The following is a 57,671-nucleotide window of genomic DNA, read 5'->3' on the forward strand; positions in this document are numbered from 1 at the left end:
GCGGAGGTGGAACGCAGAGGTTGCCGCGGATGATCGGTACGGCCAAGGCCCTCGAGCACATACTCGAAGGACGGGGGTCTCACCCGAGGAAGCCCTCGAGTTGGGGGTCGTGCACCGAATCGTCCCCGAGGAAAAGCTTGTCGGCGAGGCGCAGTCCACCGCCGCACGTCTTGCACGCCGGGCCCCGGTCGTGGTCCAAGCAATCAAACGATCGATCTACTTCGCAACCGACCGAAGAATTTCCCGAGGCCTGGACTACGAACAGGCAGGCTTCTTCGCAGCAGGTTCGGCCCGTACGATCGTCGCCACGTTGGGTGCGATGCGCGAAGACATCGAGCGCCTGGGCGATTCACCGCTGATCGCGGAACCGGGACCTTGGGTGGAAGGGGCCCGAGTGGATCAGGTCGGCCTAGATGTTCAACAGGGCCGAATCACTGACGCAGTTTCGTAGACGGCAATCCACACAACCAACGCGCCAATATCTGGCGGTGCTGCCTTACAGCTCGCGGATCGCCGCACACCCCAAGGACGTGATGCTCAGCCATTACAATTTGGTGGCAAACGTCGCGCAGGTGTCACCTCTTTTGGGCTCCGAGCAGACGACCGCATACTGCGTCCGAAACACCGTTAGCGAAATCGACCCGTGTTCCGGTCAGAGAAGCCTTCGAAAGACCCTGGTCCGACGATCTCGTTATTGACTTCCAGGTGTAGTCGTAGCTCGTGGAATGCGCCCCGCCACCTTCTCGACGGACACGTGATCTGCGCCGAACCTCACCAGTCCCGACACGCACTGTCCGACTCGCACGTTCATACCAGGCCTCGGTGGGGCGCGCAGACCACGCGACACCGACATCTATTCGTTCTACTTCCGGAACACTGTGTGCGGCGGCAGTCATTTCGGGCCTGACTGCCCCAGTCGGTGAGCATGATCTGTGTCTGGCTGGTCACGCCCCACGCTCGATGCCGGGAATCTCTCGCGGGCATCAAAATTCTATCCGCATTTATTTGCGCCGCAGTCAGTTACGCACGTCGCCTGCATTTTCGTCTCCACCTGAACCTCAACGGGTAGCGGAAACCCCAAAAACGGCTGCGCCTATATTTCTGTCCACCGCCGCGAAAGCGCCTACGGTGGGGGTGGCCCCGAGCCCACTGTGGGGGAACGGAAGGTGATGCCACGTCCATCATGCTTCTGGACGATGCACGTTTTTCCTATCGAGAGCCGAGGGCGGACCACGTACCCCTCTGGCCTATCAGCGTCATACCCGTCGCGCATCTCGCGGCGGATCGATCATGCGCAGAAGGACACCGACAATTGTCCGGTTCTCGAGCTCCGTATTCGGATGAGTGACCATGCTTTCGATGACGAACACGATCACGCGGGTCATCGCTTCGACATCGACATCGGAGACACCCAGCAAGGCGAGATTGGACGCGATCCACCCTTCCCATGTCGAATGGAAACCGTTATGCCAGATATCTATTTCAGGAGTTTGAGCCTTACGCACATGAACCGTGTCGACCAGTCGCCGGTATGTGGTGAGCTCCTGAACCGCCCAGAGAAGGCGGTCCCCGAGCGGCAACTCGCCCAAGGCGGCAAAGCGGATGAGGGTCTCGGCGTGAACAGTGTCGAGCACGCCGATGAGCAGCTCGTCCTTGTCTCGAAAATACCAATAGATGGTGTTCGCAGTCACCCCGGCCGCGGCCGCGATCTTGCTCATCGGCGTGTTGTCGTAGCCGACTTCGACGAACAACGACGTCGCGGCAGCAACGATCTCAGTCCGCTTCTCGGTTCGGTCGACGGGCGCGCGGTTCCGGGGCACACGCAAAACTTTAGCTTGATTGACGTTCAAGACACTGCTAACTTCGCCTTGAACGGTAATCAAGGATGCTGCCCTGCGCTGTTGCCGCACGACCTGCATCACGCCGACACGAAAGACGCACCATGCCTATCAGCGACAACGCCAAGTACACCCGCAGCGACGAATGGTTCGATTCCGAGGGCGTGCGCTGCGCAGTAGCGGTGTTTCGTCCGTCTACAGCCACGACCGACACACCTGCCGTGGTCATGGCTCACGGCTTCGGCACCCCCCGCGCCTTCCGGCTCTACACATATGCAGACGCCTTTGCCCGCGCCGGCTACACGGTCCTCGTCTTCGACTACCGACACTTCGGCGACAGCGATGGCGAGCCGCGGCAGCTTCTCGATATCGCCAAACAGCACCAGGACTACCGCAACGCCATTGCCTACGCCCGATCGTTGAACGGTGTAGACAAACAGCGCATCGTCGGCTGGGGCACGTCGTTCGCGGGCGGCCACGTCCTCACCTTGGCAGGAACCGGCGAGGACTTCGCTGCCGTCATCGCGCAAGTCCCACACGTGAGCGGTCCTGCGGCGGTGCGCGCAACCGGCCTGCGCAACACGCTACGCGTCCTGCCATCTGCTCTTGTCGACCAAACACGGGCCCTACTGAAACGACCACCGCACTACATCAATTCGGTAGGAAGGCCCGGAGCCACGGCAGTGATGACATCACCCGACGCGATGGACGGACGCGACCGACTCCTTACTGCCTCCAAACTGCGCGAGGGCGACTACCCCGAGACCGTAGCCGCACGAATCCTCCTCAAAATCGGCCTCTACTCCCCCGCCCGCACCGCAGGCGCGATCACATGCCCCACACTCGTTCAGATCATGGACGACGACGCCGTCACCCCAGCTTCGGTTGCCCGGAAAACCGCATCGAAAATCCCTCACGCCACCGTCCACATACATCACGGCGGCCACTTCGACCCCTACGTCGAACCGATGTTCCCGCTCGTGATCGACGAGCAACTCGCCTTCCTCAAGACAGCGGTACCTCTCACACCCTGATGCCCACGATGCATCATCAAGAAACCTAATTACTGAGGAGGCATCGACCACTTAGGTCCAGACGACGTACCGCGTTCTAGCAGTGTTGGAGGGCCGGTTTCTACGAGTGGCACAATCACCCACCCTCGGAACGCTCGCTACGACATGCCTGGTTGATGCAGCTGTCACCGAGGTTCACGCCGCATCGCACGACACCTACGGTGCCCGCCCGGTCTACGCTGAACTCACCCTCGGCCATGGTATCGCTGTAGGGCACGGCTGTATTGAGTCATTGATGAGAGCTGCTGGTGTGAAAGGACTTCCGGGAATCAAGCGTGCGCGTTCCAAGCAAAAGACCTCGACCGCGAGCGACCTCGTAGACCGTAAATTCACGCGTGAGGAGCCGAACGAGCTGTGGGTCACCGATATTACGGAACACCCGAGCGCGCGAAGGAAAAGCCTATCGCGCTGTTTACTTGGATACGTTTTCGAGGCGGGTCGTTGGCTGGTCGATCGACAGTTCTCAGACGGCGACGTTGGTAACGAACGCTCTGGGAATGGCTATTTCGAACCGGGGTCAAACGCCCGCTCCGACCACGGAGTTCAGTTCACGTCCTGGGCGTTCACCCGCCGAGCCCACGACTCGGGCCTGATCCCGTCAATGGGATCGATCGGTGATTGTTATGACAATGCGGTGATCGAATCATTTTCAGGCAGAATGCAACCGAACTCTTGAGCCGGAAACGATGGAAAACGCGGATCGCACTGGACAATGGGATGTTCGAGTACCTCAAGATCTTCCACGACCGGCAGCGCCAGCACAGTGCCCTCGGGATGCTGACACCGATCGAGTTCGAGAACGTACACTTCACACGTCAATCCGTAGCCTGAAGTCAAATATGGCGGCTCCACGAAACTTAGGGCACATCAGTTTGCGATTCTTGATCCCCATATCCAAGGCGTTCACAACCACAATCGAATCCTGACAGTTATCCGTTATCGATCGACCAACCGACGACCTCCCGACTGAACGCGTCCTTTCGCCGCACAGCAGTAGACTTTTACTTCACGAGTTCGATGTTCCGTAATATCATTGACCCACAACTTATTTGGTGAAGGACGATGAAACCTTCGGCGCACGAGATCGTCGGCCGTCGCGACGCCCTTCAACCGCTCGACCTTCGCAGGACCAGGCAATCCGACGATGCCGGCGATCCTCATGAGTACGGCGACAAGGTTCTCACTGACCACGATGTCCATACCGCGCGTGAGCTCCGCATGCACACGTCGAGACCCGTAGGTCTGACGCGAAGCGGTGTGGACTTCGCGTATCAAACCAGTGAGCCCCTGACGGCGCATCCACGTCGGTGACATCGGCCGGGACTAGTACATGTAGTAGCCGGGGTCGCTGACGCCGAGAAGTCGGCAGCAGACCGTTACCGGGTGCCCGGCGGCGACCAGGGAGTCGATCACCGGGTAAGACTCTGTGGGGCCCGGCGATTCTGCCCGCACAATGTCGCGGAGGATTTCGACCTAGGTTTCGAGTTGCCGAATGCGCTTGTTCGCCTTCGACAACTGCACCGATTCTGTTGTCGTGAGACCGGGCCGTTCGCCCCGGTCGACTTGATCGTGACGCGCCCACTCATAGAGCGCGGCGGCGCTGATGCCGAGCTCGGTAGCGGCAGTGGTGATCGGTTTGCCGGCACGGGCGAGAGTTACGGCCCGGAATCGGAACTCCGGCGGATACGGCCGCGGCATGAAACGAAGCCTTTTCAGCGAGGATAGATCTTCATGCCGAAATGGGTAAGAAATCTTGGATCAGGTCAATGTCAACGTGTGTCGATTGAGATCGAGATCCTGAAAGTAAACCTGCACAGGTGGAGTGGCGGTGACCATCAGACCTCGCCAATGGCACTACTGCCCGGTTCGCGGGGCAAGCGATATATGTCCGGGGTATCCGCATGGAGTTTCCAGCCCGGTCGTTCTTACACCTCCCGCTAGCCTTAACCGAACCACCTGCCTTGTAAACTCGGCAAATTGGCCTAGATATTGATCGTTTCAACAGGAGTCTTGGTGACAGTGCACGACGGTCGGTCCTCTTCGAACCAGGTCATCGGCATGCGCGATGTCGCTGCGGCGGCAGGCGTCTCCATGGGCACGGTCTCCAATGTCCTCAACCGTCCGGAAATGGTCAGCGCCAAAACTAGGTCCCGGGTGCAGGCAGCCATGTCCGAACTCGGCTTCGTCCGTAACGAATCTGCACGTCAGCTACGCGCGGGACACAGCAATACGCTTGCGTACGTCATGCTCGACGGCGCCAACCCCTTCTTCACCGACGTCGCCAAAGGCATCGAGGAAGCTGCCGAGGCCCATGACTTGTCGGTATTCCTCTGCAACAGCAACAACCGAGCCGAACGAGAACTGACTTACCTGAACCGGTTGGAACAACAACGAGTTCAAGGGGTACTCATCACGCCGATGGACCCGGAGGCCGCGATTCTCGACGAGTTACCCAAGCGCGGAACGCGTGTTGTCATCGTCGATCGACGTCGGGCACGCCCGACTCACTGCTCGGTGACGGTCGACGACGTCGAGGGCGGCGGGCTGGCCGTCGAGCATTTGCTCGAAATGGGCCATACCAGCATCGCATTCGTCGGCGGACCGCCTTCGATCGGACAGATCCGCGATCGACGGGAGGGCGCACTCAATGCCGTTGCGGAAGCCGGGCTCTCACCCGATCACCTGATCGAAATCGACACCGCCGGGCTGACAGTCTCAGAGGGAATCGGGGCAGGCGAGCGCATTCTCGGCCTCAGCGCGAAGAACCGCCCGACTGCGGTGTTCTGCGCCAACGACCTGTTGGCGCTCGGATTGCTTCAGCAATGTGTCGCCCTCGGAGTTCGAGTGCCGGACGATCTGGCCATCGTCGGCTACGACGACATCGAGTTCGCGGCAGCAGCAGCGGTGCCACTCACCTCGGTACGCCAGCCACGCAAACTCTTGGGCGAGACCGCGGCCAATCTCCTCTTTCGCGAGGTCGAGGACCCCGAACACGCCCATGAGCAGGTACTTTTCTCTCCCGAACTAGTCGTCCGTCGCTCGTCACGATCTACGAACTGACACGGGCTTACTACAGCCGCACCTCCGAGCGACTACTCCCTACTCAGACGCACTGGGGTTGACAGTTGTGGAGCCCATCACATAATTTGAATCGATTCAAACATTCTCGATTCAGTGGAGCGGCATGCCTACATTCAGTGAAATCTCGGAAGCGCTCGCGGACCAGTCCATCGAATTACCTTCGTGGGCGTTCGGTAACTCCGGAACTCGATTCAAAGTGTTCGGTTCCGCCGGCGCGCCTCGGGATCCCTACGAAAAACTCGCCGACGCGGCCAAGGTTCACGAACTGACCGGACTGGCACCGTCGGTCGCTCTGCACATTCCGTGGGATCTCGTCGACGACTTCGACAAGTTGGGCACCCACGCTGCCAACCTCGGAGTGCGACTGGGAACCGTCAATACCAACACATTTCAGGATGACGACTACAAGTTCGGCAGCCTCACACATGTCGACGAACGAGTACGTGCGAAGGCAATCGCACACATGCATCAGTGCATCGACATCATGGATGTCATCGGCAGTCGCGACTTGAAGATCTGGCTACCGGACGGCACCAACTATCCCGGGCAGGGCGACCTGCGTGATCGGCAGGACCGACTTGCCGATTCGCTACGCCAGGTCTACGACCGTTTGTCCGAGCATCAGCGACTTGTGCTCGAATACAAGTTCTTCGAACCCGCCTTCTACGCCACCGACGTCCCGGACTGGGGCACCTCGTACGCTCACAGCGTCGCCCTCGGCGAGCGCGCTTTCGTCTGCCTCGACACCGGACACCATGCACCTGGTACCAACATCGAATTCATCGTTGCTCAGTTACTGCGCCTCGGCCGTCTCGGCTCCTTCGATTTCAATTCGCGATTCTATGCGGACGACGACCTGATCGTCGGCGCTGCAGATCCATTTCAGTTGTTCCGCATCATGTTCGAGGTCATTCGTGGTGGTGGATACGGGCCCGACAGCGAAGTCGCATTCATGCTCGATCAGTGCCACAACGTCGAGGAAAAGATCCCCGGACAGATACGCTCGGTCCTCAACGTCCAGGAGATGACCACCCGGGCCTTGCTCGTCGACCGTGCCGCCCTCACCGAGGCGGAGAAACTCGGTGACGTGCTCGGCGCACACGAGATCTTCATGGATGCCTTCTACACCGACGTCCGTTCGGACCTGGCAGATTGGCGCGTATCTCGCGGTCTTCCCGCCGAACCCATGCAGGCATACCGCGAGAGCGGATATGCAGACCACATCAACTCCACCCGGACGGGTGGAATCCAAGCCGGTTGGGGAGCCTGAATCTCGCTATGACTGAATCGACGAACACCACTGTCGCGCAACTGCTTGCCCGTTCGAACAGGCTCGGATCGGATCCGAGGAACACGAACTACGCAGGTGGAAACACCTCGGCCAAGGGCCACGTCACGGATCCCGTCACCGGCGATACTGTCGAACTCCTGTGGGTGAAAGGGTCCGGTGGAGATCTCGGTACACTGACCGAAAACGGTTTGGCAACACTCCGGTTGGACCGGATGCGGTCTCTTGTCGACGTCTATCGCGGCGTCGACCACGAAGACGAGATGGTCGCCGCCTTCGACTACTGCTTGCACGGGAAGGGCGGCGCCGCGCCGTCGATCGACACCGCGATGCACGGTCTCGTCGGTGCCGCCCACGTCGATCATCTACATCCGGATTCCGGAATCGCCATTGCCACCGCCGCCGACGGGGAACAACTGACCAAGAACGTCTTCGGAGAGAAAGTCGTGTGGATTCCGTGGCGCCGACCGGGCTTTCAATTGGGACTCGACATCGCCGAGATACACAAGACGCATCCTGAGGCGGTAGGCACCATCCTCGGCGGTCACGGAATCACCGCGTGGGGTGCATCCAGCGATGAAGCCGAAGCCAATTCTCGGTGGATCATCGAGACCGCTCAGCGGTATCTGGACGAGAACGGATCAGCCACACCGTTCGGCGAAACGGTCGACGGTTTCACACCGCTGCCCGTCGACGAAAGGCGCGCGCGGGCCGCCGCTCTCGCCCCGCATCTGAGAAGGATCGCATCCCGCGACCGGCCCATGGTCGGGCACTTCAGTGATGCCGACGTCGTACTCGAATTCCTTGCCTCCGAAAAGCTTGCACCACTTGCAGAATTGGGAACCTCATGCCCTGATCACTTCCTGCGGACCAAGGTCAAGCCGCTCGTTCTCGAGCTCCCGACTTCGGCGACGATCGACCAGTACATCGCCCGTCTGACCGAGCTCCACGAGGCATATCGCAAGGATTATCTGGCCTACTACAACCGCCATGCGACCGCAGATACTCCTCCCGTCCGCGGAGCCGACCCGGCGATCATTCTCGTTCCCGGCGTCGGAATGTTCTCCTACGGCAAGGACAAACAAACTGCACGCGTCGCCGGTGAGTTCTACACCAACGCCGTCAACGTCATGCGGGGTGCCGAGTCCGTGTCCACCTACGCGCCTATCGACGAGAGCGAGAAGTTCCGGATCGAGTACTGGGCGTTGGAAGAGGCGAAGCTTCAACGGATGCCGGCACCACGTTCGCATGCCTCCCGCATCGCGTTGGTGACAGGTGCTGCGAGTGGAATCGGACGAGCGATTGCGACTCGTCTGGCAGCCCAGGGCGCATGCGTGGTGATCGCCGATCTCGACGGAGAGAAGGCCAGAGCTGCTGCGGAGGCTATCGGCAACACGGACGTCGCGATCGGCGTGCAGGCCGACGTCACCGACAGCGCCCAAGTTCACGCTGCCGTGGACGCTGCACTCCTGGCCTTCGGTGGCCTGGATCTACTGGTGAACAATGCCGGACTGTCGATTTCGAAACCACTTCTCGACACCACCGAGCAGGATTGGGATCTGCAGCACGACGTGATGGCCAAAGGCAGCTTTCTCGTGGCGCAGGCCGGGGCGAAGGCGATGATCGATCAGGGCCTCGGCGGCGACATCGTCTATATTTCGTCGAAGAACTCGGTGTTCGCCGGGCCGAACAACATCGCGTACAGCGCGGTCAAAGCCGATCAGGCCCACCAGGTTCGCTTGCTCGCTGCCGAACTCGGCGAGCACGGCATCAAAGTCAACGGCATCAATCCCGACGGAGTTGTGCGTGGATCCGGAATCTTCGCCGGCGGCTGGGGCGCCAAGCGAGCTGCTGTCTACGGAGTCGACGAGGAGAAGCTGGGTGAGTTCTACGCGCAGCGAACCCTTCTCAAGCGTGAAGTCCTTCCGGAACACGTCGCCAACGCCGCCGCGATGATCACATCAGACGAGTTCAGTCACACCACCGGATTGCACATCCCGGTCGATGCCGGCGTCGCTGCCGCGTTTCTCCGGTAGACCGGTGACGGCCAGAATCTTCGCAGCGGTCGACATAGGGGCTTCGAGTGGTCGAGTGATCGCCGGCGTGATCGACGCAGGCACTACTACACTGCACGTCGTTCATCGTTTCGCCAACGGCGCGAGCGCGGTGGACAGGCACCTACGCTGGAGCCTCACTGATCTCTACGGTGAGGTGCTCGCCGGTCTGCGCGCTCTCGCTGCATCCTTTCCGAGCGTCGAGTCGATCGGAATCGACACCTGGGCTGTCGACTACGGCCTACTCGACGCGAACGGAAACTTGCTGTCCGAACCGATTTCTTACCGCGACAACCGAACTGACGCCGTGATCGACGATGTGCACGCACGCGTGGATCCGCAGGCGATGTACACCGTCAACGGGTTGCAGTTCCTACCGTTCAACACCGTCTACCAACTTGCCGCCGAACAGCGATCGCCCGACTGGGGGCGAGCAGCACACATCGTGCTCATACCCGACTTGTTGGCGTACTGGCTCACCGGAGAACTTCGTACCGAATCGACGAACGCATCGACAACCGGTCTACTCGACGTGCACACCGGCCGGTGGGCAACGGAGTTGTTCGAGAATCTCGGTATTTCAGAGAAGCTTTTCCCGACACTCGACCAACCAGGTTCGCAACGAGGCACGATTCGGCCCGAAGTTGTTCGGTTCACCGGACTTTCACCGTCCACGGTCGTGACGACCGTCGGCTCGCACGACACTGCATCCGCAGTGGTCGCGGTTCCCGTCTCCGGCACGCGATTCGCGTACATTTCGAGCGGCACCTGGTCGTTGGCTGGTCTCGAACTCGCACGCCCGGTAGTCACCGAAGACGCACGCCGCGCTAATTTCACGAACGAACGAGGCGTGGACGGGCGAACGCGATTCCTGCGCAACGTCGGCGGGCTGTGGCTGCTTCAGGAGTCCCTACGATCGTGGGCTCGAGAGGGTAGGCAGTTGGAGCTGCACCAACTGCTCGAAGAAGCGAGAGGGGTGGGTCCGTCAACGAAACGAATCGACGTCGACGACGTGAAGTTCATCGCGCCGGGCGACATGCCTGCACGGATCAGCGACGCCGCGGGGCTGTCGACGTCGGCAACGCCGGCCGAGGTGACTCGCTGCATTCTCGACTCACTGGCAAGCGCGTACCGACACACTGTGCACACAGCCGGAGAACTCGCCGGAGCGAAAGTCGAGACGATTGCAATCATCGGCGGGGGCTCGCAGAATTCGCTGCTCTGCCAGCTCACCGCCGACGAATCAGGTCTCCCTGTCACTGCTGGGCCCGTCGAGGCAACGGCGCTGGGAAACATCCTGGTACAAGCTCGTTCTCGCGGAGCAGCACCGTCGTCGCTGGAGGAGATCCGTCAGACGATCGCGCACACCCAACTAATCCAACGGTACGAACCACGCCTATAACGCACATCGGAGTCCCGAATGAAACCTGAAGATTCGGTCGGTCCTGCTGTCGCAGGGACTCGTACCGACCAATCCCCCCCGCTCGCGGCGGTAGTCGTCGCAGCGCACCGACCGGCTCGTCGGCAGAAGGTGTCTAGACGGTACATCTACCTCGTCACCCTCGCTCAGTTCGGCGTGTTCGTCGCGTTCATTACGCCCCTGGCGATCTCGCTATCGATCCGAGTCTCCATCCTTGCCCCCGGCCATGAGGAATACCTCGGATACATCACAGGTATCGGGGCAACAACAGCACTGATCACCGGACCGTTCCTCGGGATAGCGTCAGACCGCACGAAAAGCAGGATTGGGCGCCGTCGTCCGTACATGATCGTCGGCCTCCTCGTTGGCCTTCTTTCGCTGTTCGTAATGGCGCTGGCGCCCAGCGTCGCCATTCTCGGCATGGGCTGGGTCCTCGCACAGCTAGGGTGGGGGCAGGTTCTCGTCAATCTCCAGTTCTCGACCGCTGATCGACTCCCGGAGGAGCAACGCGGCCGCGTAGCAGGACTCGCAGGCTTCGCCACGCAGATTGCTCCCGTCCTAGGCGTCACGATGGCTGGCATCTTTTCAGGAAACGCGCTGTTGCTCTTCGTTGTTCCAGGTGTCCTCGGACTTGTACTCGTCCTCCTCTTCGTATGCCTCGTACACGAGGCCGACACCCGTGACGCAGAGTTCACCGACCACCTGACTCCGACTGTGTTGCTCAAGAAGTTCGTGTTTAATCCCGTGCAACACCCGGACTATTCCTTGGTCTGGCTCAGCCGCTTCCTCTTTTACTTCGGCCTGACCCTCAACACCACATTTGCGTCGTTCTTCTTCGCATACAAACTTGGATTATCCGTGACCGAGGTGACAAGCGTGATTGCAAGCGTCTCAATCCTCGGAATAGTCGCGACAACTGCAGGTGCGATAGGGGGTGGGTTCTTTTCCGATCGACTCAAAATGCGTCGCGTCTTCGTACTTCTTGCAGGCGTGTTCTTCGCTGCCGGCGCAATTATCATGACTGCGTCTAGTGAGCTGCCAGGACTGATCCTCGGGTCATTGGTTGTCTCAGTCGGTATCGGCATGTTTTCCGCGGTCGATCAGGCTCTACTGCTCGACGTATTACCCGAGCGTGACACCGACGCGGGCCGCTTCATGAGCATCGCAAACTTTGCAATCGCCATCCCCCAAGCAGTGGCCCCCCTTGTCGCTCCCGCGCTGCTCGCTGTCGGTATGACTGAAGCAGGCGAGAAAAACTACATGCTGCTTTACCTTCTTGCCGGCGCACTCGTCCTGCTTGCCGGACTTGTTGTGTTGCGTATCCGTTCTGTCCGTTGACAACTAAGGAAAAACTGTGGTCGATCCCGCTCGAGCTACTTTCATTACCCCGTCGTTTCCCACCGGACGAGAGGGCGACCCCCCCGCGTACCTCCGTCGCGATTTCTATCTCACGGATCCCCCCCGAACTGCCACTCTGAGAGTCACAGCCCTTGGAGTCGTCGAAACACATCTCAACGGCGCTACAGTCGGAAACGAGATTCTCACCCCGGGGTGGACTTCGTACCGAAACCGCCTCGCAGTGACCAGTTTCGATGTGACAGATAAGTTGACCATCGGCCAGAACACGGTCGGCGCGATAGTTGCCGAAGGCTGGGCGCTCGGGCGTCTGGGTTGGGACAACCGTCGCAACCACTACGCCGATCGGGTGGCACTGTTCCTCGAACTCCTCCTCGAGTACGCAGATCGAACCGAGATAATCACCAGCGACTCGGATTTTCGAGCGAATAGAGGCGCCATCCAAGTCAGCAGCATCTACGACGGCGAAGAACACGACGCACGTTTGGAACCAGCCGGGTGGGACCGGAATGGATACGACGACTCGTCATGGTCGAGTGTGGAGAGCCTCGAATGGCCCACTGATGCCCTCTTCGAGCCCACGTATCCTCCGATCCGGAGAATCAGCGAACTCAAGCCTCTAGCGATCTTTACCACTCCATCCGGCAAAACCGTGGCCGACTTCGGACAGAACATCACGGGGAGGATCAGAATCCGAGTCTTGGGTGACAAAGGGACGACGATCACCCTGCGCCACGCCGAAGTGATGACCGGCGGAGAGATCGACACCGAGACACTACGTACCGCCAAAGCGACAGACCGCTATACCCTCGATGGGAGCGGAATACAGGACTGGGAGCCACGTTTCACCTTCCACGGTTTCCGATACGTCGAAGTCGACGGCTGGCCTGGTGAACTGTCCACCGATTCGCTCCGCGCCATCGTCCTGCACACCGATATGGAACGCACCGGATGGCTTGAAACCTCCGATCCTCTCTTGAATCAGCTTCACTCCAATGCCGTGTGGTCGATGCGCGGCAACTTCGTCGGTGTGCCGACCGACTGCCCTCAGCGCGACGAACGCCTGGGCTGGACTGGAGATCTCAACGCCTTTGCTCCGTCTGCGGCCTTCCTCTACGACGTACGGGGCATCCTCGGATCCTGGCTCGATGATCTTGCGGCCGAGCAACTCACGAAAGGTTTCGTTCCCTGGGTTGTACCCGACGTACTCGCCACACCTTCTTCCCCGACAGCGTTGTGGAGCGATGTCGCGGTGAACCTTCCGTGGATACTGTACGAGGAGTACGGCGACGCCGATATTCTCGTCCGCGCCTATGGCTCCATGTCGACTTTCGTGCGCCAAGTCGCCGACCTGCTTGACGAGAATGGACTGTGGGGCAAAGGATTCCAGTACGGTGACTGGCTAGATCCAGACGCTCCGATAGACAACCCCGCGGGTGGTAAGACCGATGCTCATCTTGTCGCCGCAGCGTACTTCTGCCGGACAACTCGACAGATGGCAGACACTGCCCACCTATTGGGACGCACAAGTGATATCGAGGAGTTCACCGAACTCGCAAACCGAGTGCAGCAAGCCTTTCGGAACGAGTACGTCACTCCGGCCGGGCGCGTGGCAAGTGAAACAGCAACCGCGTATTCACTTGCGATCGTATTCGACCTCCTCTCCCCCGAGCAACGCAAGACCGCAGGGGGGCGTCTGGCCGATCTCGTCGCCCGATCGGGGTACCGCATTTCCACCGGATTCGCCGGCACTCCGCTGGTAGCTGACGCACTGTCGAGCACCGGGCACCTCGACAAGGCGTACATGATTCTCACCGAGAAACAATGCCCGTCGTTCCTTTACCCCGTAACGATGGGAGCAACCACCATCTGGGAGCGGTGGGACTCGATCCGACCAGACGGCACCATAAACCCGTCAGGCATGACATCGCTGAACCACTACGCGCTCGGCGCTGTCGTCGACTGGATGCACCGCACCATCGGAGGTCTCACTTCCACCAGCCCGGGCTACCAAACGATTCGCATCGCTCCGCAACCAGGAGCAGGGCTGACCCACGCGACATTGCGGCACCGAACTCGCATGGGAGAGATCACGATCACCTGGGCCATCGAGCACACTCAAGCCATGCTCGAGGTCGTCATCCCTCCTGGAACCACAGCCGAGGTGGTACCTCCACTCCACCCTGACTGCCACACCGAGACCGTCACTGAAGGTCAGCACAACTGGTCGTACAGCCTCTCCGAGCCATACGGGTCGCGTCCAGCCTTCGACTTCGACACACCGCTCGCAGAATTAGCAAAAGACTCACACACATGGCGACTCCTGACGGCCGTCTTCGAGACTCACCTACCCGGAATCCCCATCGACGGCACCGCTCCGGAAGCAGCAGCCATGGGGCTCGCAATGATGCTCGAGTACATTCCCGGCGCGTCCGAACAACTCACCGAAGACCTTCGCGCAGCTTTAGCCGCGTCAGCATTGGGAGCACAGTCATGACCATCGACATCTCACAACTCACCCTCGAGCAGAAAGCATCGCTCCTCTCAGGCCGGGATTTTTGGACGACAAAGAACATCGACTCAGCCGGCATCCCATCCATTACGTTGACCGACGGCCCGCACGGGGTTCGCCGCCAAGTCGAGGATGCCGATCACCTCGGAATCAACGCGAGCCTACCGTCGACATGTTTCCCACCCGCTGTTGCAGTCGGAAGCAGCTGGGACCCCGAGCTCGCCGCTCGTGTTGGTGCCGCAGTGGGCCGAGAGGGACGTGCATTCGGGGTCTCGGTGATCCTCGGTCCCGGCGTGAACATCAAACGCAGCCCGCTGTGCGGCCGCAACTTCGAGTACTACTCCGAGGATCCTTACCTTTCCGGCGTGATGGGGGCAGCACATGTGACCGCGCTTCAGGAAATAGGGCCAGGGGCGTCGGTCAAACACTTCGCCGCCAACAACCAGGAGACAGACCGCATGCGTGTCAGCGCGGAAGTCGACGAGCGCACGCTGCGCGAAATCTACTTCCCCGCGTTCGAGCGCGTAGTCACCGAATCGAAACCAGCTACAGTGATGTGCTCATACAACAAGCTGAACGGCGTCGACGCATCCCACAATCGGTGGCTGCTCACCGACGTACTCCGAACCGGTTGGGGCTTCGAGGGCGCCGTTGTATCGGACTGGGGAGCAGTAAGCGATCGAGTGTCCGGGATCGCAGCCGGTATGGACTTGGAGATGCCGGGCAGTGGTGGATTCACTGATCAGCAGATCGTCGACACCGTTCACGCCGGGGCCCTTGACGAACGTCTGGTGGACGCCGCCGTCAAACGCGTCCTCGCGCTAGCGGAACTGCCATACGATGCGACCGAAGATTTCGATGTCGAAGGCCACCACATGCTCGCGCGTGAGCTCGCCGCCGACTCAGTCGTGTTGCTGAAAAATGACAACAACGCCCTACCCTTGGCCGAAAATATCAAGATCGCCGTCATCGGCGGCTTCGCCACTGAACCACGATTCCAGGGTGGAGGCAGTTCGCATATCAACCCGACACGCGTCGACGCCGCACTCGATGCGATCCGCGACCAGTCCAAGACCACCGGTGCGATCGTGGAATACGCACGAGGTTTCAGCTTGGATGCACGCGGCGACACCAAAGCTCTACTCGGTGAAGCGGTTCAGGTCGCAGATCGCGCTGATATCGCGGTCGTATTCGCGGGGCTCGGGGACCGTGAGGAATCCGAAGGCTTTGACCGTGAGAGCCTTTCGCTCCCGAAGAATCAAATCGAGCTGATACTAGCCGTCGCGGCAACCGCACCACAGACAGTGGTGGTGCTCTCCAACGGCGGTGTCGTGTCAGTTGAGGGGTGGCACGACGAAGTCGATGCCATCGTCGAGGGCTGGTTACTCGGCCAGGCAGGTGGATCTGCATTGTCCGACATCCTCTTCGGCCGCGTTAATCCCTCGGGTCATCTCGCCGAGTCGATTCCTTTGCGGCTGGAGGACAACCCGAGCTGGCTTAACTTCCCAGGAGAACAGCTACACGTCCGCTACGGAGAAGGTGTCTTCGTTGGCTATCGCTACTACACGACTGCGCATGTTCCCGTCCGTTACCCGTTCGGTCATGGTCTGAGCTACACGTCCTTCTCGACCGATGCCCTAAAAGTGAGGGTCAGCGAAAACGAACGGGTCGAGGTCGAGGTCGAGGTCACGAATGTTGGTAAACGAGCAGGCAAACACGTCGTACAACTCTACGTGGGTGGCGGGGACCCCCCCGTGCGGAGACCTGTACGTGAGCTGAAAAACTTCGCGAAAGTGCATCTCCAACCGGGCGAGAGCGCGACGGTCCATCTGGTGCTGGATCGCCGTGCATTTGCCTACTGGGATGTCGAATTCGAACGCTGGGTTGTGCCGAAAGGTACCTACTCGATCCAGATCTGTGCCGACGCGTCCACGGTGCTGCGCCAAGCGACTGTGACTCTCGCCGGCGATACGCTCACACGTCCGCTGACCATGGAATCGGCGGTAAGCAGCTGGTTCGGGCATCCCATTGTCGGCCCGCTTATCGAGCGGAAGTTGACAGCCGGAATGTCGGAAGAGCAGGCGGCGATGAACGACGAACAGCTCAAGATGGTCGGGTCGATGCGCATGCAGCAGTTCATTGCATTCACAAATGGCGCGGTCCCTGCTGAATATCTCGAACAGCTGATCGCCCTCAGCGCGGCCTCGAAGGCGGTCTCATGAGGTACCACCACGTTCGCCAGCCTCAGGAATTGTTGACGGGCAGCTGGTGTACCGGGCCCAATCCATCCCTGATGTACAGCGAGATGCGGTGACGCGTTCGAAGTCGTAACGCGCTCGTGACCACGATGGACATGTCGAAATGTCTGGCGCGCAAATTATTTGGGATTGCCCGCTCCACCTACTGGCGAACTCCGATCGCCCAGACACCTGCGGACCCTGACGCCGATCTGAGGGCGACGCTGCGGAAATATGCACGCGAGCATCCATTGCACGGGTTTCGTCGCGCCTGGGCGCATCTGCGCCACGATCTGAGCCTGTCCGTGAACAAGAAGAAGGTGCACCGGCTGTTGAAGGAGTAAGGTCTGCAGGTTCGGATCTACCATCCGCGCCAACGGACGGGCGTCAGTTCGACTCCACAGATCGAGGCAGACGCTCCGAAAGTGGTGTGGGCAATCGACTTTCAGTTCGACTCGACCGTCGACGGGAAAGCGATCAAGTTTTGCATCGATGATCGACGAACACACGAGATTGTCGGTGCTCAACATCGTGGAGCGGTCGATCACCGCGCAGCGATTGACCGAGGAGTTGGACAAGCCGTTTGCGTTGTGGGGCGGTCCGCCACTGGGTGCTGCGAATGGACAACGTACCCGAGTTCATTTTGCATGTGCTGCAACAGTTCTCCCGCGATCGGATCGGAATCTCTTACATTCCGCCGGGCGCACCATGGAACAACGGACACATCGAGTCGTTCAACAATAGGCTTCGGAAGGAATGTCTCAACCGCAATCACTGGACCGGCCTCCTCGAAGCAAGAGTCGTGATCGAAGACTTCAAAAACGACCACAACAACCGGCATCGGCACTCATCGCTGGGCTACCTCACCCCGGCTGAGTACGCAGCACAATGCACCCACACGCACCAGACCGTGGGCTGCGAGATCGACCGACATCAATCAGAACGTGGCTCTAAGACACGGTGGTCCGAGTATTGATGACCTGCCACTCCCATCGTCGGGGTTTTCAGTACACGGGTGAGGTAGGCGATCATCGACGGCAACCCATCGGATGGCCCTGCCGGCTTGGTTGGTGTTGCGGTCTTCGAATTGGTGGATGTAACCTCTTACGTTCTCACTTTCGTTGTGGGAGTGGAGAAATCGACCCCGAAGAGGGCGTCGCAGTCAAGCAGAGCACGCAAGGCGACCCGGCACCCGTCGCGATGGTGACGGTCGGCGTCACGGCGGCGTCGCTGGTCGGCGGTGAACTGTTGCCGCAACTACGCGGCCGCCTGGACGTGAGCCGGATGGGTGACCACGGCATGTTTCGCCCAAGACCGCCGGTGCGAGGCGACGACCTGTCCCTCACAGGCGACCACCACCTCGTTCGGCGATGCGGCGACGTCGACGAACCTGCCAACCACTCGTGAGTCGACGGAGTAGTCGACTGCGTCCATCCTGACGTAATAGTCACGGGCCAAACGGATTCGGTGGTGCAGCCCGATGCGGCGGGTTCACCGGCGGCAGCGGAAGCATCGCCGAATAGTCCGTGTCGAGCAGACCGATCGGGCGGCCCCCGGTCGAGCGCACCATCCGAGAGTTGGCGCGTTCGAGTTGGTCGTTGAAATCGTCGGGGGAAGCGAACCGGCGGCCAGGCAGAAACGAAGTCTCGAGGTAACCGTTGTGCCGTTCGACCATGCCCCTGCACTCGGGGTCCCGCGGTGGAGCGAGCTTGATCTACGTGGCCAATGTTCCCGCGAACGCCACCGCCGGAGTGGTCACCTTTCCAGTGCCGCCGATCGCCGATTCCCCATCCCACAACAGCGTTTTGGTCACTCGACCGACCTGCGAGATCGAGGTCCGACTACCCGAGAGAATGTCCCCGCTCTACCTCGACGGAATCATCGTCGCGGTCGCGAACCGTGAGAACGCCAAACGACATCACCAGCACAGGCAAGATTTGTTCCTGCCCGGCTGCGAACGGGATCCAGAGAACGCATTGGTGAGTTGACCCGGCTCGTAAGTGATTCGGTCGGCGGGGTCGATTCCCTGGCACTCCAGCCGAATCTGCCGCACCCGATCCTTGAGCGTGGTCAGCGAATGTTCCCAGCCGATCCGTTCGGCGATCACCGTCGCCGGCATCCGCGGATACTCGGACAGCAGTTGCCGGATCTGTGGCTCGACTCCATCGGGGCGGGTCGGTCTCGGCGGCGACATATGTTCTCGCCGCCCGCAGCTCCTCGGTGCCCGCCGCAACTTCGCGTTGTTCTGGGCCAGCGCCGGTTCTCTCTGAGCATCGCCATGCTCGCCAGATCGTCGCGCTCCCCGTGATAAGCCTGGTCCCGCCGGATCCAGTTCCGCAATACGTCGAGATGCACGTTCAACTGCTCGGCCAGCCAGCGGAGTTCCGGCTTCGGTTCCGACTCCCGATACAACCGCACCGCGCGCTCACGCAGCTCCGGTGCATACTCAATTGTTTCACGACGACGTCCACTGCCGGTCTCCACGATCGAACCTGGTTCTAAAGTTTCCGGAGAGCGGGAGAATTTCACCTTACCCTGTCCGGCACGCCTCATTCCGTGAGGCCAATCCCTGGAACCGCGCGTCGACGGAGATAACACCCTGACCGAGTTGCACTGTTCACTGGTCAACGTAGACGCTCCGTCTAGAAAGTGAATGCGCGGGAACGCGACCATCACCCGCGCGCCGCTATCTCAGCTCCCTTTACGCGCTGTGCCAGCGCCTTCCGCTCGCGCCGCTGCTGCAACGGCGTTTGCAACGGTCGGGGCCACGCGAGGGTCGAGTGGGCTGGGGACGATTTTGTCCGCGGCCAGCTCGTCGCCGAGAACCGCGAGGATCGCCTCGGCGGCAGCGAGTTTCATCCCTTCAGTAATTCGAGATGCTCCGGCATCGAGTGCGCCTTTGAACACGCCGGGAAAGGCGAGCACGTTGTTGATTTGATTCGGAAAGTCGCTTCGCCCTGTAGCGACGATGGCAGCGTATTGCGACGCCCGCTCGGGGTGGATCTCCGGGTCGGGATTCGACAGCGCGAACACGATCGCATTCGGCGCCATCGACTCGATGTAGCTCTCGTCGATCTTACCGGCAGACACACCGATGAAAACGTCAGCACCGGCTAGAGCTTGAGCCGCACCGCCAACCAGCAAGCGAGGGTTGGTCCGTGCGGCGAGATCGACTTTGACCGTATTCAAGTCGGTTCGGCTCACCGAGACTATGCCCTTCGAATCGAGCACCACCACGTCAGGGATTCCGGCCAGCAGCAGGATGTTCGCGCAGGCGACGCCAGCTGCGCCAGCGCCCGAGATGACGATCTTCAGACGGGAAGTGCTGCGGCCCTGAAACTTCGCTGCACCGTTGAGGGCAGCGAGAACGACGATGGCTGTTCCGTGCTGATCGTCGTGCATCACCGGACAATCGAGTGCTTCGATAACACGATTCTCGATCTCAAAGCAGCGTGGCGCCGAGATGTCTTCGAGGTTCACAGCACCGAAGCTGTGCCGAAGACGCACGATGGTGTCGACAATCTCGTCGACGTTCTGGGTATCGAGGACGATGGGGATGGCGTTGAGGTCGGCAAAGTTCTTGAACAGTGCTGCTTTGCCTTCCATGACGGGCAGCGACGCGCGCGGGCCGACATCGCCGAGACCAAGCACGGCCGAACCGTCGGATATTACTGCGACGAGACGGTCGGTCCACGTGTACTGCTTAGCCAGGAGAGCGTCCTGGGCGATCGCTCGACTAACCTGTGCCACACCAGGTGTGTACGCGATGGACAAATCGCGTTGCGTCGTGAGAGGCGTGGTCAGTTCGACCGACAACTTACCGCCGAGGTGTCCGGAGAATATTTCACTGTCTGTGATGGCGGTGGTTGAGGAGGTCGTGATTGTCATGAAGTCTCCTGACATGGTTGCAGTTGGAGGACGTGAGTCTTTTAATATCGCGGTCTGGAACAGACTTTTGGCGTCGGTGAAGTCGAGGGCACGGCAAGTCGCTGTCTTTTGACGTCTTCCTCGATGACAGGCAGTAAGCCGGGTCTAGGCGGCTACGGCAGGCTTGCGAGGTGCGAGCACATGGGCTGCGCAGACACAGACCACCATCGCGATCATCGGCAATATGAACGCATTGTTCAGTCCGATAAAGTCCGCCATCCACCCGACAAGGGCCGGACCAGCGAGGACTGCGAGGTATCCAGCGCCGACTACTCGTGAAAGTTCCTTGCCTGATGATCCAGGGAGGTTCCCGGCGGCGGTGAACACTTGCGGTACACAACCGGATAACCCCAGGCCGAGGACTACCCATCCCAGGCATGTCACTGCCAACATCGGTGAGAGAACGACGATGACCAACCCAGCGACTGCGAGAATCGCGCCCCCACGTAACACGTGAACCGGCCCTATGCGTGCGGCTACTCGATCGACGGTGAATCTGCCGGCAGTCATTGCGGATACGAAACAGGCCAAGGCAAGTGCGCCGGAGCTCGATGAACCCCCAAGGTGCTCTTGAGCGTGCAGGCTGCTCCAGTCCATCGCCGAGCCCTCGGTCAAGAGCAGAAGGAATGCCAGAATCCCCAGGAGGGCCAGTCGGCCGCGCGGTCGTGACTTCGGTATACCCGTCTTCGACTCCGCGCCGGCGTGCTCTGGTTCGGGCGGTGCTGCGGGATGAGAGGTGCGTCTGCGGATCAAGGTCGGCGCGGCGGCCGAAGCCAGAATCAGGGAGATGACCGTGATGGTCACCGCTGTGGCGACGCTGCCGATCCCCAGGGAGAAAGCTGCGGCACCGAAGAGTGCACCGATGACATTTCCGATCGAGAACATCCCGTGAAACGACGCCATGATCGGGCGCTGATAGTCGCGTTCCACCTCCACCGCTGCGGCGTTCATTCCGACCTCGCTGATGCCTACCGCGATACCGAGAAGGAGCGCTGTCCCGGCAACAGCAGGCCATGAGGTCAGAAGTAGTGGGGGCAACAGGGCGAGCGCCATGGCTGCGGCACCGACGGTAGCGATGCGGGCGCTTCCCCACCGGTCGACGGCATAACCGCTGGCTTGCATGCCGAGGAACGCACCGAGACCGAGGATGAACAAGATAGCGCCCATGCCTGAGGTCGAGGCGCCGATCGCGGCTTTGACAGCCGGTAGCTGGGCTGCCCAGGTGCCGAGTACCAAACCGAATGCCACGAAAACTGCACAGACTGCAAAACGTTCTCGTGTGAGTGACCGGTCGGTTTGGGTGGTAGGTGTGCTCATAGCGGTTCAGCGGTTCCTAGGTAATGGTGCGTTGCCTCGGCGAGAGCCACACGACAAGAGGTCCCGTCGTATGACGGTCCAAGCTGTGACACGACGAATCGTCAACGGCACAGGGACGCTACGGAACTAGGGTGACTTTGGGAGCGAAACTAGGTGTCAGGCCCAACGCGGGAGCGCCATACGGTGTGGGGTTTTGCGCTCGTAGGGCATTCCGGGGTGCCATTGGATGAGTTCGAGGACGAGGCCCCAGTCCGTGCGGAAGTACGCCCACTGGAGGCCGTCCATGTCGTCCTCTTCGCGGATGATCTTCGAGATCGATTCCGTGTCGTCGCGGGCGACCAGTTCTGCACCGGCGGTTGCGATGTCGTCGACGTGCAGGCACAGGTGCCATCCGCCAGGATCTGCAGGACGCGGCGCCTCACTCGGCAGTTCTGCGGTGCGGTTCGTGTACTCCAGCAGTTCCAGGTTGAAGGAATCACCGAGAACGAGGTTCGCCTGTCGTAGTGTGCCTAACTCGGGTGACGTTTCACCTGGCCAGATGTAGCCGAAATCATCGTAGGGGCCGGCGGTGATCACGACATCGAAACCGAGAGCGTCGACGAAAAAGTCCACGGCTTGTTCGAGATCGGGAACTGCCATCCCTACGTGGTCGAAGGCTCGCTTGACATTGATCATTGTTCCTCCAGGCGGGCGTCCGCTTGCGTGTGGGAGTAGCGACATGAGATGGCTAACGAACATTCGTTAGCCATCTGATGATAGCGCTTTACCGAGTTCTGCGCAGAGTTTCCATGCTTCGAAAACTGTTGCGCGGGAAGGGTGACGGCGGCGTCAGGTGATGGGCAGGGAGAGGATCTGTCGGCACATCAGCACGGCTTGATCGGCTCCGCGCTCGATGTCGTCGGCGGTGTGGTCCATGCCGAACCATCGTGTGGAACCTTCGAGGAGCGTGTTGACCACTTTTACTCGGCGGTCGGTGTCTTCGATGCCCATGTCGCGAGCGGCCGCGATGTACAGCGATTCGTACAGCCCGACCCAGTGCGAGACTTTCTTGCTCAGTTCTTCGGGAAGAACGTGAGCCGTCCGATCCGTTGCGACGATCAGATCCCACAGGTTGCTTTCGGGAAGCTGGACCTGGCGGGTGAAGTGAAGTCGCACCATTGCATCCCAGAACGCGAACGCATCCTGGGTGGGCAGGACGGCATCGACGAGCGCGCTGCAGAACTGGTGAAAATGCCAGCGGAGGGATTCGGTGATGATCTCATCACGTCCGCCGGGGAAGTGCGTATAGATGCTGGGTGCCTTGATGTCCAGTTCTTTTGCGAGAGTGCGCATGCTGACGGAGTCCATGCCGTGGATGACGCACAGCTTCAGGAACGCTTCGACGACCCGTCGCTTGGCGGGGGACATGTCGTCGCGGTGGGCGGTGTCGAACTGCCGAGTGAACTCGGCGAGGGCGCGTTGACGGAACGAGTCGGCCGGAGCAGAGGGCATTGCTGCCCCGTACGTCGATGCCCTCTGAACGGTCGTCACAGACATGATCATAGTCACCGCTCGACGCGGAGGGGTCGGCCGCCTGTCGCGATTCGAGGACCGGTCATGTCATCGGGCGTCTCTGCTCGGCACGCGATACGTGGAGGTCTCGGTGGGATTGATGCCCACGTATTTGGTTTCGAGGTATTCGTCGATTCCCTCGACGCCGCCTTCGCGTCCGAACCCGGAGTGTTTCATCCCGCCGAAGGGTGCCGCCGCGTTCGAAATGATGCCCTGGTTGATGCCGATCATGCCGAAATCGAGAGATTCGGCGACCTTGACGGTGCGTGCGTTGCTGGAGGTGTAGGCGTATGCAGCAAGGCCGTATTCGGTGTCGTTCGCGCGCGTGATGGCGGCGTCGTCGTCGGTGAATGTCGCGATGGGCGCAACGGGACCGAAGATTTCTTCTCTGAGCAATGCGCTTCCGGGTTGAACATTGTTCAGAACAGTCGGCGTGTAAAAGTAGCCGGGTCCATCGAGTCGCTGCCCTCCGGTGGTGATTTCCGCGCCTCGGTCGGTGGCGTCGGTGACGAGTTCGGCGACCTTGCTGCGCTGCTTGTCGTCGATGAGGGGGCCGACGGTGACTCCGTCGTCGAGGCCCTGTCCGAGTATCTCCGAACTCATCTTCTCGGACAGTAGTTGGGCGAACTGCGCAGCGACGGACTGGTGGACCAGGAATCGATTGGCCGCGGTGCATGCCTCGCCCATGTTTCGCATCTTCGCGAGCATTGCGCCCTCGACGGCGGCGTCGAGGTCGGCGTCCTCGAAGACGAGAAATGGTGCGTTACCACCGAGTTCCATTGAGACGCGAAGCACCTGATCGGCGGATTGTCTGATGAGGTCCTTGCCGACCGGGGTGGATCCGGTGAAGGTTAGTTTGCGAAGCCGTGGGTCGGTGATCAACGGTGTCATCACTTTGCCGCTGGTCTTGGTGGGTATCACGTTCAGCACGCCGGCGGGCACACCCACCTCGGCCAGTAGTGCTGCCAGAGCAAGCATGGTCAGTGGGGTTTGCGAGGCTGGTTTGACGACCATGGTGCAGCCGGCCGCGATGGCAGGTCCGATCTTGCGTGTTCCCATCGCGAGGGGGAAGTTCCACGGGGTGATCATCAGGGTGGGGCCGACGGGCTGACGCATGGTGAGAAGGCGGGTGCGGCCGTCGGGTGAGATTGCCCATCGGCCGTCCATTCTCACCGATTCTTCTGAGTACCAGCGAAAGAACTCGGCTCCGTAGGCGACCTCGGCACGTGCTTGGGCGAGTGGTTTGCCCATCTCGAGGGTGATCAAGGTGGCGAAGTAGTCGGCGCGTTCGGTGAGCACCTCAAAGGCTCGGCGTAACAGTTCCCCGCGGTAGCGTGGGGGTGTGTGCGCCCAGCCGTCGGAGGCGGCAACTGCGGCGTCGAGTGCGGCTGCGCCGTCCTCGGTGGTTGCCGATGCGATTTCGGTGAGGGTCTCTCCCGTTGCGGGGTTCTCCACCGCAATGCTGGACCCGTCGGAAGATTCACGCCACGATCCGTCGATGTAGAGACCGGTGGGCACAGTGTGCAGCGCGCTTTTCCAGTCGTTGACGTCGAACGAGCCGGTGCGAGCAGATGCGGAAGCTGGAGCGTTTGTGACGTGCAAGGGCATGGCCATTCCTTCGAGGTGATACACCAGAGTCGGTCGAGAAGATTTCTTGGTGGTTCGAAGCCCCCTCGGGGGCTCTGCCGCAGTACATTTCGCGCTGCGGAGCGACCGGTGGCGGCGCGCAGATGCGGTGCCGCCGCCACCGGTCACGGTTGTGGAGTCAACTCAACGTGATCGGCATCTTGTCGTAGGCGACGAGTCGATCGGTGATCACCCGTGTGGGCGTGTCGGTCAAGGTGACTTTGCTGAATCGTTCGGCGACCATGGTGAAGATGACGTCGATCTCAGCGCGAGCGATCAATTGTCCTGCGCAGCTGTGTGTTCCGAGGCCGAAGGTGAGGTTGCGGCTGGTTTCGATAGGGCGGGTGTAATCGAATTCGTGGGGGTGCTCGAATACTGCCGGATCGCGGTTGACCGCGCCGATGGGGAACTTGACCATCGAACCGGCTGGGATGACAGTTCCGGCGATTTCGACGTCTTCAGTCGGGAAGCGTGTGAGGAGGAGTTCGACAGGGTTCAGTCGGGCGATTTCGTTGACGATGCGTTCCCGAACTTCTGGCTTGTCACGGTAGTCCTCGAGGACATCGGGGCGCTCTGCGAAGATTTCGAAACCGGCGCCGACGAGGTACGCGGGGTTGGGTGCTCCGGACATGTAGAACAGCACCATGTTTTCGAGTACTTCACGCTCGGTGATCTCGCCGCGTTTGCTTGCTGCGAGGAGCTCGTCTGCGAGGCCGTTGCCGGGGTGAACCTCCTTTTCCTTCAGTAGGGCGGCGGTGGTGTCGAACATGTAGTCCAGGCTTTCGATGGACTTTTCACGGGTTCCCGGTGCCGGGTCGGTGGCCTGGATGAGCATGGCGTTCCACAATGCCCAGAACAGGGGTTCGACTTCACCGTCGGGGAAGCCCAAGACCTGCGCCATGGTGGTGTGAGTGGGAAGTACGCCCAGGTCGTAGTGTGCGTCGAGGGTTTGTCCCGGTTCGTAGTTCGCGAGGATTTCGTTCATCGACGTACGAGTGGCCTCGACCCACTGCTTGATCAGCTTCGGGGTGAACCATCGGGAGAACAGACGGCGGGCGCGCGTGTGCTCCGGCGGGTCGAGGGAGAGGACGGTGTGACCGAAGGCCAGCCACGGGTTTTCCTCGACCCAGTCCGGTTCGCGGATGCTCATGTTCGGCTCCTTGACGAACTTCATCGCTTCGTCGTAGCCGAGCACGACGAACGTGCGTTCATCGGTCTGATGGACTGGTCCCATCTCTCGGGCTTTGTCATACCACGGGTGCGGGTTGTCCTGAAATTCCTTGTTGCTCCAGGGGAAGAGGTCCTCGTGTGGTGGTGCCGCGCTCACGGGGGGCCTTTCTACAGCGGGAATGAGAATGGGGAGGGCGTCGTTGTGCGCCCAGTCCTGCGCGACCTGCACCGGATCGAGGCCGGTAGTGGCGTCGTGCTTGCCGGTGGTTCCGATTTGCGTCGCGCCGAGTTCGATCAGCAGGCTCGCCACGGTCTTGATTGCGTTGTTGTAGTTCTCGTAGCTGCTGTCCCCCAGTCCGAAGGCAGCAAAGCGCAGTCCGCGCAGATCAGGGCGTTCAGCGGCCAGAGTCTCATAGAACGGCTCCGTCGTGGCCGGAAGCCCGCCTTCGCCGTAGGTGGAGGTGATCACGACTGCGAGTTGAGCATCGGCGACGTCGGCTGCAGTGAGATCGCGTAGCTCGCTCAGGCGTGCATCGATGCCGGCGCTGGTGAGGGTGCCGACTATTTCGTCGCCGACCATCTCTGCGTTGCCGGATTCGGTGCCATACCAGACGTGGATCATTGTCATGGCAGTGTCCTTTCGTATGTCGGTGCATAAGTGGGTGCGCGCGGACGGTGAGGCCACCCGCGCGTGTGGTCATTTCTTGGATTCGGCTATGACGTCGGCCATCTCGGCCCACGCGGTGAACTTGCGGCGAACGCGGTCAGGCCGGGCACGGTCGACCTCAGCCCTGTCGACCGCAGCCCAATCACTGAAAGTGGTGGATGCAGGCGGGAGGTACGGGCGCACTCCGTCGAGGCCGATGTGGCCAGGGCTGTTGCTCAGGCGGGCGAGAATGTTGCGGGCGGCATCCTTGGCAAGGGTTCGATTCTCGGCAAGGTTTCCCAGGAAACCACTGCCGCATCCGCCTACTCGGACGACACCCTCTCGGCCTGCCCAGTCACCATATGCGGTTTCCTCCACGAAACCCATGGCGGTGACGACAGTGTCGGCACGGTGAACAAAAGCTTCGGATCCGTCATCCGCTGCGCCCAGTTCGTCGTGGAAGCGCGTACGTATGACGCTCTGGTGACCGTCGGCGTCGATTCCGACCGGAATCTCACGAAAGCGAACGTCCACGCGAATATCGCGGCCACTCTCGGCGGAGAGTGTGGATCGGTCCTCGAGGTCACCATCGAGATACACCGCGACTCCAGGAAGTGCGCAGAGTTCGGCGAACATGGAGCCGTCCCACCGGACGCGGTCTCGTGGACCGCGGGAGAGCAGCGTCAGGTGCCGCAGGCCTGCCGTGTGCAGGACGTCACGCGCGTCGTCGTCGACGTCGGAGTTGCGGAAGCCGTCGTCTGCCTTGCACAGCAGCCGGGCGACATCCATCGCTACGTTCCCCGTACCAATGATGAGAACCTCTTCGCCCAGAGACGGCGGTGTCGATTGCCTCAGGATGCTGTCAGGGTCTCCGTTGAGGTAGCGCAGCAGTTGGCCAGCGCCGTAGACCCGAGCGTCTGGATCGACGGGCACAGTCAACGGTCGATCGACAGCCAGCCCGGTCGCGAGGACGACAACGTCGTAGTTCTCTTCGAGCACGTCCAGAGACAGGTCCTGGCCGATAATGGTGTTGCCGACGAACTCGACGTGATCGGATGCGAACAGTCGATCGAATTGGCGGCTGACGTTCTTCATGCCCTGGTGGTCCGGCGCCACGCCGTATCGCAGCAGCCCGAAGGGGGTGGGGCGGGTATCGAAGACGGTGATGCGCACATCGGGCGCCGCCCTTAGTAGGGCCAACGCGGTGTAGCAGCCTGAGGGGCCACACCCGACGATTGCCACGTGGCCTGTCGCCCGCTGCGGCGTTGAGGTGTCCCGAGACCTGTCAGCGGTCGGCGGACCAGAGTCGAACGACATTGCATCTCCTCGTAAGCGGGAAGTGGTAACCGGATCGAACCGGCTCAATGTGACGCACACTACCCTACCTAACTACCGTTCGTGAGTCATGGTGTGATTCACTATAGTTTGTAAACATTGTGTGACCGATATCGCTCGAAGTCTTCCATAGCTTACGAACGTTAGGTAGTGTGGCGTCCATCGCACAAGTGATCTGCGCAACACAGTCGCTCGGCGTGACTCGTTCCCCTCCTCCTCCAAGGGATTCCACCGTGACCGAAGCATCCAATACCCCCGGGCGTGACCCCTCAGCAACTCGCCTGTCGGGCAATCTAGGCGCGACATCACTGGTCCTGAGCGTGCTCGCCTTCTCGGCGCCCATTGTCACCGTCTCCGGTTACATCGCTTTTGCAATCGGCTTCGTCGGTGAGGCAGCCCCGTTGGCTTGGGTAATTGCCACCGCCGGGCTGGCGATCTTCGCCGTCGGGTACACAACCATGACCAGACACATCCGCCGCCCCGGCGCCTTCTACGCCTACATCACTCTCGGGCTGGGCAAAACGCCCGGGGTCGGCGGGGCATACCTCGCCACGGTGTCCTACATGCTGATCACCGTCGGCATATACACCTTCTCTGGCACCATGATCTCCGCCGCCGTCGAAGCGCTAGGAGGCCCCTCCATCCCCTGGTGGGCATGCACAGCTGCGGGCTGGGTCCTCATCACCGTCCTCGGACATTTCCAGATCGAACTCTCGGCGAAAGTTCTGGGAGCCGTCATGGTCCTCGAAATCATCCTCGTAGCCATCTTCAACGTCTTCGTCCTCGCCAAAGGCGGAGACAGCGGACTCTCCGCGGCCCCGCTGGACCCGACGAAGTTCTTCAACAGCGGCACCGGCCTTGCACTACTGTTCGCATTCGGTAACTTCATCGGGTTCGAAGCCACCGCGCTCTACCGCGACGAAGTGCGCGACCCCCGCAAAACGATTCCCCGCGCAACCTACCTCGCCGTTTTTCTCATCGGTGGCTTCTACGCACTCTCGGCATACTCGCTGATCATCGCCTACGGGCCCAGCGCGACCGATCGCGCCTTGGATGACCCCACAACCATGTTCGACAACGCGATGGCGACATACGTCAGCAGCAGCCTGGCCACGATCACCCTCGTTCTCGTGGCTACCTCCGGACTCGCCTCTGTGCTCTCCACCCACAACGTCGTCGCCCGCTACTTGCAGAACCTCGGCGCCGACCACGCGCTGCCGACGTATCTCGCCGGTGTACACCCGACCCACAAATCTCCATACCGGGCGTCCTTCGCGAACTCGACCGTCATCGCTGTGCTGCTGATCCTTGGCGCCCTGCTGATCTCGGACGAGACCATGATCATCGGCACAGGTAGCGGTCTCGGAACCGCCGGCGTTCTGACGTTGATGGCGCTCGTCAGCGTTGCCGTATTCCGATACTTCGCCCGCACCGGGCGCCCCGCGACCGAGACGGCCTGGCGCGTAACGATCGCGCCACTGATCGCTGCCGTGATCCTCGGCATCGTCGTCGTCTTCGCCCTGGTGCGATTCGACCTACTCGTCGGCGGTGCCCCCGGAGAAAAACTGTGGCTGTTGCTGGTCCCCATCGCGTTCATCGTCGCGGGTTGCGGTGTGGCTCAATACATGAAGCGCAACCGACCCGATCTCTACGCTCGCCTCGGCCGTGCAGAAGGCGATGACGCGAACACCGATCCGACCAGCGAGACACCCATACAGACGCGGTGATTCGACCACATCGGACTCCGCCCAACTTTCGGGCCGACGGCCAATGCCCCATGACCACTGTCACCGCAACAGAAAGAGGAAGAGAAATGTCAGCAGTTAGAGTCGGACTGGTCGGAGCCGGCCCGTGGGCGAAAATCTTCCACGCACCGATGATCACCGGGGGACCGGAGACCGAACTGACAGCAGTCTGGGCACGCCGCCCGGAGGCCGCACAAGAAATCGCCGACGAATTCGGCGGAACCGTAGCGCCCTCGTTCGAAGCACTACTCGATTCGGTCGACGCGCTCGTCTTCGCAGTTCCCCCATTCATTCAGGCAGAACTGGCGGCGCAGGCCGCAGCGGCAGGAAAGCCCATGTTGCTTGAGAAACCGCTCGGGGTCGATCTGGCCCAAGCAGAAAAACTCACACAGGCCATCGACGAGTCCGGTGTCGCCACACAGGTGATGTTCACCAACCGGTTCAGCCCCCGAATCCGGACATTTCTCGAAAAGGCCAGGTCGCAGAAGCCGATCGGCGCCATCGGAAGCTACATCAATCAGGCAGCACTCCCAGGGGGAACGTTCGCCACGCCGTGGCGGGTGGAAAAGGGCGGCCTCCTCGATCTCGGACCCCACGTTCTCGACACCCTCGACGCCGCTGTCGGCCCCATCGTCGAGGTCCGAGGCGAAGGCGACCCACAGAGCTGGTACATCCTCACGGCCACACACGAGAACGGCGTGATCAGTCAGGCCGCACTGTCATTGACCAGCCCTGTCGTCGCGGACGTTGCCGGCGTGAAGGTCTACACCGAGCAGGGTGAACTCGAGTGCGAGTTCGTCGGCAAGGACGGAGACCCGGAGGCACCCAACGTGATTCGCCGCGAATTCGCCAAGGTCGTCAAGTCCGGAGTCTCCCACGAAGTGGACGTTCACCGCGCGCTCTACATCCAACGGTTGCTCGAGCAAGCCACACAGCCTCGCTGATGTGGACCCACCGCTCGCGACTTCTCCGCTGATCGGCGAGGCGTCGCGGGCACCGGACGACGGCTCCGGTATGCACCGGAGCCGTCGTCGGCACGTACGAAAGGAGGAAATAATGTCGGAAGACATCGACGCGACCACCATTGAACAACTACTCGGTCCCGACAGCCCGAAAAACTGGGGAAAGTGGGGCCCGGACGACGAAGTCGGCAGCCTCAACTACCTCGACGCCGCGCAAGTCATGCGCGGAATCGGAGCAGTCACCAGCGGTGAAGTGTTCACTCTGCAGATTCCCATCGGCGATACCGAACGACCAGATCCCGTCTGGCCGGGCCGCGAACCGGCTGTACGCACCCCGGTCATGGACGAAGGCTACTTCTCGCGCGGCGAGGAGCCCGAACCGTCCGACGGACATCACTGGGCGGACGACAAGATCGAAATGTTCACCCAAGGGTCCTCCCAGTACGACGCCCTCGCCCACTACTGGTACGGCGGTCAGGTCTGGAACGGCTACTCCGCCGACACCACGGTCGGCGAACTCCGCCGCGCATCGGTACTGCCAATCGCAGAGAAGGGTGTCGTCGGCCGTGGGATTCTCATCGACATGGCCCGCGCCCGAGGAAAAGACGTCCTCGGCCGTGGTGAGCCGATCACCCTCGCGGATTTGCTCGCTGCAGCGGCAGCGCAGGGAACCACCATCGAACCGCGCGACATCTTGATCATCCGCACCGGTTGGATCGGTTCGTATTATCGCAGTGTCGGCGACGAGTTCTACACAGACTGGAACGAGCCAGGTCTGGTCTACAGCCGCGAGCTCGTCGAGTGGTTCCAGACGATGGAAATCCCCAATCTGGTCACCGACACCATCGCCAATGAACTCAGCTTCTATCCCGGCGGACTCCAGCTTCCCTTGCACTGCGCACTCATGCGCAACCTCGGAGTCGCGTTTACCGAGCTCTGCCAACTCGACACTCTCGCCGAGGCCTGCGCTGCCGACCGGCGCTGGAGTTTCCTCTACACCGCAGCCCCCCTCAAGATTTCCGGCGCCAGTGGCGCCCCCGTCAATCCGGTGGTCATTCGATGAACAGTCCCCTCTCCTCCAACCTCGTTACCGACGAAACCTCCGCAGCCCCCACCGACCCAATCGACATCTTTCGTGATGCACGTGGATTGTTCACGATGGTTGCAGTCGATCAACGCGGCTCACTGCGCCACATGCTCAGCGCAGGGCACGGCAATACCGTCGTCACGGACGAGCACCTGACGGCGTTCAAAGCGCACGTGATCGACGCGGTCGGTGACGCAGCAAGCGGGGTGCTGCTCGACCAGGATTTCGGCTTCGCCGCAGCCACGAGTTCCCGTTGCCCCGTCATTCTCGCCGCCGACATTCTTTCCTCCAGTGAGCCCGGTGGTCCTGTCGACATCGCCGTGCTCGACGACGCCGTGACCGCCGAAACCACCGAACGCTTCGGGGCGAAGGCGTTGAAGTTTCTCCTCCCCTGGCACCCGTCGCGCCGATCCGAAGCCATCGACCTTGCTTACGCATTCATGGCACGGTGCCGGGACATCGGACTGCCCGGCGTGCTCGAAGGCGTCGTCCGTCCACGCGAAGGCGACACCGTGACATCCGAAGGCTTCGCCGAAGCCCTGATCACCGCAGCTGCCGATCTCACGCAAACTCAACCCGATCTGTACAAGACGGAGGTCGTCTACACCAGCGAGCAGGACCACGACCTCGCGGTAGCCACCGCTCGGTCGATCTCCGAGCAGCTGTACTGCCCGTGGGTCGTACTATCCTCGGGCGTCAGCGGCGAGAACTTCCCGTCCGCTGCCGCCGCAGCCGTCACGGGCGGAGCCAGTGGCTTCCTCGCCGGTCGAGCCGTCTGGAGTGAGGCCACCAGTGCGCCGCAGCCCGAGGCGTACCTGAAGACGCACGCCGCGAACAACCTGCAGAAAATCACCGACCGAGTCTGGGCGAGCCTCGCATGAGCACAACGCACACGACTGCCCTCCCCGACATCGTCGCCATAGGCCGCGTCTGCATCGATCTCTACCCCGAGCAATTCGGCGTGGGACTCGCGGACATCCGCAGCTTCAGTAAATCAATCGGCGGCAGCGCCACCAACGTGGCCGTTGCTGCTGCACAGCTCGGGAACTCGGTACGGCTCGTCACTCGAACCGGGGCCGATCCTTTCGGCGAATACGCGCGCCTCGAAATAGCGCGTCTCGGTGTCGACAACACAGGAATCACGTCCGTACCCGGCCTACAGTCAGTTCTGACATTCTGCGAAGTATTCCCACCAGACGACTTCCCGCTCTACATCTACCGCCAGCCCACAGCGCCCGACATGTACGTCGACGACAGTGACCTCCCACTCGACCTCATCGAACGCGCCCCCATCTTCTGGGCAACCGCGACCGGACTCTCACGTGAGCCGAGCCGCTCTGCGCACTACACGGCCTGGCGCAAGCGTGGGCGGCGACCCAACACCATTCTCGACCTGGACTACAGGCCGATGTTCTGGGACAACGAAGCTCACGCACACACCGCCGTGTCCGAAGCACTCGACCATGTCACCATCACCGTGGGCAACCTGGAAGAATGCCGCGTTGCAGTCGGGGAAACCGAACCCGGCCGCGCCGCGGACGCCCTACTCGACCGCGGCATCGAATTGGCGATCGTCAAGATGGGCCCACACGGGGTTATGGCCGCAACCCGGACCGAACGTGTTGTGTCGCAGCCCATCCCCGTCGATGTCGTCAACGGACTCGGAGCAGGCGACGCCTTCGGCGGCGCCCTGTGCCATGGTCTCCTCCACGGCATGTCGCTGCAGCAGACACTCGACTTTGCCAACGCGGCCGGCGCATTGGTGGCCACCCGCCCCCAATGTTCTCTGGCCATGCCCACTTTGGTCGACCTCAACGAATTCTCCGCACAGGCAGCCGACTCACGCACGAGCGGTGCCGGCAATCGTGCATCGCGCCCTACCCCTAGCTGAGTTATTCAAATCGATCTGCGCTCACCCGTCGAGGACGGATGTACCGAAGGAGAAGTACCGACATGACCGAAATCAAAGTCGCCATCATCGGCGGCGGCGGATTCATGGGATACGCCCACAGCCTCGGCTGGGCACTGGCGCCCATCACCGCCGACACCGGGGCCACCATCCGTAAGGCTGTACTGGTCGAGGCCGACGAGGACCGAGCCAAAGCCGCTGCCAAACGCCTCAATTGGGACGAATGGTCCGCAGACTGGCGTGAGGTTATCGCCCGAGACGACATCGACGTCGTCGACATCGTCACCCCGCCCGCATCGCATGCCGAGATCGCCATTGCAGCACTCGCCGCAGGGAAACACGTCTTCGTGGAAAAGCCCATCACCAACGATCTCGCCGACGCGGACCTGATGCAGGATGCAGCCGAGAAGAGTTCGGCCGTCAGTCAGGTGGGCTTCAACTACCGCCACGCAGCGGCGATCAGCTTTGTCAAACACATGCTCGACGACGGCACGCTCGGCCACCCCCTGCAGTTTCGTGCGCACTACACGCAAGACGTGGGGGCGCTCGGACGAGTACTCAGTGGTTGGCGGGCCAAGAAGGGCGCCGGTGGGTCCGGGGTCACAGGTGACATCGGCTCCCACATCATCGACCTCGCGTCATATCTGGTCGGCGACATCGAGTCCGTCACCGCGATCATCGGCGCCAAGGATCCGGCCGAGAACTCGGCATGGCTCTCCGACGACCAACGCCGCGAAGGCCAGTACCTCGACGACGCCGCACTGTGGATGACGAAGTTCTCCAATGGGGCCATAGGCTCGTTCGCCGCCACCGTATACGCCTCCGGACGCAAGAACCGGATGTTCTTCGAACTCGAATGCACCGGCGGCACTGTCGAATTCGACTGGAACCATTCCGATGAGATCAAGCTCAGCCTGGTCAGTGACAAGCCAGATCAACAAGGGTTCCGCACGGTTTCCTTGAACGAGAACCACGAGGACTACTGGTACCCACTCGGCGGCATGGGATCCGGCTATATCGACGACGCGGCCCTCCAGCTTCAGAAATTCGTGCGCGCGATCGTCGAAGGACGCGCCGGATCACCCAGCTTCGCCGATGCCACACGCACCCAGCGAGTCATCGAGGCCGTCATGCGCTCCGCCGACAGCCACCAGTGGGTCAACGTCGACGAGGTGACCGCATGAGTTTGGATCTGCGATGGAGCACCGACATCGTCACCTTCTTCAACCCGACCTACTGGGGCCTGCCGGCGGACCTACCTTACGATGCATGGGAAAAGCTGGTCGACGACGACCCGCAACGATTCTTCGACGGAATGCTCAACGGCGCGGCGGCGGCAGGATTAAGCGGAATCGAACTCGCACCAGCACCCGGCGGTTGGGCCAACGCGCTACGGGCATACGGATCCGCGGCAGGGTTCAAAAGAGAACTGGACAACCGCAACCTCGTACTCTCGTCGAGCTACGCCTTACCTGTGCAGTTGAAGGCGGTGCTCGACGCCCCCGACGACCGCTCCCTCCGACTGGCCGAGCAGGAACTCCACGAGAACACCGCAGAACACGCCGCGTTCCTCCGCGAGGTCGGCTGTCCGACGTTGATCACCAGCACCATCCCTCGCGCCCAGTTCTCCGAGATCGAAGGCGCCGAAGCCTCATCTGCAGATTTCGACGCACCCAGCGATACGGAACTCCTCAGCCGGGTCGCCGACCAACTGAACGGTATCGGCGCGGTCGCGGCCAATGCAGGCCTGCATCTAGCGATCCACACCGATGCGTACTCGCTTGCCTCGCGCACAGTAGACATCGACGCGCTCATGACGCAGACCGACCCAGCACGCGTGAAACTGTGCGTCGATGCGGGCCACATTGCTCTCGACGGTGGCGACCCACTCGCGGTGATCAGCTCGCACTCCGAGCGCGCGCCCGTGCTGCACTGGAAAGACTGCTCCGTCCATCTACCACCACACACCCTCAGCGGTCCGCCGATGGTCCGCCACGACGCCATGATCAAGAACTTCCGCGTTATGGGGTCCGGGGGCGTTGTGGACTGGCACGAATGGACGAAGATTTTGCGTGAGAAACAGTGGAGTGGTTGGGGTGTGGCAGAGATCGACATGTCCGTGGACCCCCTGCGTGAAATTCGTGAAGGAATCGAATACTACGAACGCGAGCTCGCCACACAGTGAAAATCGGATGCCATATATGGTGATGTTCGTCGTTACAGCCACCGTACTTGGCCACTGATTGTTCGCCGTTTTGCCGCACAAGCCCCGAAAACGACGGCGCGCGAAAACGTCGTCATCAAACCACACGGACGCTGAGATATCGTCCCGCCGTCATCGTGAAAGGACTGGTTGGGTTGGCATTCGAAGACGCAATTATCAATGCCCACATGAAAGCCCTCGAAAGAGAAAAATCCGACAAACTATATGAAGAACACTTCGCTGAGCTGCCAGTCCAGGACATGCTCAAACTGCCGGTCGGCTCCATGCTGTTGTGCTTCGACCATGCAACCCAGTCCTTGCCGTCATGTGACGCTGACACCCACACTGCCCGCCGAACCTCCGGTTTCGATCGTCTGTTGTCTCGTTTATTCGGTCGAGCGGTCCGATCAGAGAGGCTCCATTCGCACGCGGACAGCGAACTACGCAGTTTAACGGCACCCGATTTCGAAAACTTTTGATCGGGCCCAGCCCATGACGCTCGTTCTGCGCAGACAAAGCACAATCGAGTCGGCCGTACGCATCACCATAGCCTCCGAGCACGTCACCCAAGACGATGTACTTCACTTCCCCGGGTGACCGCCCGTCGTTGCCCGAGGTGGCCGCATCACCTATCGCGAATTACGCACGATGCAGTTCGGTACGACTCGGAACTTTCCAACCGAACCAATACCACCACCGTGCCGGGAATCAAGTGTCCCTTATCAACGAGGCGACGCGAGATGTTTATGACTGCGCGATGTGCAGCACCGTCAGTTAGTTGACCTCCACGATGACCGGGAGGGGACGGCGACCGACCTTCATCCCGCTGCCGACAGCTCGACGGGTTATGAGGATGGGTACATATGGGGCACATCAGGCTGATGGGTCCTCGGCGAAGCCAGGTCGGGGTCGACTACCGCCACGCGGCGGAGTGTTTAGTGGACAGCGTGCGAAGGAGGGTGGTGGTGTCACCTGCTCACACATCGATCTAACGCCGTATCTCGTCGGCGACATCTACTCTGTGTCAGCAATCGTAGGCGGCCGGCGGGTACCTCGACGACGCCGTCCGCGTTGCGTGCGCGAATATTCTTCTCGCAGCCGGTATTCGGAACATCGTCGCGATGGACTCGATGAAGTCGACCTCACCGCACGCATCAACCCTCTGGGCCGTCCGGCGGCGCATAGGACGCTCTCGCTGAGCCGCCGTGTTGCTCGGTGTGTCGGCAGTGCAGATCGACGAAGCATTCATCATGTCGATGCATCGGAATCCACGGCGTTCGGAATGACCACCCCGCCCCGAGACGTTCGACCAAGCATACGGCGCGCGTCGCCCCGGCCATTGCGACGCAGTTGCGGCAACAGCACGAACCGAGGGTGTCACGTAAACGCGATTCCCTACACACGCATCGCTCGTCGATTCGAAATGACATCTCTCGCAGTCTGTTTGCCGATGGACGTAGCCATCATGTGGCGCTAGCGCCGTAGTCGGTACTACATCGAAGGGGTAGTGGACACCGCTGGTTTGCACATCTCATCGTTCCCCCCGCCCGTGCGAACCACATACGAAGAAATCAGGAGTTAACAAATCCGAAACGGCTGCGGGCATGCGCCTCGATAGACTAACGTCCGTTCGTAAGCTTCAGTAGGTCGGCGCTTTCGACGCTACCGCTCATGCACTCAGCACCTCTCGTGGCGTGTCGACACAATTTGCCGCCCACCCCAAAATTGCTACCAGTAAGGTTGAATCTTGGAAAAGACGAAACTCCCTTATCGGACGGTCTCCAACCGTTTGAAGTGGTCCCGCCTAGCAACATTCTTCGGCTTCTTTCAGTTGGGCGCGGTCATCGTCATGTGGTCCACGAGCACCACGTCACTTCGATTCAGCCTCGGATGGGAGGGCGACGACGGCGACGCCAGCTTCGGCTCCCTTGCCTTCGCTCTCGGACTCGGTTTTGCAATCGGCTGTGCCGTCTCGGGACCGCTGATCGACAAATGGGGCTGCCGCAATATCGCGATTCCATCCTTGACGGTATATCCCCTCATGTACATCCCACTCGCCTTCCTTGACGGAATGATCGGACTACTCGCATTCGGTCTGCTGGCTGGAACATTGCGCGGATTCGTCGATATCGTCATCAACGTCAATGGTGTCCAGTTGGAACGCCACTACGGACGGCCGATCATCTCATCGTTCCACGCAGCGTATCCAGCGGGCGGATTCCTGTTCGGACTCGTGGGAAGTGCTTTCGCCCGATCTTTCACCGAAAGTGCAGTGGTTCCATTCCTCGCAATGGGCCTAACGATGTCCGCCCTCGGATATGTGTTCGGCCGGATGTATCTGCGGCGAGACGAGGAGATCGTTCCGGCTGCACACCCTGTTCCCGCAGGTGTGCGCAAGTCTGAAGAGCATTCCAAGTCCAACGATGCAAAGTATGCCGGTCTGGCTGTCATGGTGGGATTCGGCCTGCTCGCCTTCGTGTCCTACCTCGCCGAGAACGCAACGTACGATTGGGGCCAAGAATTCGTCCGCCGGACTCTAGACACGACAGCGGGAACCGCTGCGTTAGCAGTGACCGTGTTCTCCGGTTCCCAATTTGTAGGCCGCATGCTGGGCGACAAACTCACCGAACGGTTCGGCCAGAAAGCGGTCATATGCGGAAGCGGGGTAATCGGCGCGCTCGGCGCGGCATGCATGATGACCGCAGTGTCGCCAGTGCAAGCTCTCCTCGGATTCGGGCTGGTCGGGCTAGGCGTGTCGTGCATTGTCCCGATCATGCTGTCCGCCGCGGGGCGCATGGATCCACAGAACTCCGGTCGCAACATCGGCTTGGTGAACGCAGTCGGTGTGACGGGAATGTTCCTTGGTCCAGCAGCCATCACGACCGTTGTGGACCGCATGGGAATCGAGTGGATGCCTCTGCTCCCGCTGGTTCTCCTCGCATTGATCGCCATAGCCGGGCCGATACTCGTCCGAAAAGCTCCCCGTTTTACAGCGACCGTTCAATCCGAATCGGCGGTCGAATCGATCCGCAGCTGAGATCTGTTCCGGTTGCGCTCGGAATTCTCCAGTGACCTCCGCAGTCGCGAAGCGCTTGAGGGCCGTCAAGACTCGCGACGGCCCTCAGGCGCTGAGAAAAGCACAAGCTCGCGGCACTGCGCCACTCAAGTAAGCCAGTGGCGGTGTCGCCGCCACGTGCCGCCACTAGGAGATCGGCCGGCAACGCCACAATGGGTGGCGGCGACGTTTCGAGCAAGAAGCGTTCGAGGGGTGGCGGATCGGTCGAGAGTGCCGCCACCCCAAGACCGATCGACAGGTTGTTCCAGAAAAAGATGCCTTGGCTTCGTCATCAGTGTCATTCCGGACCGCAGGCGATACCTGGAATGAGTCGAGTTCTTGGACACCGAGGTTGACGGTTCGGGCGTCTGATCCTGCGTTTCGCTACTCGGCGAGGGCTTCCGCGAGGGTGCGACAGCCCAGTGTCGAATGCAGACATCGCCGGTTGTAGAACACCTCGATTTACTCGGCGACCGCGAACCGTGCCCGGCTCCGAGTGTCGAACATCTGCCGGCAGTAGATCTCGTTTCTACAGGGACGCGAAGAACGGCCTTCGCGGCGTTGCCCCAACACACCCTTCTCATCCGGCACTGGTGCGCACGTCCCTCGACTCTCAAAAATCTTCGAATTCGATTGAAGTATACGGCCTTACACGTTCTCAAAAAACAACCGCACCCGTCCTGACGCGCCCGCCGATCACGGCCGTCTGCAACGCGTCGACGATCAGCGACGTGCACATGTGTGACGCGGTTTGCCATCCAACGGCCATCAGCATCGCGAGGGCAATCGCCGTGTCGTCGAGTTGGAAACTGAACCTTCTATCGCCGAACGCTTCACGGATCTGCCGAAGTCGGTGGTGCTCCCAAAAGGCGGTTCGAAGCGATCGAGGTGATGCCAAGGACGGGCTACCCGCTCAGACGGCATACCGGGTCCTGGAGGTGTCCGAGACTACGAGTGGCGAAGCCCGCCACCCTCAGAACGCTCACTGCGCCATGCCTGGTTGACACAGCGGATGACCGAGGTCCACGTGGCATCCCACGGAACCTACGGTGCTCGTCGGATCCACGCTGAACTCACCCTTGTTCACAGCATTGTCGTGGGACACAGCTGCATCAAATTGTTGATGAGAGCTGCTGGTGTGAAAGGCCTTCCGGGCGACAAACGTGCGCGTTCCAAGCATCAGATCCCGACCGTGAGCGATCTCGTCGATCGTAAATTCACGCGCCAGGAGCCGAACAAGCTGTGGGTCATGGACATTACGGAACACCCCACGCGCGACGAAAAAATCTACTGCACTGTTGTCCTGGATCCGTTCTCGGGGCGGGTCGCCGGTTGGTCGATCGACAGTTCTCAGACGGCGAGATTGGTGACGAAAGCTCTGGTAATGGCCATTTCGAATCGAAGCCAAACCCCCGGCACACTCATTCACTCGGACCATGGAGTGCAGGGCGGATTCAACTGGTCGAAGCAACACGTTGCTGTTGAATTGATTTGTAGGTGTTCGTCGCATACTTCGGCGGGGGTTCGCCATTGGAGTCGCTCACTCGGTCGGGTGTTGAGAGCGTGTGCGACTGCCGCGAGATCGTCTGGGTTCCATCGCAAGAGATTGGTTCCCTTCGGAAAGTATTAGTGAGTTGCCCATTCATGTTCTCGTTGGTGCCTCGTTGCCACGGTCTGTGCGGTTCGGCGAAGTAGACCTTCAGCCCGGTGTCGATGGTGAACTGGGTGTGCGCGGACATTTCCTTTCCTCGGTCCCAGGTCAGCGAGCGTTTGAGTTCGGTGGGCATCGACGCCAGCGCTTGTGCCGATGCTTTGTTCATCGAGATTGCGCCGTAGCCTGACAGTGCCGGCCCGGTCTTAGTGATCGGTTGCGCTCGCCACCCTTGTTCCCGAGGTAAGTGCACGAGAGTGGTGTACCCAGTTGTGCGCTCGACGATGGTGCCGATCGCGGACCTGTCCGTGCCGATGATGAGGTCTCCTTCGTGGTGTCCGGGAATCGCACGGTCGTCGGTTTCTTCGGGACGCTTGTTGATGAGTACGTCCGGTGTCACGTGGTCCCAGGCAACGCGTTTCGCTCTCGCGTCCCGTACGTAGCGAGTACCCGGCAGCTGATCAACTGCTTCGAAATAGTCTAGCCGCAGGTAGTCGGGTCCAGATATTGGTCTCGCCTGAGTATGTCGAAAGCCAGAAAGGCAATATCCTCCGAACTGGATGCCTGTTGACCGATCGTATTCGCTTCTCCTACAGCGACTTCCGCAACTAGATGGCCATCGATGGGCGCGAAGCTGTTTTGTGGACGTGCAACGATGGGGCCCCGAGGGTGTATACGATCACTGGCGGGGACCTACCAGAGGCGATGGAAAAGGCTCTCACGCGAGTCTGGTCCTCGGGTCTTCCCCTACGGGACCATATTGACTTGCGGCGCAGAGACTTCGACAATATCGCAATCGCGATAATACGTGCACTCAGCGCCGGATCGACCGATGAAGTTGCGGCACGGCAACTTTCGGTCTCGCCACGTACCTACCGGCGGCATCTCGCCAGCATCATGGAAAGACTGGGCATCACCACCCGTTTCCAACTGGGTGCACGCGCGGCAGAGTTGGGACTACCAGGCTGAACCAAGGCGAAATTCGCTTGTCTGCTTCATAGCACCGACAGATGCAACTGCTTTTTTGGAACGAGTCCTCAACGAAGCCGTCCTCGTTAACTCACTTGTCTTGACGAGGAAAGCCGCGTCCGGGGCGGCAATGCGAATCCTTCCAAGAACACCGAAAGGCAGTCGTGCGCAAGTTCTTTGTTCGTGTAGAGATCGTCGTTGCGGTGCCATCTGACGGAAAGCCATACCGCATCTCGAAGGAAACGGTGAAATACCTTCGCAGGAACATCCGAACGGAACGCACCGGCGCCTTGGCCGGCTGTTATCGCGTCGAGCCACGTCTGCTGCACCCGATCCGCCAGATCTTTGGCACACGCGTATTCTGGCCGCTCCCGCAAACTCGCCAATTCGTTCTGAAAAACCTGAGTCGAATGAGGCTGCGCTTGTGCGGCTTCGAGCGAGAGCTCAACTATTCGACCGAGCCGCTCCCTCGGGTCGAGGCGAGGCGAAGCCCCCGCGTCATATGCAGCCTGTAGATCAACGAGAAACCTCGTGATCAGCTCGTTGACGATAGCGTCTTTCGACGGAAAGTGGTGATACAGCGCACCAGGCTGCACACCTACCAGATCTGCCACCTCTCGCATCGAGGTCGATGCGACACCCTTCTTCGCGAACAGTTCCGCGGAGGCAGTCAGAATATCTTCGCGACGCGACTTGACGTCCGCCATCAGTCCTCCCGATCACCGGATGTGAAGCCCGGATTGAACACCTAGTCAACCGAGACTAGGTTGCCGCCGAACTCACGTCAACAGTCCTTCGACATATCGAAATGCTCTGCTGGCCAATACTTTCAACACAGCCAGCGAATCTTCCCGCTGAGCGGGAAGGGTGCTTGAATGAGCGTTCAATCTGGCTTTTCATGGTATCACTCGGTCTTCACATCTTCGACGAGAGATACCTGGTGAACCTACAATCCCGGGGTGACGCATGCCCTCGACAGCGCCCGTTTTCGCTGGGCCGCATTCATCACCTGGGCATTGTCGTCCCCGATCTCGATGCCGCTGTCGCCCAGTTCGCCGACCTCTACGGCATAGAGATCAGACTGTTCGACACGAAGCCCTATCCATGCAGGATCAACGGTGCCGACCAAGTCTGGAAGACCCAGATCGGCCTTTCGGTCGGCGAGCCACCGCATCTGGAGTTGCTGCGCGCAGTTCCCGACTCAGTGGTGTGGGACTACGCGCCTGGCATTCATCACGTCGGCTTCACCGTCGATGACCTCAAGAGTGCGGCGAACGCATTGGAAGTAGCTGGATCTCCCATCTGGATGGGTGGGGTCAAGGACGGAGATTTCCCCACGGGCGCAACGTATCACCATGATCCTTTCGGACAGGTTGTGGAACTCTTGGACAAAGCCACCGAAGCGCGACTCACGGCACAATTGAAGTGCGCGTCGCCCGATTCCGCCGAAAGGTGTTAAGTGTGAGCCTCTTCGGAAAAGTTACGTTTGTCGCCAGTGTTGTGCAATGTCAAGGAGGCAACCATGCCGTCGAGATGGCCTCACGGAGAGCGAATGTCATCGACGTTTGCGAGCCAACCGGCTTCGTCCCCTACACGATGAGACGCGAAGACGGACAAGTGGGAACTGCCTGATTGCTGGAACAACGCCCGGATCTCGGCCCCATCTTCACCATTTCACTCCCGGTGGAACGCATCGAAATATCCGACGTCACCAACACACTCCTCCGCCCGGTCTCCGACGGCGCGCGGTACGTCACAGTTGTCTCACCGCCTGTCTATGCCGGCTCCGCCATCCGCTAGCCCGCCCCGATCTCTGCAACCTCACGCAACCACATCAAGTCACCAACAAGGAGAAAAACCATGCCCCCTCGCGTCACCTACGCCCGAAGCGTCCACGACGACGCAGAAATCAACGCCGTACTCGAAGTTCTTCGCAGCGGACCCCTCGGACTCAAGATCGGGAAGAACGTCGCCGCGATGGAAGCGCAAGTCGCAGACCTGTACGGCAAGAAACTCGGTCTGATGTGCAATTCCGGTTCGTCCGCCTTGTACCTCGCCCTCGAGCTTCTGGATCTACCGAAGGGGGCCGAAGTCATCACTTCCCCCTTGACGTTCTCCACTGACGTCTCCCCCATCGTTCGTGGGGGGTGGATCCCTGTTTTCGTCGACGTCGAAGCCGATACCTACAACGTCGACGTATCCAAGATCGAAGAATTGATCACCGACAAGACCCAGGCAATCCTCATTCCCAATCTCGCCGGCAACGCACCGGACTGGGACGCGATCCGCACCATCGCCGACCGACACGACCTCAAAATCATCGAAGACTCGTGCGACTGCATCGGAACCACGCTGCGCGGCACCAAAACTGGATCACGATCCGATATCACAGTCACAAGTTTCGCGATGGCACACATCATCACCTGCGCAGGAAACGGCGGCATGGTCTGCCTCGACGACGAGAAACTGCGCGACAAAGCACTTATGCTGCGTCGATGGGGACGCCGCTCCGAGCCACACCTGTTCGGCTCCGCTGGAACCGGACGCGTGTTCCGCGAAAACCTCGACGGCGTCGAATACGACAACGACTTCATCTTCGACGTACTGCCGTGGAATTTCGAACCCTCCGAACTAGGCGCAGCATTCGGACTTCAGCAGCTCAAAAAACTGGACTTCAACTTCAAGCGGCGCGCCGAAATCTTCCAAGCATTCAGCGACGCATTCGGCACCTACCCGGACTTGTTCACACTCCCCCGACAACTCGAAGATTTCCACACCGCATGGCTGTGCTACCCCGTCCTGGTAAGAGAAACAGCAGGCTTCACCCGCGGCGACATGCAAGAATCCCTCGAATCTGCCGGCATCGACACCCGCACCGTCTGGAGTGGCAACGTCACCAGGCACCCCATGATGCGCGGCGTAGAACACAGAGTCCCCACCGACGGACTTCCCAACGCAGACATCGTATTCGAACGCGGAATGTCACTGGGAATGAGTCACGGCACCACCACCGAAGAACTCGACCACGTCGTCGCCAGCATCCACGCATTCGCATCCCAGTTCACCCCGGCGACCACAGCCTGATCCCCACGATACGGTGCACGGCCCTCACAGCACCGGGCACCGTATCGTGCGAACCCCCAGCACTTTAGAAGACATCCACAGTGAAGCATGTTGCCCCGTTCACACCTGATCAGGCATTCAGCCTTCGGTTAGCGAACATGTGCTCTGCAGGGCGACGGCGGTAATTCGCTTGTTCCCCCGCAGCAGGACGTTCTGACTGCGGTCGGCTCGGCACTGCCCGTCAGCGTTCAGTTGGCAGTGATGGGTCTGGTCATCGCACTCGTCGTCGCAGTTCCGCTCGCACTCTGGTCGGCGCACCACGAAGGCGGCGTCATCGACCGCGTCATCAGCGCCGCGACGTTCGGTGTTCTTTCCGTCCCGAGCTTCCTCGCCGGTCTGTTGCTGATCATGGTCACCGTCAACTGGCTCGGCTGGTTCCCCCGATCACAGTGGGTGCGCATCGGTGACAGCCTCTCCGGAAACCTCTCACACGCAATACTTCCCGCGATCACCATCAGCCTCCTCGAGATGGCGATGTTCACTCGCGTTCTCCGATCCGACCTGGTGACGACGCTCCGTGAGGATTACATCCTCGCGTCGAAATCGAAGGGAATGCCCACGCTGCGAGTGCTTTTCAGCGACGCGCTCCGCCCGTCGTCGTTCTCGCTCATCCCGATGATGGGTCTGGGTCTCGACGGCATAATCGGCAGCGCACAGTCCCGCTGGCTCCACTTCGGTGTGGTCTCGGTCGCACCGATCGTGTCGCCGTCATGTACGCCAGTTCCTTCGTGGAAACGTCGGCGACCGAAGAGCTGTTCGCTCGTCCTCACCACCCGTACACCGTAGCGCCGATGGCCGCGATTCCACGTCTCGAACCGCCGACGCACACAGCGCTGCAAACAATTCCGGATGGAGTACAGGACATGACGAAGCCAATCACCGGCTGTCGTCTCGCTGCTCGCGCTCGGCCGGCGAAAACGGTCACCTTCGGGGTACAGCGCGGGGACCTGCCACCACTTCGCATACGCCATGAAATCTCGACATTGCTTGGACGGAAGGACCGACAATGATGCAATGTAGGTTGTTCTCGCACATGCCCCGAAGTCGGACAGTCAGTGTCTCCTCCCATCAAGATTCCTCCGTCGCAGAACTTTTCAAGATCGCTATGCAATGGCATCGACTGCGTCCACGCGCCAAGACCCAGAATATGCAGGTAACCGCTTGCCGCGGCTACCACTTGACGAACGCAACAGGAAACTCTCCGGGCCATTTGGCAACTCAATCAAGCCCGCCCGGCGGGGCGAACGAAAACACCTTCAGCCACGACCATGATCCCCTCGCCATTCTCAAGGTGCCCCACCGCGTACGTCTTGACTCCGTCATGGCGCACCACTCGCGCCTCACCGTGCACCCGACCGAGCCGCGTCGGTCGCTGATAGCGGACAGTTAGGGTGCCGGTGAACGCGGGCTGCGCGGGCCGATGTGCCGTCGCACCCAGCAGTTGGTCGAGAATCAGTGCGGATATTCCACCATGCAGACAGCCCGGGGGCCCCTCATACGCAGCGCCGAGTTCAACATCACACCATACCGACCCGTCCCGATTTCGCTCGATTACGAGTGGAGGGGCGATGGGATTACGAAGACCTATTATTGCATTTCCCCACGGCATACCACGCCCGTCGCGAGTGTACTGAACCCCAAATGACTCGGGCACAAGACGTTCGGATAACAGCCGGGCACCTTCATCGACTAGTGCCTGTACCTTCGCCACCGTATCCTCACCGACCTCGGTTCGGATCGTGGCATCGATGAGCTGTCGAACCGACTGTGTCAATGGTTCGTAAACTGCACGACCATAGTCGAACTCATCGACAGGACGTTCTTCCATACGACTCCTTGCCTTCGACTCCGGCCAGTATGAACCCATGCCGCCATCGTCACAATGCGACGTTCCGCTCAGCGGGTACCGGTCGTGCGAGAACCGATGATCCCCACATCGGGTCGATCCGCGATTACCGAAATTTGTACGCACGCCAGAAACGAACAACCTTCCTACCGTCCAGCCGGGCGTCAGGCGCGAGGCTCCCGCGCGCGTCACACCCGGCACCAACCTTTTGAGCCGAACGAACTGGGGAGATATGCGGCCTCATCAACGGCACAAACTCAAATACCGACCGATGGACAGGCCACCAAATACCCCGTAAACTTGAAGACGGCTACGAAATCCAAATTAAGCACTGCCCGACCACTCTTCTGCAATTCGTTGCATTACCTGATCACCTGCTGCAGCAGGTGATGGTTTCAATCTCCCAAGCCGTACGACAGGCGCTACACGCGGCTACTTTTCACCCACCGATTTAGCCATACCTTGTCCCCGAGGAATACGGCCACATCCGAACCATCTAACTAATACCGACTCTGGCTTTGCGTCTTACTGAAATTTCGACATTACGTGGTTTATTCCGCCAACACATATGGAGATGTAATGAAGTCGCTAGAAGAAAAGCAGCAGTTCTTATCAGAACTTCACGTGGGTGTGCTCGCGGTTGGGCGAGGCGATCGAGCGCCGTTCGCAACGCCCATCTGGTACGACTACACACCTGCAGGAACTCTGCGAATCTGGACCGCGCGAAATTCAGCAAAGGCAAAGCTGATCGCAGCAGCCGGCACTTTTTCCTTCGTTGTCCAGGACGAGCAGCCGCCATACAAATTTGTGCGAGCTGAAGGCTCGGTAGTGGGCACTACCGATGCGACGAATGCGGTTACCCGAGAAATAGCGAGAAGATATGTTTCAGAAGAGGAAGTTCCTCAGTACGTGGAAATAAACGAGCAGGACGACTACATTATCATCGAAATGCTTCCGGAACGGTTCATCGGGATAGAAGGTTGAGTAACGAACGCGCGTGAATGTAACGTCTAGGTATATGCGAGGTAGCTCCGTCCGCGACACCGGCAAAGTTAAGGGCGACGATGAGGCCAGGAAGTCCGACTTCAGTTCCGGGGTCGCGGGCCGAGCATACCTCGGGCAAAGCAAAGCCGGCCGCCTCACTTCTCTCCGGGAGAGACAGGTGCTGAACGTCCCAAATGCTCAGGTGTTCCGGCACTTTGCGAACGCTTCTGAAAGCGACTCGCAAAAAATTCTGTGCCGCTGCAAGTTCGGCGGCTTTGTTGCCGAACAAGTCGCTCAAAGATTCCTGGTGACTCGATGAACAGCCAAACCTGGTCCACTCACTATCAGCGCAAATAGCCACACGAACGGCACTGGGTAGCATTGTCGAAAAACTTCTCCGGCGACGGAAAGAAAAAAGATCGCAGGCAACCCACATATACGCGGCGGGCGCTTGCTGCTTGCCTACTCTGCCCGACTCCGCGGGTGCCGGCATTCTCAGATAAGAAGCAAAGTCATGATTGCCATGCCCGCCGCCATGCCAGCCTCACTTGCTGCCATCGACGTCAATTTGCTCGAATCATGGAGCTTGACAGTGGTTATCGGGATCGCCGCGGATGTTAACGGGGGTCTCAAATCCCCCGCTGCGTGTGCAGGACCGTAAAACCAGATTACAGATGCCGCTGCAAAGGTAAGAGCGATCGCAAGTGTCACTGCTGATATCCAGTCCCAGTCCGCTGACGCTGATACCGACGGTAGAACGATTCCTTCGCGGTGTTGCGCGTGTCCTGGGATTCGGGCCGCGGGCGGAGCCATGGGATGAGTGAATTCAGTCGAATGGTCGTGTTTAATTAAGCTTCCGGAGGCTCCACCCGTCATGACGAAGACCATCCACAGCATCGCCATCATCATCAATGAGTGATAGAAGCTAACGTGCGATTGGCGCAGATACGTAGTGTTAATTCTCTTCACAAAACCGCAGCGCGATCGCACAGCTGAGACCGCGAACCAACCTACTCCGACGGCGAAGAAAACTACTTGGAGTGTTACCGGAATTCGGGGAAACCCTGGCCAGACCATCGCAAGCATCGCCAGGGATGCAGCGACATGAAACCCATGATTTACTCTCTGAGCCACACTCTGGACGGACCAGATGCAATACAGGGAATATCCAAGCACGAATCCGAAGAGAATCGTGGCAACCCACCGTAGTGGCAGATCCACAATCACCGCACCCTCCCTCCTTTAGGCACTCACTGCGCACCACGAAACCCCAAAAGCGGCGCCTTGGCGGACGGGAGGTGGTCTGCGACGCCGCTCCGCACCTCCCGTCAGCGTTAGATCTTGAAACCGGCAAAGTTGAAAAGCCCTCAGGGTAAGGGCGATCCGTCTCCGTCAACACAGTGATCCTCGCGTACTCCGAGCCCAGAGCGAACCTCCCCGCAAGCCTGATCGCTTGACGCGATGCAGTGACCCTCACCAACCGGTGCGGGCACGTTCAACGTGGGATTCTTGTCGAAGAAATTATATGGCTTGAGTGTGAATCTCGCGTAATCCATCGGCATGATCGGCCAATCCTCCGAGCGCGGAAAGTGAGTCAGGGCAAAGGTGTGCCACAGAACAAGGTCCTCACCGACGAGGGGTTCGTCATCAGCAATAAACTCGGGAATGCCACCGCCACCGGGGTGCATATTCACGAAGTCGCCCGCAGCGTAACGTTCGGCCGGATCATATCGCGTTACATACAAATGCTTGGCACCGAAGGTCGCCCGCTTTGCGACAGAAGACGATGGGTCCATCATCAACGTCGGCGCGTCTGTGGGGTGCAACACATATGATGTCGGCTGGCCTAGCCGGTTCGTCGCATCGGTCGACGCGATCTGCCACACGCGCCCTCGACTACCGTCCGCGACACGACCGGAGACGGCTTCCGAAGTGATGGGCGAGCTCGATTTGGTGAAGGCATTGCCGTGAGGATTTGTTGCTGACACCGGTAGCCGAACAGCGTCGATCTCGTTGACTACGTTGGAAGTACCATCGATAGTCATATCGAGCCGTGCGTTGAACAAATGCTGATGATAAGGCGCACCGAGCCCAGGCGCGATCTGTGAGGCGTACGGGTAGGGAGTTCCGTCGGCGTTGTCGCCTGGGTACGCCGAAGTGAACACGACACCAGTAAGTTTGGCTTCGCATTCAATTGTCCCGTCGAGATAGAGATACCAGAAGAAACCGTAATCGTAATTTCCCACCGTCGTAAAGAAGGAGATGACGAGTCGCCGAGAGCGACGAACCTCGTGAGCCCCCGTGAAGAGATCCGTGTGCTTCCATAGCGAGCCGAAGTCTTCTTCATGCATACAAATGGCGTTCTCGACCACGCGTGGCGCACCTAGCTCATCAGCGAAAACAGCGTCGAAGTACTTAATCTCACCGACGCAGTCGCATCCAAGCGCGAGCGAGTTCGTGAACCGTCCGTAAAGGAACTCGCCGGCATCGAAATAGTTCTGCCAGAATCGATTTGGACTCGGATCGCCGTATGGCACAACCATCTCGCTGATGGACCCTCGATACATGATCGGTCGATCCACGCCCTCATCAGCAAAGCTCAGTTGGTGCAATATCAGGCCCTCACGGACATCGAATCCGAGCCGCAATTTCCAGTTACCCCAAGCGATGTGCTCTCCGTCCACTGTAAAGCTAGGACCCTCGGGCTGAGTAATTTTGATCGGCTTGAGGCCCTGGAGTGGCGCACCCTGGATCTCGGGATCATCGTAATTTCCACTCTCGGCAGGCACATCGAAAATACGCGTATCGATGATTTTCAGAACGACGCCTTGCAGGAGGTCGAGGTAGACCGAGAGACCATCGACTGGGTGTGCCCAGATATGATCCGCCGGGTAGTCCTGTTTGAACGCCAGACACCTTACAACACGTAGGCCGTCCTCGTCCGGGTAACCGTAATGACCAGCAGAGAGAGGCATGATTTGCACGTCACCAGTCGTCAATCCGCGCGTAGCCAGAGCGGCGACCCAACCCTCATCTGAAGCGAGAATAGCGATAATATTCATGGCTTCGGTGTCGAGAACTGGGAGCTGGCCTTCCGAACCGTCGACTACAGCGGTCTTGACCACAAGGCCGGTAGTGAGTGAGACTACCGAGTCGGTTGACACTCCCTTATCAAGATCGTGCAGCCAGACACGTGCTCTCCTGTCGGGTGCGGGAGCTTCTCCTGACTCCCATGCAAACACATCGCTTTTGATCGGCTCTTCGAGTCCCACGTAGGAGAATCGTGTGTTTTCTGTGAAGTCGGGCATATTTGCGACGATCCCGCGAACAACGTCTATCTCTTCACTACTGAGCGAGGCAAGCGGGTGAACGACACTGGCTAGCTGGCGTTGTTCTGCTGCGACGTCGAGGTTCCTAGTGTTCATACGGTCGAAGTTCTCCTTATTGTGTGCCGAGTGTCCAGACTCGATGTAGCGGTGGAAACCAAAATTCGTTCATGCACGGTGCCTGCAGCCACACATCGCACCGGTTTCCGGAAGCTGCTGGCGTTCTTCCGGTCGAGGCCATCGGTCATTCACTTGGATGTGTCGAGAGCCGAGCGTGTCGATACAGAGCCGCAACCATTCCCAACGACCGCGGGCTCGACGCAGCTTGGAATAGTGCGAATTCAGTTGTTACACAAAAATTTTCCCTGCGGCCAACTAGGTGGCGATCAGTTTCCGGCAGTAGCTGCCGATTTCGCGGACGGATGGGCGCAAGGAGGTCGGGTGTATTTGACCGAATGCATTCGGCGAGACCCCCGAATGATGAGCAATAGAATTCGAGGTCTACCCGGCCGAGGGCCCGCATTCTCGACGATGCAAGGGTCGCGGCTAGGTGTAGGCGATACCCGCGGATTCGCTGCCTCGCCGTTGCATTAGGCAGTTCGACTGCGCCGACCGTAACGTGAAGCCATTGCGGCTTCAGCTGGCAGGACTTTCACGTCGACGAGCGATTGCGGGCGGTGACAATCTCGTCGGCCAGATCAGGGAGCCCCCTTCCTCTCGACCAACAACTGCAAGACGCTGCCAGCAACATCGGCAGCTTCATGACAGCTTTGGCGGACAAGAAGTTTCAGAAACTGGACAGTCGAACGATCGTCCGACTCTATGCTTTCAGCCTACGACGAGGAGACACCGCCGTCAACACGACGAACGATTTACATAGCGGCAGCAACCCTGTAACGAGCACAAAGTCATCGGCAGGCGAACGCGCACCCGTCTCTAGGGCAAAGTCTGCTTTCGCCATCGCTTCACCTGAGAACGTGACTCAGTGTTCGATCAGTCCGGAATGGAACGGTACCGTCTCGCCAAACACTTCGCGCTAACGTACCGGTCGCGCCCTCATGCGGATCGGATAAGACCCGCTAGCTCGTCCAAGTCTCAACTCGCGGAACGGCGCGCTGGGGACGAAAGGATGACGCCAAGCGACTGCCTTCTGGAACTCCATAAACCGGCCGGCGACTTGAGTCGCCCCTTTGACCCTCAACCGCAGGCCCATTGCAGTCTCCCCAGCGCAGTCGCAGATGTTGTCTTGTCCAAGTCTGGCGTGGTCGAACCGGTCCGTCACCGCATAGCTGACGAGGGTCGGCAACGACATAGATAGACAAATAGTCATTGCATATTCCGGCGTGGAGCAGCCGAACGAATTCGCAGACGAGAGATCCTAAGACTGTTACCGGACGGCGAATCAGATCCGGTCTGATTGCGATTGATCCTGAATTTTGTGCCGATAAAGGAAGGCGAGCATTGCCACAGCCAATATCACGAAGGACAACGAGGATTCACTGAAGGTTCCGCCGACAAGGCTAGGAAACAGAATCGCACAAACAAAAGATGTTCCCACTACACAGAGCACGATGATGGCAATCGGAACACCTAGTCGGACCCGAAGCAGGCCAGAAGTATCGCGCAATAACGCTCGTCGCTTCAAGATAATGTACGAAACTATAACTAGAATTATAGCAAGAACGTAACCAAAGTTACTTGCCAGTAAGATTGCCACAGGATTTTCAGCAATCAAAAGTAGTAGGACATTCATGATCGTTGCAATTAGAATTGCTACAACTGGCGCGCCCGACTTGCTACGTTGCCCTATTTGACGGAGCGTCAAATTTTCCTCGGCCATCGCACATAACAATTGCGATACGCCACTGATAACAATCACCATGAGATTGAATGTCATCGTCATTTGTACGATATTTACGATCATTACTACTGTCGACGATCCTCCAAATATAGACGCCACAACGAGCGACGGAAAATTGAGAGGGTTCTGGCTTACGACGTCTTCTCCGAGAACAGCCGTTGCAGAGATCGGAACAATGATCACCGAAAGCAGAACTAGTACGCCAGCCACACGTAGCGCCCGTCTGGTGTCATGAACGATATTTCGAAAGGACGGCGCCATGGTAGCAATAAGTTCAGTACCGAAGACACTCGTCGCGACAACATACAACATGACAGCGAACGTCATCCAACCCGGCGACGCCAACGCAGCTGTGGAGATCTGCAGATCATCCAGAGCAAATAATGGAGACAAACAGGCTAGGACGATAATGATGCCAAGCGCAGCCGTGGAGATGAGGCTGATTCGCGCGAACACCTTTGGGCCGAGGTACGCGAGCGCTGCTGCAAGCAAGATGGCTCCAATGCTGACAACCTTATCCCCAGTCAATGTCAGGCCAATAATTGTCCACTCCGGTATTCCAGCGAGCCACCATTGCGCTTGGACGATATAGGTAATCGATGTGGCCATGAAGCTCAAGCCGAAGGAATAGCCCATCCAGTAGCTGAAGGTCGTTACGACAGAAACCCAACGAACTCGGCCCGTGAAGGCCTCACTCGCATAAATTGTTATTCCTCCCTGTTTGGTGGGGAACATCCCGGCCATCTCCGCGAACAATTTATTCATCAAGAATGCGACAAGTGCAAGAATGCCGTAAACGAGTACAGCACCCCAGGTTCCGAGAATGGGGTAATACAGCCCCACCGCAAAAGGTGCAGCAACCACCCCACCCACTGCGCCGACCCCGTGGTACCAACGCAATCCTCCACCTGGATGTGGATCAAGCGGTACCTCGATCGAAGACGCCGCCTTCCTAGGATCTCCGGTCGCATCCCCGATGTTTTCGGGTGCCGCGGCGGTCACAGACCGCACTCCGGAGATCGCGCAAGAAACACTTGCTTCTCAGGAGAAAATGACAGAACTGTGTTCGTGATCATTGAGTTCACCTTCAACTAGTTCGGGACACATCAACGCCCACCCATTCGCTCCATTGCGAGTACAGCGGCCGGTTGCCCTCTGGAGATTACATCATGGCTTCACAATTGGATCCAATTTTAATTAAACTTTAGGATCCACACGACGCCAGTCGCACTGCTTGCGGAACACACGGGCTCTGACGGAGCCAGCGCGCTATGCCGAACATACGCAGGTCAGCAGCCGCGTTTCGGGTCCCAGCACACTTCACGCTTGGGGATGCCCGTCCATCCTGAAAGACATGCCACCGCCCCGGTGCTCCTCATCTCTGTTCGGAAAGTCCGCCGCCGACGCGCACTGCACAGTCGAACTCATACGCCTACTCCCCTGCCTGTCCAGGCGCGTCGCGCTCTCCATTCTCGCCAGGTGCCGTCTGCCCGTGTGGCGAGAACACCGCGCCGGCACGTCGGGTAACCGCGCAGGCGACTGTCGGTCCACCGCAGTTCGCTGCTTTTGGCTGTTCTCTGCCTATGGCCTAACACCCACAGGTGCTGACCCCAGTCGGTGAACTCTCGCGATGCTTCACAAGGCAACTCGCCAAGCACCCAATCCTTCAACGGGGAGACGGATGAGTGATCAGGTGATATTCTGCGGAGGACAGCATGAGACGCTGCACGCCAACCGAGACACCCAACCTCGGTGGACCACTTTTCCGAAATCACGCTGATCCAGATGTCAGGACTTCTGACTCTCAGCACGAATAAAGGATAAGTTCCCCGACAAAAAACAAGTGTTTGGAGCGGAAGTCCATGTTAAAGATATGCATCCTTTGCGGTAACCCGAAAAGCGAATCACGCACATTAGGAATCGCCGAAGCTCTCGTAAAACAGCTACTAATAGAAGGCACCTATGATCTAACAATCATTGATCTGCCCGCGCATGCCGATCAAATTTTCGCGTGGCCATCAAACGTGATGTCCGATTTTATTGAAACGATCACCGAATGCGATCTGCTCATCGTTGCATCACCCACTTATAAAGCAACTTATACCGGTATGCTGAAGGCTTTCCTCGATCGACTTCCCGCTGATGGCCTCAAAGATATCATAGCCATTCCCTTAATGACTGGTGGAGACCTCACACACTCCATGGGTCCGGAAGTAAATTTACGTCCGCTCCTAGTCGAGTTGGGCGCATCCATCCCCTCGCGCGGTTTTTACTTTGTAATGAGCGACATGGATCGAGTCGCCGATAGAATTCGAACTTGGATTGAACTAAATTCGACATCGCTCCGCCGGGTGGCGACCATCTCCGCGGCGATTAGTGAACCCTCAACGAAGACTGTCGGAGCCTGAACACCGATTAGACCTCTCGTCACCGAATATCCAGCTACTCAATACATCTGCTAAGAACTACTCTAGAACTCCGCCAAGGTAGGAACCATGCACTCGTCAGCCGAAAAGGAAAATATGTACCTCGTGCCGCTCGCATCAGACCCCGCGACCTTACGAAGAGTATTCGGACATTATCCTTCTGGAGTTGCGGCAATTGCCGCGACAATTCAGGGAGAAGATTTCGTTCTCATATCGTCCTCGTTTACCGTCGGCGTTTCATTTGAGCCACCTCTCGTGCTCTTTTCAGTCCAAAAATCATCACAATCGTGGCCAAGTCTTCGCCAAGCCCAACATTTGGGTGTATCCGTCCTGGGAAATGAACAAGGATCTCTTTGCCGTCAATTATCAGGGGAACGCGAGACTCGCTTCAGCAACGTCCCCTTAAAAAGAACTGAGACAGATGCTTTGTTCTTTTCAGGAGCTTCTATCTGGTTGGACTGTAGCGTTTACGCCACGCATGAGGCGGGAGATCACGACGTAATCGTATTACAGGTTCACAGCGTCATGTCAGACCACGATCTGGATCCACTCGTTTACCATGGGTCCCGATTCAGGCCATTGAATTGATTTTAACTATGCGTTACGAGTGCGGATGCGGTAATCTAAACACACGTTTCCGAAAATTGAGCATTTACACTAAATGAAATCGCCGTTCGCGGGTCGGATTTCCCAGGGAACTCAAATTGCCCAGAAATAATTCTGCCGAATACGAAGGCTGATTAGATTCGATATGGAAAGGGGACTAATTATAGGAGGAACGGACGTTGGTGACCCGGTGCCAATGGTAGGCGGCGGGCGGTCGTCCTCCGCGTATTGAATGCGGTCGGTGATAATTGTAGTGGATGATCCAGATTTCGACCGCGGTGCGCCGCTCAGCTTCGCTGGTGCATTCGCGTGAGTAGAGCAGTTCTCCGGCGAGGATGCGGTTGTAGCGTTCGACCTCCCAATTGCGTTTCGGGGTGTACGGCCTGATCCGTTGGTGTCGAGGGTTTCCGAGTAAAGCCGTGAAATCAGCTGCCTGATAACATGATCCGTTGTCTGTGATCACGCGCTCGATACGGGTGATGCCGTGCGCGGCGAAGAACACGCGGGCGTTGTGCATGAAAATCGATGGCCGTTGCGCCGGCCCATGCAGTGTCCTTTCCGTAGGTTGAGCACCACGGCCAGGGTGGACGGGGCAGTGATGGGTCGCGGGCAATCGCTGCTATGAAAGGAAAGTTTCGGCTCAGGCCATTCGGATCCGCGCCCACAACCATCATCACTGGAAAATTCTGAGTCCGACCGCCACGCGAAACGCTGTCGGCATGCTCCAGAAAAAGATGGGCCTCTCACAGCGTTTCGCCTGCAAGGTTGTCGGGCAACCGCGATCGACTCAACGGAAAACGCCAGCGAGGAACACACCGGCCGATCCGCACGCCGATCTGCGGGAGTGGTTGCGAGACTGGGCCAAAGCGAATGCCCGCAAGGGGTTTCGTCGGGCGTGGGCGGACTTGAGTGCCATGGGCTGAATGATTAACAAGAAACAAGGTGCAACGACTCTGGCGCGAGGAAGGATTGCGGGTGAAGGTCCGCAAAATCCGCAAACGAGCCGGCGCTTCAACCACCCCGATTTATCGATGCACATGCACCGAAGATTGTGTGGGCGATCGACTTCCAGTTCGACCACCACCGACTGCCGGAGGTTCTTTGGTCGCGTCAATGGTCGACGAACACACACGGCAGTCCGTACTCAACATGGTCGAACGGTCCGTCACGGCCGGGGATCTCGTCGCAGCCTTGGAGAAGGCGACACCACACCGATACGTGCATTCCCAGTGCAGTATTCGACACCATCGCCAGTTTGTCGTCTACCCAATCAGCGTCCCAACCGACTAAATTGGATTTCTCAGTTGCTCTCGTGGGCTGAGTCATCCGGGCAACCCGCATCATTCGGTCTCGAGAGCACGGGATCCGTTGGTGCTGCGCTCTTTCACTCGCCTGCGGCTTCTTGGCCGATCTGGCCGTCGAAGTTTCCCCACCTGGATCGACAGATACGCCGACTCGCCGTGAAATTTGACACAATCGACGCCCAG

Annotated in this window: 45 protein-coding genes and 5 pseudogenes; 31 read left to right on the forward strand and 19 right to left on the reverse strand. The window is 59.5% G+C overall.

Translation table 11 applies throughout. The features are described 5' to 3' along the window. Nucleotides 1-451, forward strand: a 451-nt coding sequence (locus AC2ETI_RS27995; protein WP_483634701.1) for an enoyl-CoA hydratase/isomerase family protein, incomplete at its 5' end; no start/stop codon positions are given. Nucleotides 452-1,256: 805 nt separating this feature from the next. Here AC2ETI_RS27995 and AC2ETI_RS28000 read toward each other — a convergent pair. Then, on the reverse strand, nucleotides 1,257-1,820 hold the full coding sequence (locus AC2ETI_RS28000) for a TetR/AcrR family transcriptional regulator (RefSeq protein WP_051636655.1): 564 nt from the start codon (nucleotides 1,818-1,820) through the stop codon (nucleotides 1,257-1,259). Nucleotides 1,821-1,942: 122 nt separating this feature from the next. Between AC2ETI_RS28000 and AC2ETI_RS28005 the strand changes: the two genes are divergently transcribed. The 3 genes from AC2ETI_RS28005 to AC2ETI_RS28015 all read left to right on the forward strand — a co-directional run bounded on the left by AC2ETI_RS28005 (nucleotide 1,943) and on the right by AC2ETI_RS28015 (nucleotide 3,742). Beyond that, nucleotides 1,943-2,872, forward strand: a complete 930-nt coding sequence (locus tag AC2ETI_RS28005; RefSeq protein ID WP_030003067.1) for an alpha/beta hydrolase — start codon at nucleotides 1,943-1,945, stop codon at nucleotides 2,870-2,872. Nucleotides 2,873-2,978: 106 nt separating this feature from the next. Beyond that, a complete protein-coding gene (locus AC2ETI_RS28010; protein ID WP_158510668.1) occupies nucleotides 2,979-3,587 on the forward strand; it encodes an IS3 family transposase in 609 nt (202 codons plus the stop codon). Then, entirely contained in the window at nucleotides 3,584-3,742 is a 159-nt protein-coding gene (locus AC2ETI_RS28015; RefSeq protein WP_420876506.1) for an IS3 family transposase, read from the forward strand. The genes AC2ETI_RS28010 and AC2ETI_RS28015 overlap by 4 nt, the downstream gene beginning before the upstream one ends. A 105-nt stretch (nucleotides 3,743-3,847) precedes the next feature. Here the strand turns inward: AC2ETI_RS28015 and AC2ETI_RS28020 are convergent, their stop codons facing one another. Both AC2ETI_RS28020 and AC2ETI_RS28025 read right to left on the reverse strand, forming a co-directional pair. Next, nucleotides 3,848-4,225: an IS3 family transposase gene (locus AC2ETI_RS28020; protein ID WP_081051264.1), complete on the reverse strand. Its 378-nt coding sequence runs from the start codon at nucleotides 4,223-4,225 to the stop codon at nucleotides 3,848-3,850. Nucleotides 4,226-4,384: 159 nt separating this feature from the next. After that, entirely contained in the window at nucleotides 4,385-4,609 is a 225-nt protein-coding gene (locus AC2ETI_RS28025; protein ID WP_030003068.1) for a transposase, read from the reverse strand. Nucleotides 4,610-4,969: 360 nt separating this feature from the next. Between AC2ETI_RS28025 and AC2ETI_RS28030 the strand changes: the two genes are divergently transcribed. The 9 genes from AC2ETI_RS28030 (at nucleotide 4,970) to AC2ETI_RS28070 (ending at nucleotide 17,835) form a co-directional block, all read left to right on the forward strand. After that, on the forward strand, nucleotides 4,970-5,971 hold the full coding sequence (locus AC2ETI_RS28030; protein ID WP_030003069.1) for a LacI family DNA-binding transcriptional regulator: 1,002 nt from the start codon (nucleotides 4,970-4,972) through the stop codon (nucleotides 5,969-5,971). A 124-nt stretch (nucleotides 5,972-6,095) separates the two neighbouring features. Next, the gene (gene rhaI, locus AC2ETI_RS28035; RefSeq protein WP_030003070.1) at nucleotides 6,096-7,262 is read left to right on the forward strand and encodes an L-rhamnose isomerase; all 1,167 of its coding nucleotides are present in this window, start codon (nucleotides 6,096-6,098) and stop codon (nucleotides 7,260-7,262) included. 8 nt (nucleotides 7,263-7,270) lie between these two features. Next, a complete protein-coding gene (locus AC2ETI_RS28040) occupies nucleotides 7,271-9,316 on the forward strand; it encodes a bifunctional rhamnulose-1-phosphate aldolase/short-chain dehydrogenase (protein WP_030003071.1) in 2,046 nt (681 codons plus the stop codon). A gap of 4 nt (nucleotides 9,317-9,320) precedes the next feature. Beyond that, nucleotides 9,321-10,736, forward strand: a complete 1,416-nt coding sequence (locus AC2ETI_RS28045; RefSeq protein WP_030003072.1) for a rhamnulokinase — start codon at nucleotides 9,321-9,323, stop codon at nucleotides 10,734-10,736. Nucleotides 10,737-10,754: 18 nt separating this feature from the next. Further along, a complete protein-coding gene (locus tag AC2ETI_RS28050; RefSeq protein ID WP_081051263.1) occupies nucleotides 10,755-12,092 on the forward strand; it encodes an MFS transporter in 1,338 nt (445 codons plus the stop codon). 16 nt (nucleotides 12,093-12,108) lie between these two features. After that, nucleotides 12,109-14,607, forward strand: coding sequence for an alpha-L-rhamnosidase (locus AC2ETI_RS28055; RefSeq protein ID WP_030003074.1), 2,499 nt, complete (start codon nucleotides 12,109-12,111; stop codon nucleotides 14,605-14,607). Beyond that, complete coding sequence (locus AC2ETI_RS28060; RefSeq protein ID WP_030003075.1) at nucleotides 14,604-16,844, forward strand: glycoside hydrolase family 3 C-terminal domain-containing protein; 2,241 nt, start codon at nucleotides 14,604-14,606, stop codon at nucleotides 16,842-16,844. The genes AC2ETI_RS28055 and AC2ETI_RS28060 overlap by 4 nt, the downstream gene beginning before the upstream one ends. 125 nt (nucleotides 16,845-16,969) lie before the next feature. Then, nucleotides 16,970-17,203, forward strand: coding sequence for a helix-turn-helix domain-containing protein (locus tag AC2ETI_RS28065; protein ID WP_244891552.1), 234 nt, complete (start codon nucleotides 16,970-16,972; stop codon nucleotides 17,201-17,203). Between the two features lie 275 nt (nucleotides 17,204-17,478). Next, nucleotides 17,479-17,835, forward strand: coding sequence for an integrase core domain-containing protein (locus tag AC2ETI_RS28070; RefSeq protein WP_081051261.1), 357 nt, complete (start codon nucleotides 17,479-17,481; stop codon nucleotides 17,833-17,835). Nucleotides 17,836-17,963: 128 nt separating this feature from the next. On the opposite strand, the pseudogene AC2ETI_RS28075 reads toward AC2ETI_RS28070, so the two are convergent. The 9 genes and pseudogenes from AC2ETI_RS28075 to AC2ETI_RS28115 form a co-directional block, all read right to left on the reverse strand. Next, nucleotides 17,964-19,125, reverse strand: a pseudogene (locus AC2ETI_RS28075) (Mu transposase domain-containing protein); the annotation flags it as partial. 47 nt (nucleotides 19,126-19,172) lie between these two features. Then, nucleotides 19,173-19,532: pseudogene (locus AC2ETI_RS28080) on the reverse strand (hypothetical protein); the annotation flags it as partial. An 18-nt stretch (nucleotides 19,533-19,550) separates the two neighbouring features. After that, nucleotides 19,551-20,747, reverse strand: coding sequence for an NAD(P)-dependent malic enzyme (locus AC2ETI_RS28085; protein WP_030003076.1), 1,197 nt, complete (start codon nucleotides 20,745-20,747; stop codon nucleotides 19,551-19,553). A 144-nt stretch (nucleotides 20,748-20,891) separates the two neighbouring features. Next, nucleotides 20,892-22,034, reverse strand: coding sequence for an MFS transporter (locus AC2ETI_RS28090; protein WP_030003077.1), 1,143 nt, complete (start codon nucleotides 22,032-22,034; stop codon nucleotides 20,892-20,894). A gap of 225 nt (nucleotides 22,035-22,259) precedes the next feature. Then, entirely contained in the window at nucleotides 22,260-22,778 is a 519-nt protein-coding gene (locus AC2ETI_RS28095) for a VOC family protein (RefSeq protein WP_158510665.1), read from the reverse strand. Nucleotides 22,779-22,931: 153 nt separating this feature from the next. Beyond that, nucleotides 22,932-23,633, reverse strand: a complete 702-nt coding sequence (locus tag AC2ETI_RS28100) for a TetR/AcrR family transcriptional regulator (RefSeq protein WP_244891540.1) — start codon at nucleotides 23,631-23,633, stop codon at nucleotides 22,932-22,934. A gap of 69 nt (nucleotides 23,634-23,702) precedes the next feature. Then, on the reverse strand, nucleotides 23,703-25,262 hold the full coding sequence (locus AC2ETI_RS28105) for an NAD-dependent succinate-semialdehyde dehydrogenase (protein ID WP_081051287.1): 1,560 nt from the start codon (nucleotides 25,260-25,262) through the stop codon (nucleotides 23,703-23,705). Nucleotides 25,263-25,419: 157 nt separating this feature from the next. Further along, nucleotides 25,420-27,078 carry a cytochrome P450 gene (locus tag AC2ETI_RS28110; RefSeq protein ID WP_059016415.1) on the reverse strand — a complete coding sequence of 553 codons (1,659 nt, stop codon included), beginning with the start codon at nucleotides 27,076-27,078 and terminating at the stop codon, nucleotides 25,420-25,422. A 69-nt stretch (nucleotides 27,079-27,147) separates the two neighbouring features. After that, nucleotides 27,148-28,413 carry an FAD-dependent oxidoreductase gene (locus AC2ETI_RS28115; protein ID WP_081051259.1) on the reverse strand — a complete coding sequence of 422 codons (1,266 nt, stop codon included), beginning with the start codon at nucleotides 28,411-28,413 and terminating at the stop codon, nucleotides 27,148-27,150. Between the two features lie 251 nt (nucleotides 28,414-28,664). On the opposite strand from AC2ETI_RS28115, the gene AC2ETI_RS28120 reads away from it, so the two are divergent. The 9 genes and pseudogenes from AC2ETI_RS28120 to AC2ETI_RS28160 all read left to right on the forward strand — a co-directional run. Then, entirely contained in the window at nucleotides 28,665-30,158 is a 1,494-nt protein-coding gene (locus tag AC2ETI_RS28120; protein ID WP_158510664.1) for an APC family permease, read from the forward strand. A gap of 86 nt (nucleotides 30,159-30,244) precedes the next feature. Then, nucleotides 30,245-31,120 carry a Gfo/Idh/MocA family protein gene (locus tag AC2ETI_RS28125; protein ID WP_030003084.1) on the forward strand — a complete coding sequence of 292 codons (876 nt, stop codon included), beginning with the start codon at nucleotides 30,245-30,247 and terminating at the stop codon, nucleotides 31,118-31,120. Between the two features lie 112 nt (nucleotides 31,121-31,232). Beyond that, nucleotides 31,233-32,201 carry a cyclase family protein gene (locus tag AC2ETI_RS28130; protein ID WP_030003085.1) on the forward strand — a complete coding sequence of 323 codons (969 nt, stop codon included), beginning with the start codon at nucleotides 31,233-31,235 and terminating at the stop codon, nucleotides 32,199-32,201. After that, nucleotides 32,198-33,106: a hypothetical protein gene (locus AC2ETI_RS28135; protein WP_051636664.1), complete on the forward strand. Its 909-nt coding sequence runs from the start codon at nucleotides 32,198-32,200 to the stop codon at nucleotides 33,104-33,106. The genes AC2ETI_RS28130 and AC2ETI_RS28135 overlap by 4 nt, the downstream gene beginning before the upstream one ends. Beyond that, nucleotides 33,103-34,116, forward strand: a complete 1,014-nt coding sequence (gene iolC, locus AC2ETI_RS28140; RefSeq protein WP_030003087.1) for a 5-dehydro-2-deoxygluconokinase — start codon at nucleotides 33,103-33,105, stop codon at nucleotides 34,114-34,116. Before AC2ETI_RS28135 ends, iolC begins: the two co-directional genes overlap by 4 nt. Before the next feature lie 62 nt (nucleotides 34,117-34,178). After that, complete coding sequence (locus tag AC2ETI_RS28145) at nucleotides 34,179-35,318, forward strand: Gfo/Idh/MocA family protein (RefSeq protein ID WP_030003088.1); 1,140 nt, start codon at nucleotides 34,179-34,181, stop codon at nucleotides 35,316-35,318. After that, nucleotides 35,315-36,319 (forward strand): sugar phosphate isomerase/epimerase family protein, encoded by a 1,005-nt coding sequence (locus AC2ETI_RS28150; protein ID WP_030003089.1) that lies wholly within the window; start codon nucleotides 35,315-35,317, stop codon nucleotides 36,317-36,319. The genes AC2ETI_RS28145 and AC2ETI_RS28150 overlap by 4 nt, the downstream gene beginning before the upstream one ends. 1,765 nt (nucleotides 36,320-38,084) lie before the next feature. After that, the gene (locus AC2ETI_RS28155) at nucleotides 38,085-39,374 is read left to right on the forward strand and encodes an MFS transporter (RefSeq protein ID WP_051636665.1); all 1,290 of its coding nucleotides are present in this window, start codon (nucleotides 38,085-38,087) and stop codon (nucleotides 39,372-39,374) included. A gap of 1,030 nt (nucleotides 39,375-40,404) precedes the next feature. Then, nucleotides 40,405-40,827: pseudogene (locus AC2ETI_RS28160) on the forward strand (DDE-type integrase/transposase/recombinase); the annotation flags it as partial. Between the two features lie 19 nt (nucleotides 40,828-40,846). Here the strand turns inward: AC2ETI_RS28160 and AC2ETI_RS28165 are convergent. Then, nucleotides 40,847-41,473 (reverse strand): annotated as a pseudogene (locus AC2ETI_RS28165) (IS30 family transposase); the annotation flags it as partial. A gap of 275 nt (nucleotides 41,474-41,748) precedes the next feature. On the opposite strand from AC2ETI_RS28165, the gene AC2ETI_RS28170 reads away from it, so the two are divergent. Beyond that, the gene (locus tag AC2ETI_RS28170; RefSeq protein ID WP_244891539.1) at nucleotides 41,749-42,012 is read left to right on the forward strand and encodes a response regulator transcription factor; all 264 of its coding nucleotides are present in this window, start codon (nucleotides 41,749-41,751) and stop codon (nucleotides 42,010-42,012) included. An 86-nt stretch (nucleotides 42,013-42,098) separates the two neighbouring features. Here AC2ETI_RS28170 and AC2ETI_RS28175 read toward each other — a convergent pair whose 3' ends face one another. Next, the gene (locus AC2ETI_RS28175; RefSeq protein WP_030003095.1) at nucleotides 42,099-42,719 is read right to left on the reverse strand and encodes a TetR/AcrR family transcriptional regulator; all 621 of its coding nucleotides are present in this window, start codon (nucleotides 42,717-42,719) and stop codon (nucleotides 42,099-42,101) included. A 233-nt stretch (nucleotides 42,720-42,952) separates the two neighbouring features. On the opposite strand from AC2ETI_RS28175, the gene AC2ETI_RS28180 reads away from it, so the two are divergent. The 5 genes from AC2ETI_RS28180 to AC2ETI_RS28200 all read left to right on the forward strand — a co-directional run bounded on the left by AC2ETI_RS28180 (nucleotide 42,953) and on the right by AC2ETI_RS28200 (nucleotide 46,145). Then, nucleotides 42,953-43,471, forward strand: a complete 519-nt coding sequence (locus AC2ETI_RS28180) for a VOC family protein (protein WP_051636688.1) — start codon at nucleotides 42,953-42,955, stop codon at nucleotides 43,469-43,471. Between the two features lie 173 nt (nucleotides 43,472-43,644). Further along, complete coding sequence (locus AC2ETI_RS28185) at nucleotides 43,645-43,812, forward strand: hypothetical protein (protein WP_158510663.1); 168 nt, start codon at nucleotides 43,645-43,647, stop codon at nucleotides 43,810-43,812. A gap of 60 nt (nucleotides 43,813-43,872) precedes the next feature. Further along, the gene (locus AC2ETI_RS28190) at nucleotides 43,873-45,096 is read left to right on the forward strand and encodes a DegT/DnrJ/EryC1/StrS family aminotransferase (RefSeq protein ID WP_030003097.1); all 1,224 of its coding nucleotides are present in this window, start codon (nucleotides 43,873-43,875) and stop codon (nucleotides 45,094-45,096) included. A 240-nt stretch (nucleotides 45,097-45,336) separates the two neighbouring features. Further along, nucleotides 45,337-45,921, forward strand: coding sequence for an ABC transporter permease (locus AC2ETI_RS28195; protein WP_244891538.1), 585 nt, complete (start codon nucleotides 45,337-45,339; stop codon nucleotides 45,919-45,921). Continuing rightward, nucleotides 45,846-46,145 (forward strand): oligopeptide/dipeptide ABC transporter ATP-binding protein, encoded by a 300-nt coding sequence (locus tag AC2ETI_RS28200; protein ID WP_081051254.1) that lies wholly within the window; start codon nucleotides 45,846-45,848, stop codon nucleotides 46,143-46,145. The genes AC2ETI_RS28195 and AC2ETI_RS28200 overlap by 76 nt, the downstream gene beginning before the upstream one ends. 212 nt (nucleotides 46,146-46,357) lie before the next feature. On the opposite strand, the gene AC2ETI_RS28205 is transcribed toward AC2ETI_RS28200, so the two are convergent. Next, the gene (locus tag AC2ETI_RS28205) at nucleotides 46,358-47,002 is read right to left on the reverse strand and encodes a PaaI family thioesterase (RefSeq protein WP_483634702.1); all 645 of its coding nucleotides are present in this window, start codon (nucleotides 47,000-47,002) and stop codon (nucleotides 46,358-46,360) included. A gap of 558 nt (nucleotides 47,003-47,560) precedes the next feature. Between AC2ETI_RS28205 and AC2ETI_RS28210 the strand changes: the two genes are divergently transcribed. After that, nucleotides 47,561-47,965, forward strand: coding sequence for a pyridoxamine 5'-phosphate oxidase family protein (locus AC2ETI_RS28210; RefSeq protein WP_030003100.1), 405 nt, complete (start codon nucleotides 47,561-47,563; stop codon nucleotides 47,963-47,965). A 495-nt stretch (nucleotides 47,966-48,460) separates the two neighbouring features. Here the strand turns inward: AC2ETI_RS28210 and AC2ETI_RS28215 are convergent, their stop codons facing one another. The 3 genes from AC2ETI_RS28215 to AC2ETI_RS28225 all read right to left on the reverse strand — a co-directional run bounded on the left by AC2ETI_RS28215 (nucleotide 48,461) and on the right by AC2ETI_RS28225 (nucleotide 54,154). Next, nucleotides 48,461-49,192, reverse strand: a complete 732-nt coding sequence (locus tag AC2ETI_RS28215; RefSeq protein WP_059016411.1) for a DUF5134 domain-containing protein — start codon at nucleotides 49,190-49,192, stop codon at nucleotides 48,461-48,463. 140 nt (nucleotides 49,193-49,332) lie between these two features. Then, on the reverse strand, nucleotides 49,333-51,390 hold the full coding sequence (locus AC2ETI_RS28220; RefSeq protein WP_081051253.1) for a primary-amine oxidase: 2,058 nt from the start codon (nucleotides 51,388-51,390) through the stop codon (nucleotides 49,333-49,335). Nucleotides 51,391-52,693: 1,303 nt separating this feature from the next. Next, nucleotides 52,694-54,154, reverse strand: coding sequence for an APC family permease (locus AC2ETI_RS28225; protein ID WP_158510662.1), 1,461 nt, complete (start codon nucleotides 54,152-54,154; stop codon nucleotides 52,694-52,696). Nucleotides 54,155-55,014: 860 nt separating this feature from the next. Between AC2ETI_RS28225 and AC2ETI_RS28230 the strand changes: the two genes are divergently transcribed. Continuing rightward, nucleotides 55,015-55,560, forward strand: a complete 546-nt coding sequence (locus AC2ETI_RS28230) for an NAD(P)H-dependent oxidoreductase (RefSeq protein WP_051636668.1) — start codon at nucleotides 55,015-55,017, stop codon at nucleotides 55,558-55,560. Between the two features lie 114 nt (nucleotides 55,561-55,674). Beyond that, nucleotides 55,675-56,166, forward strand: coding sequence for a flavin reductase family protein (locus tag AC2ETI_RS28235; protein WP_081051251.1), 492 nt, complete (start codon nucleotides 55,675-55,677; stop codon nucleotides 56,164-56,166). Between the two features lie 175 nt (nucleotides 56,167-56,341). Here the strand turns inward: AC2ETI_RS28235 and AC2ETI_RS28240 are convergent. Continuing rightward, nucleotides 56,342-56,704 (reverse strand): annotated as a pseudogene (locus AC2ETI_RS28240) (integrase core domain-containing protein); the annotation flags it as partial. Nucleotides 56,705-57,671: the final 967 nt, after the last annotated feature.

Source organism: Rhodococcus sp. MurmanLake-1 (genome assembly GCF_056945715.1).

What these genes read in the sequence shown, in the direction of transcription:
- AC2ETI_RS28200 (WP_081051254.1), top strand. Translation starts at nt 45,846, where the DNA reads ATGTACGCCAGTTCCTTCGTGGAAACGTCGGCGACCGAAGAGCTGTTC.
- AC2ETI_RS28105 (WP_081051287.1), bottom strand. Translation starts at nt 25,262, where the DNA reads ATGCCCTTGCACGTCACAAACGCTCCAGCTTCCGCATCTGCTCGCACC.
- AC2ETI_RS28195 (WP_244891538.1), top strand. Translation starts at nt 45,337, where the DNA reads ATGGGTCTGGTCATCGCACTCGTCGTCGCAGTTCCGCTCGCACTCTGG.
- AC2ETI_RS28150 (WP_030003089.1), top strand. Translation starts at nt 35,315, where the DNA reads ATGAGTTTGGATCTGCGATGGAGCACCGACATCGTCACCTTCTTCAAC.
- AC2ETI_RS28020 (WP_081051264.1), bottom strand. Translation starts at nt 4,225, where the DNA reads ATGTCACCGACGTGGATGCGCCGTCAGGGGCTCACTGGTTTGATACGC.
- AC2ETI_RS28210 (WP_030003100.1), top strand. Translation starts at nt 47,561, where the DNA reads ATGAAGTCGCTAGAAGAAAAGCAGCAGTTCTTATCAGAACTTCACGTG.
- rhaI (WP_030003070.1), top strand. Translation starts at nt 6,096, where the DNA reads ATGCCTACATTCAGTGAAATCTCGGAAGCGCTCGCGGACCAGTCCATC.
- AC2ETI_RS28125 (WP_030003084.1), top strand. Translation starts at nt 30,245, where the DNA reads ATGTCAGCAGTTAGAGTCGGACTGGTCGGAGCCGGCCCGTGGGCGAAA.
- AC2ETI_RS28145 (WP_030003088.1), top strand. Translation starts at nt 34,179, where the DNA reads ATGACCGAAATCAAAGTCGCCATCATCGGCGGCGGCGGATTCATGGGA.
- AC2ETI_RS28005 (WP_030003067.1), top strand. Translation starts at nt 1,943, where the DNA reads ATGCCTATCAGCGACAACGCCAAGTACACCCGCAGCGACGAATGGTTC.
- AC2ETI_RS28220 (WP_081051253.1), bottom strand. Translation starts at nt 51,390, where the DNA reads ATGAACACTAGGAACCTCGACGTCGCAGCAGAACAACGCCAGCTAGCC.
- AC2ETI_RS28170 (WP_244891539.1), top strand. Translation starts at nt 41,749, where the DNA reads ATGGAAAAGGCTCTCACGCGAGTCTGGTCCTCGGGTCTTCCCCTACGG.
- AC2ETI_RS28110 (WP_059016415.1), bottom strand. Translation starts at nt 27,078, where the DNA reads ATGACAATGATCCACGTCTGGTATGGCACCGAATCCGGCAACGCAGAG.
- AC2ETI_RS28050 (WP_081051263.1), top strand. Translation starts at nt 10,755, where the DNA reads ATGAAACCTGAAGATTCGGTCGGTCCTGCTGTCGCAGGGACTCGTACC.
- AC2ETI_RS28030 (WP_030003069.1), top strand. Translation starts at nt 4,970, where the DNA reads ATGCGCGATGTCGCTGCGGCGGCAGGCGTCTCCATGGGCACGGTCTCC.
- AC2ETI_RS28235 (WP_081051251.1), top strand. Translation starts at nt 55,675, where the DNA reads ATGTACCTCGTGCCGCTCGCATCAGACCCCGCGACCTTACGAAGAGTA.
- AC2ETI_RS28060 (WP_030003075.1), top strand. Translation starts at nt 14,604, where the DNA reads ATGACCATCGACATCTCACAACTCACCCTCGAGCAGAAAGCATCGCTC.
- AC2ETI_RS28025 (WP_030003068.1), bottom strand. Translation starts at nt 4,609, where the DNA reads ATGCCGCGGCCGTATCCGCCGGAGTTCCGATTCCGGGCCGTAACTCTC.
- iolC (WP_030003087.1), top strand. Translation starts at nt 33,103, where the DNA reads ATGAGCACAACGCACACGACTGCCCTCCCCGACATCGTCGCCATAGGC.
- AC2ETI_RS28135 (WP_051636664.1), top strand. Translation starts at nt 32,198, where the DNA reads ATGAACAGTCCCCTCTCCTCCAACCTCGTTACCGACGAAACCTCCGCA.
- AC2ETI_RS28230 (WP_051636668.1), top strand. Translation starts at nt 55,015, where the DNA reads ATGTTAAAGATATGCATCCTTTGCGGTAACCCGAAAAGCGAATCACGC.
- AC2ETI_RS28130 (WP_030003085.1), top strand. Translation starts at nt 31,233, where the DNA reads ATGTCGGAAGACATCGACGCGACCACCATTGAACAACTACTCGGTCCC.
- AC2ETI_RS28095 (WP_158510665.1), bottom strand. Translation starts at nt 22,778, where the DNA reads ATGATCAATGTCAAGCGAGCCTTCGACCACGTAGGGATGGCAGTTCCC.
- AC2ETI_RS28040 (WP_030003071.1), top strand. Translation starts at nt 7,271, where the DNA reads ATGACTGAATCGACGAACACCACTGTCGCGCAACTGCTTGCCCGTTCG.
- AC2ETI_RS28205 (WP_483634702.1), bottom strand. Translation starts at nt 47,002, where the DNA reads ATGGGTTCATACTGGCCGGAGTCGAAGGCAAGGAGTCGTATGGAAGAA.
- AC2ETI_RS28070 (WP_081051261.1), top strand. Translation starts at nt 17,479, where the DNA reads ATGGACAACGTACCCGAGTTCATTTTGCATGTGCTGCAACAGTTCTCC.
- AC2ETI_RS28175 (WP_030003095.1), bottom strand. Translation starts at nt 42,719, where the DNA reads ATGGCGGACGTCAAGTCGCGTCGCGAAGATATTCTGACTGCCTCCGCG.
- AC2ETI_RS28085 (WP_030003076.1), bottom strand. Translation starts at nt 20,747, where the DNA reads ATGACAATCACGACCTCCTCAACCACCGCCATCACAGACAGTGAAATA.
- AC2ETI_RS28190 (WP_030003097.1), top strand. Translation starts at nt 43,873, where the DNA reads ATGCCCCCTCGCGTCACCTACGCCCGAAGCGTCCACGACGACGCAGAA.
- AC2ETI_RS28115 (WP_081051259.1), bottom strand. Translation starts at nt 28,413, where the DNA reads ATGTCGTTCGACTCTGGTCCGCCGACCGCTGACAGGTCTCGGGACACC.
- AC2ETI_RS28065 (WP_244891552.1), top strand. Translation starts at nt 16,970, where the DNA reads ATGGACATGTCGAAATGTCTGGCGCGCAAATTATTTGGGATTGCCCGC.